The 56,406-nt window shown below is 69.4% G+C and carries 57 protein-coding genes and 1 pseudogene (1 of these 58 cut by a window edge); 43 read left to right on the forward strand and 15 right to left on the reverse strand.

Annotated features, from left to right (window positions below; genetic code table 11):
• The first annotated feature begins 89 nt into the window (after positions 1 to 89).
• From nadD to holA, 23 genes are all read left to right on the forward strand, one after another.
• Positions 90 to 785, forward strand: coding sequence for a nicotinate-nucleotide adenylyltransferase (gene nadD / locus ACWDUD_RS00540; RefSeq protein ID WP_197252220.1), 696 nt, complete (start codon positions 90 to 92; stop codon positions 783 to 785).
• Entirely contained in the window at positions 782 to 1,207 is a 426-nt protein-coding gene (gene rsfS, locus ACWDUD_RS00545; protein ID WP_197252208.1) for a ribosome silencing factor, read from the forward strand. The genes nadD and rsfS overlap by 4 nt, the downstream gene beginning before the upstream one ends.
• On the forward strand, positions 1,204 to 1,851 hold the full coding sequence (locus ACWDUD_RS00550; RefSeq protein WP_308200764.1) for a histidine phosphatase family protein: 648 nt from the start codon (positions 1,204 to 1,206) through the stop codon (positions 1,849 to 1,851). The genes rsfS and ACWDUD_RS00550 overlap by 4 nt, the downstream gene beginning before the upstream one ends.
• On the forward strand, positions 1,838 to 2,623 hold the full coding sequence (octT, locus tag ACWDUD_RS00555; RefSeq protein WP_197252206.1) for a diglucosylglycerate octanoyltransferase: 786 nt from the start codon (positions 1,838 to 1,840) through the stop codon (positions 2,621 to 2,623). Before ACWDUD_RS00550 ends, octT begins: the two co-directional genes overlap by 14 nt.
• Before the next feature lie 5 nt (positions 2,624 to 2,628).
• Entirely contained in the window at positions 2,629 to 3,498 is an 870-nt protein-coding gene (locus tag ACWDUD_RS00560) for a DegV family protein (RefSeq protein WP_197252205.1), read from the forward strand.
• Positions 3,499 to 3,564: 66 nt separating this feature from the next.
• Entirely contained in the window at positions 3,565 to 3,969 is a 405-nt protein-coding gene (locus tag ACWDUD_RS00565) for an Rv3143 family two-component system response regulator (RefSeq protein ID WP_197252204.1), read from the forward strand.
• A 260-nt stretch (positions 3,970 to 4,229) separates the two neighbouring features.
• Complete coding sequence (locus ACWDUD_RS00570) at positions 4,230 to 4,589, forward strand: NADH-quinone oxidoreductase subunit A (protein WP_248673322.1); 360 nt, start codon at positions 4,230 to 4,232, stop codon at positions 4,587 to 4,589.
• Between the two features lie 81 nt (positions 4,590 to 4,670).
• Complete coding sequence (locus ACWDUD_RS00575) at positions 4,671 to 5,225, forward strand: NuoB/complex I 20 kDa subunit family protein (protein WP_420753365.1); 555 nt, start codon at positions 4,671 to 4,673, stop codon at positions 5,223 to 5,225.
• Entirely contained in the window at positions 5,222 to 5,920 is a 699-nt protein-coding gene (locus ACWDUD_RS00580) for an NADH-quinone oxidoreductase subunit C (RefSeq protein ID WP_450108032.1), read from the forward strand. The genes ACWDUD_RS00575 and ACWDUD_RS00580 overlap by 4 nt, the downstream gene beginning before the upstream one ends.
• On the forward strand, positions 5,920 to 7,260 hold the full coding sequence (gene nuoD / locus ACWDUD_RS00585) for an NADH dehydrogenase (quinone) subunit D (RefSeq protein ID WP_450108033.1): 1,341 nt from the start codon (positions 5,920 to 5,922) through the stop codon (positions 7,258 to 7,260). The genes ACWDUD_RS00580 and nuoD overlap by 1 nt, the downstream gene beginning before the upstream one ends.
• The gene (gene nuoE, locus ACWDUD_RS00590; protein ID WP_450108034.1) at positions 7,257 to 8,063 is read left to right on the forward strand and encodes an NADH-quinone oxidoreductase subunit NuoE; all 807 of its coding nucleotides are present in this window, start codon (positions 7,257 to 7,259) and stop codon (positions 8,061 to 8,063) included. Before nuoD ends, nuoE begins: the two co-directional genes overlap by 4 nt.
• A gap of 1 nt (position 8,064) precedes the next feature.
• Positions 8,065 to 9,378, forward strand: a complete 1,314-nt coding sequence (gene nuoF / locus ACWDUD_RS00595) for an NADH-quinone oxidoreductase subunit NuoF (protein WP_197252199.1) — start codon at positions 8,065 to 8,067, stop codon at positions 9,376 to 9,378.
• Positions 9,375 to 11,789, forward strand: a complete 2,415-nt coding sequence (locus tag ACWDUD_RS00600; protein WP_450108035.1) for an NADH-quinone oxidoreductase subunit G — start codon at positions 9,375 to 9,377, stop codon at positions 11,787 to 11,789. The genes nuoF and ACWDUD_RS00600 overlap by 4 nt, the downstream gene beginning before the upstream one ends.
• Positions 11,789 to 13,051, forward strand: a complete 1,263-nt coding sequence (gene nuoH / locus ACWDUD_RS00605) for an NADH-quinone oxidoreductase subunit NuoH (RefSeq protein WP_450108036.1) — start codon at positions 11,789 to 11,791, stop codon at positions 13,049 to 13,051. Before ACWDUD_RS00600 ends, nuoH begins: the two co-directional genes overlap by 1 nt.
• Positions 13,052 to 13,053: 2 nt before the next feature.
• Positions 13,054 to 13,587 (forward strand): NADH-quinone oxidoreductase subunit NuoI, encoded by a 534-nt coding sequence (nuoI, locus tag ACWDUD_RS00610; RefSeq protein ID WP_450108144.1) that lies wholly within the window; start codon positions 13,054 to 13,056, stop codon positions 13,585 to 13,587.
• The gene (locus tag ACWDUD_RS00615; protein ID WP_450108037.1) at positions 13,584 to 14,369 is read left to right on the forward strand and encodes an NADH-quinone oxidoreductase subunit J; all 786 of its coding nucleotides are present in this window, start codon (positions 13,584 to 13,586) and stop codon (positions 14,367 to 14,369) included. The genes nuoI and ACWDUD_RS00615 overlap by 4 nt, the downstream gene beginning before the upstream one ends.
• On the forward strand, positions 14,366 to 14,665 hold the full coding sequence (gene nuoK / locus ACWDUD_RS00620) for an NADH-quinone oxidoreductase subunit NuoK (protein WP_197252195.1): 300 nt from the start codon (positions 14,366 to 14,368) through the stop codon (positions 14,663 to 14,665). Before ACWDUD_RS00615 ends, nuoK begins: the two co-directional genes overlap by 4 nt.
• A 48-nt stretch (positions 14,666 to 14,713) precedes the next feature.
• Positions 14,714 to 16,627: an NADH-quinone oxidoreductase subunit L gene (nuoL, locus tag ACWDUD_RS00625; protein WP_450108038.1), complete on the forward strand. Its 1,914-nt coding sequence runs from the start codon at positions 14,714 to 14,716 to the stop codon at positions 16,625 to 16,627.
• A gap of 7 nt (positions 16,628 to 16,634) precedes the next feature.
• Positions 16,635 to 18,272: an NADH-quinone oxidoreductase subunit M gene (locus ACWDUD_RS00630; protein WP_450108039.1), complete on the forward strand. Its 1,638-nt coding sequence runs from the start codon at positions 16,635 to 16,637 to the stop codon at positions 18,270 to 18,272.
• Positions 18,269 to 19,849, forward strand: coding sequence for an NADH-quinone oxidoreductase subunit NuoN (nuoN, locus tag ACWDUD_RS00635; protein WP_450108040.1), 1,581 nt, complete (start codon positions 18,269 to 18,271; stop codon positions 19,847 to 19,849). The genes ACWDUD_RS00630 and nuoN overlap by 4 nt, the downstream gene beginning before the upstream one ends.
• Positions 19,850 to 19,962: 113 nt before the next feature.
• A complete protein-coding gene (locus ACWDUD_RS00640) occupies positions 19,963 to 20,838 on the forward strand; it encodes a helix-hairpin-helix domain-containing protein (RefSeq protein WP_450108041.1) in 876 nt (291 codons plus the stop codon).
• Positions 20,835 to 23,183 carry a DNA internalization-related competence protein ComEC/Rec2 gene (locus ACWDUD_RS00645; RefSeq protein ID WP_450108042.1) on the forward strand — a complete coding sequence of 783 codons (2,349 nt, stop codon included), beginning with the start codon at positions 20,835 to 20,837 and terminating at the stop codon, positions 23,181 to 23,183. Before ACWDUD_RS00640 ends, ACWDUD_RS00645 begins: the two co-directional genes overlap by 4 nt.
• Complete coding sequence (gene holA / locus ACWDUD_RS00650; protein ID WP_197252191.1) at positions 23,180 to 24,142, forward strand: DNA polymerase III subunit delta; 963 nt, start codon at positions 23,180 to 23,182, stop codon at positions 24,140 to 24,142. The genes ACWDUD_RS00645 and holA overlap by 4 nt, the downstream gene beginning before the upstream one ends.
• 92 nt (positions 24,143 to 24,234) lie before the next feature.
• Here holA and rpsT read toward each other — a convergent pair whose 3' ends face one another.
• Complete coding sequence (gene rpsT, locus ACWDUD_RS00655) at positions 24,235 to 24,495, reverse strand: 30S ribosomal protein S20 (protein WP_420751961.1); 261 nt, start codon at positions 24,493 to 24,495, stop codon at positions 24,235 to 24,237.
• Between the two features lie 215 nt (positions 24,496 to 24,710).
• Between rpsT and ACWDUD_RS00660 the strand changes: the two genes are divergently transcribed.
• From ACWDUD_RS00660 to ACWDUD_RS00675, 4 genes are all read left to right on the forward strand, one after another.
• Positions 24,711 to 26,357: a circularly permuted type 2 ATP-grasp protein gene (locus tag ACWDUD_RS00660; RefSeq protein ID WP_450108043.1), complete on the forward strand. Its 1,647-nt coding sequence runs from the start codon at positions 24,711 to 24,713 to the stop codon at positions 26,355 to 26,357.
• Complete coding sequence (locus ACWDUD_RS00665; protein WP_248673314.1) at positions 26,357 to 27,328, forward strand: alpha-E domain-containing protein; 972 nt, start codon at positions 26,357 to 26,359, stop codon at positions 27,326 to 27,328. The genes ACWDUD_RS00660 and ACWDUD_RS00665 overlap by 1 nt, the downstream gene beginning before the upstream one ends.
• 8 nt (positions 27,329 to 27,336) lie before the next feature.
• Positions 27,337 to 28,167: a transglutaminase family protein gene (locus ACWDUD_RS00670; RefSeq protein WP_450108145.1), complete on the forward strand. Its 831-nt coding sequence runs from the start codon at positions 27,337 to 27,339 to the stop codon at positions 28,165 to 28,167.
• A 72-nt stretch (positions 28,168 to 28,239) separates the two neighbouring features.
• The gene (locus tag ACWDUD_RS00675) at positions 28,240 to 29,022 is read left to right on the forward strand and encodes an aquaporin (protein ID WP_197252188.1); all 783 of its coding nucleotides are present in this window, start codon (positions 28,240 to 28,242) and stop codon (positions 29,020 to 29,022) included.
• Positions 29,023 to 29,053: 31 nt separating this feature from the next.
• On the opposite strand, the gene ACWDUD_RS00680 is transcribed toward ACWDUD_RS00675, so the two are convergent.
• Positions 29,054 to 29,644, reverse strand: a complete 591-nt coding sequence (locus ACWDUD_RS00680) for a type II toxin-antitoxin system PemK/MazF family toxin (protein ID WP_450108044.1) — start codon at positions 29,642 to 29,644, stop codon at positions 29,054 to 29,056.
• Between the two features lie 48 nt (positions 29,645 to 29,692).
• On the reverse strand, positions 29,693 to 30,037 hold the full coding sequence (locus tag ACWDUD_RS00685; RefSeq protein WP_450108045.1) for a hypothetical protein: 345 nt from the start codon (positions 30,035 to 30,037) through the stop codon (positions 29,693 to 29,695).
• 78 nt (positions 30,038 to 30,115) lie between these two features.
• On the opposite strand from ACWDUD_RS00685, the gene ACWDUD_RS00690 reads away from it, so the two are divergent.
• Complete coding sequence (locus ACWDUD_RS00690) at positions 30,116 to 30,409, forward strand: antibiotic biosynthesis monooxygenase family protein (protein ID WP_450108046.1); 294 nt, start codon at positions 30,116 to 30,118, stop codon at positions 30,407 to 30,409.
• A gap of 90 nt (positions 30,410 to 30,499) precedes the next feature.
• Here ACWDUD_RS00690 and ACWDUD_RS00695 read toward each other — a convergent pair whose 3' ends face one another.
• Complete coding sequence (locus ACWDUD_RS00695) at positions 30,500 to 31,195, reverse strand: SDR family oxidoreductase (RefSeq protein WP_450108047.1); 696 nt, start codon at positions 31,193 to 31,195, stop codon at positions 30,500 to 30,502.
• 35 nt (positions 31,196 to 31,230) lie between these two features.
• Positions 31,231 to 32,400 (reverse strand): thiolase family protein, encoded by a 1,170-nt coding sequence (locus ACWDUD_RS00700; protein ID WP_450108048.1) that lies wholly within the window; start codon positions 32,398 to 32,400, stop codon positions 31,231 to 31,233.
• A gap of 137 nt (positions 32,401 to 32,537) precedes the next feature.
• Between ACWDUD_RS00700 and ACWDUD_RS00705 the strand changes: the two genes are divergently transcribed.
• The 4 genes from ACWDUD_RS00705 (at position 32,538) to ACWDUD_RS00720 (ending at position 36,491) form a co-directional block, all read left to right on the forward strand.
• A complete protein-coding gene (locus ACWDUD_RS00705; RefSeq protein WP_450108049.1) occupies positions 32,538 to 33,047 on the forward strand; it encodes a winged helix-turn-helix transcriptional regulator in 510 nt (169 codons plus the stop codon).
• Between the two features lie 185 nt (positions 33,048 to 33,232).
• On the forward strand, positions 33,233 to 35,077 hold the full coding sequence (lepA, locus tag ACWDUD_RS00710) for a translation elongation factor 4 (protein WP_197252181.1): 1,845 nt from the start codon (positions 33,233 to 33,235) through the stop codon (positions 35,075 to 35,077).
• Positions 35,078 to 35,104: 27 nt separating this feature from the next.
• Positions 35,105 to 36,043 (forward strand): NAD(P)H-dependent flavin oxidoreductase, encoded by a 939-nt coding sequence (locus tag ACWDUD_RS00715; RefSeq protein ID WP_248673313.1) that lies wholly within the window; start codon positions 35,105 to 35,107, stop codon positions 36,041 to 36,043.
• A 52-nt stretch (positions 36,044 to 36,095) separates the two neighbouring features.
• On the forward strand, positions 36,096 to 36,491 hold the full coding sequence (locus tag ACWDUD_RS00720) for an ABC transporter substrate-binding protein (RefSeq protein WP_197252216.1): 396 nt from the start codon (positions 36,096 to 36,098) through the stop codon (positions 36,489 to 36,491).
• Between the two features lie 2 nt (positions 36,492 to 36,493).
• On the opposite strand, the gene ACWDUD_RS00725 is transcribed toward ACWDUD_RS00720, so the two are convergent.
• The gene (locus ACWDUD_RS00725; protein WP_450108050.1) at positions 36,494 to 38,461 is read right to left on the reverse strand and encodes a glycoside hydrolase family 15 protein; all 1,968 of its coding nucleotides are present in this window, start codon (positions 38,459 to 38,461) and stop codon (positions 36,494 to 36,496) included.
• 87 nt (positions 38,462 to 38,548) lie between these two features.
• Between ACWDUD_RS00725 and ACWDUD_RS00730 the strand changes: the two genes are divergently transcribed.
• From ACWDUD_RS00730 to ACWDUD_RS00755, 6 genes are all read left to right on the forward strand, one after another.
• Positions 38,549 to 38,770 carry a hypothetical protein gene (locus ACWDUD_RS00730; protein ID WP_197252179.1) on the forward strand — a complete coding sequence of 74 codons (222 nt, stop codon included), beginning with the start codon at positions 38,549 to 38,551 and terminating at the stop codon, positions 38,768 to 38,770.
• A 123-nt stretch (positions 38,771 to 38,893) separates the two neighbouring features.
• Positions 38,894 to 38,986, forward strand: a complete 93-nt coding sequence (locus ACWDUD_RS00735) for an Ms4533A family Cys-rich leader peptide (RefSeq protein WP_368862555.1) — start codon at positions 38,894 to 38,896, stop codon at positions 38,984 to 38,986.
• A 179-nt stretch (positions 38,987 to 39,165) separates the two neighbouring features.
• Positions 39,166 to 40,194, forward strand: a complete 1,029-nt coding sequence (locus ACWDUD_RS00740; protein WP_197252178.1) for a sulfate ABC transporter substrate-binding protein — start codon at positions 39,166 to 39,168, stop codon at positions 40,192 to 40,194.
• A gap of 60 nt (positions 40,195 to 40,254) precedes the next feature.
• Positions 40,255 to 41,079 (forward strand): sulfate ABC transporter permease subunit CysT, encoded by an 825-nt coding sequence (gene cysT, locus ACWDUD_RS00745; protein WP_450108146.1) that lies wholly within the window; start codon positions 40,255 to 40,257, stop codon positions 41,077 to 41,079.
• Complete coding sequence (gene cysW / locus ACWDUD_RS00750; protein ID WP_450108051.1) at positions 41,076 to 41,885, forward strand: sulfate ABC transporter permease subunit CysW; 810 nt, start codon at positions 41,076 to 41,078, stop codon at positions 41,883 to 41,885. Before cysT ends, cysW begins: the two co-directional genes overlap by 4 nt.
• Positions 41,882 to 42,892 carry a sulfate/molybdate ABC transporter ATP-binding protein gene (locus tag ACWDUD_RS00755; protein ID WP_450108052.1) on the forward strand — a complete coding sequence of 337 codons (1,011 nt, stop codon included), beginning with the start codon at positions 41,882 to 41,884 and terminating at the stop codon, positions 42,890 to 42,892. The genes cysW and ACWDUD_RS00755 overlap by 4 nt, the downstream gene beginning before the upstream one ends.
• 19 nt (positions 42,893 to 42,911) lie before the next feature.
• Here the strand turns inward: ACWDUD_RS00755 and ACWDUD_RS00760 are convergent, their stop codons facing one another.
• The 7 genes from ACWDUD_RS00760 to ACWDUD_RS00790 form a co-directional block, all read right to left on the reverse strand.
• Positions 42,912 to 43,760 carry a universal stress protein gene (locus tag ACWDUD_RS00760; RefSeq protein WP_450108053.1) on the reverse strand — a complete coding sequence of 283 codons (849 nt, stop codon included), beginning with the start codon at positions 43,758 to 43,760 and terminating at the stop codon, positions 42,912 to 42,914.
• Between the two features lie 76 nt (positions 43,761 to 43,836).
• A complete protein-coding gene (gene ppk2 / locus ACWDUD_RS00765) occupies positions 43,837 to 44,727 on the reverse strand; it encodes a polyphosphate kinase 2 (RefSeq protein WP_450108054.1) in 891 nt (296 codons plus the stop codon).
• Between the two features lie 92 nt (positions 44,728 to 44,819).
• Positions 44,820 to 45,575, reverse strand: coding sequence for a sirohydrochlorin chelatase (locus ACWDUD_RS00770; RefSeq protein WP_450108055.1), 756 nt, complete (start codon positions 45,573 to 45,575; stop codon positions 44,820 to 44,822).
• Positions 45,572 to 46,873 (reverse strand): sulfate adenylyltransferase subunit 1, encoded by a 1,302-nt coding sequence (locus ACWDUD_RS00775; RefSeq protein ID WP_450108056.1) that lies wholly within the window; start codon positions 46,871 to 46,873, stop codon positions 45,572 to 45,574. Before ACWDUD_RS00775 ends, ACWDUD_RS00770 begins: the two co-directional genes overlap by 4 nt.
• Positions 46,874 to 46,875: 2 nt before the next feature.
• On the reverse strand, positions 46,876 to 47,820 hold the full coding sequence (gene cysD, locus ACWDUD_RS00780) for a sulfate adenylyltransferase subunit CysD (protein ID WP_197252170.1): 945 nt from the start codon (positions 47,818 to 47,820) through the stop codon (positions 46,876 to 46,878).
• On the reverse strand, positions 47,817 to 48,542 hold the full coding sequence (locus ACWDUD_RS00785; protein ID WP_197252169.1) for a phosphoadenylyl-sulfate reductase: 726 nt from the start codon (positions 48,540 to 48,542) through the stop codon (positions 47,817 to 47,819). The genes cysD and ACWDUD_RS00785 overlap by 4 nt, the downstream gene beginning before the upstream one ends.
• Complete coding sequence (locus ACWDUD_RS00790) at positions 48,539 to 50,260, reverse strand: nitrite/sulfite reductase (RefSeq protein ID WP_197252168.1); 1,722 nt, start codon at positions 50,258 to 50,260, stop codon at positions 48,539 to 48,541. The genes ACWDUD_RS00785 and ACWDUD_RS00790 overlap by 4 nt, the downstream gene beginning before the upstream one ends.
• 371 nt (positions 50,261 to 50,631) lie before the next feature.
• Here ACWDUD_RS00790 and hemW point away from each other — a divergent pair, with 371 nt between their 5' ends.
• The gene (gene hemW, locus ACWDUD_RS00795; protein WP_450108147.1) at positions 50,632 to 51,855 is read left to right on the forward strand and encodes a radical SAM family heme chaperone HemW; all 1,224 of its coding nucleotides are present in this window, start codon (positions 50,632 to 50,634) and stop codon (positions 51,853 to 51,855) included.
• Between the two features lie 119 nt (positions 51,856 to 51,974).
• On the opposite strand, the pseudogene ACWDUD_RS00800 reads toward hemW, so the two are convergent.
• Positions 51,975 to 52,280 (reverse strand): annotated as a pseudogene (locus ACWDUD_RS00800) (type II toxin-antitoxin system VapB family antitoxin); the annotation flags it as partial.
• Between the two features lie 161 nt (positions 52,281 to 52,441).
• Between ACWDUD_RS00800 and hrcA the strand changes: the two are divergent.
• The 4 genes from hrcA to ACWDUD_RS00820 are packed head-to-tail and all read left to right on the forward strand — an operon-like array spanning position 52,442 to position 56,222.
• Positions 52,442 to 53,485 carry a heat-inducible transcriptional repressor HrcA gene (gene hrcA / locus ACWDUD_RS00805; protein ID WP_248673306.1) on the forward strand — a complete coding sequence of 348 codons (1,044 nt, stop codon included), beginning with the start codon at positions 52,442 to 52,444 and terminating at the stop codon, positions 53,483 to 53,485.
• Positions 53,486 to 53,527: 42 nt separating this feature from the next.
• A complete protein-coding gene (gene dnaJ / locus ACWDUD_RS00810) occupies positions 53,528 to 54,679 on the forward strand; it encodes a molecular chaperone DnaJ (protein ID WP_450108057.1) in 1,152 nt (383 codons plus the stop codon).
• Between the two features lie 9 nt (positions 54,680 to 54,688).
• Positions 54,689 to 55,450 (forward strand): 16S rRNA (uracil(1498)-N(3))-methyltransferase, encoded by a 762-nt coding sequence (locus ACWDUD_RS00815; RefSeq protein WP_450108058.1) that lies wholly within the window; start codon positions 54,689 to 54,691, stop codon positions 55,448 to 55,450.
• A gap of 10 nt (positions 55,451 to 55,460) precedes the next feature.
• Positions 55,461 to 56,222 (forward strand): alpha/beta hydrolase family protein, encoded by a 762-nt coding sequence (locus tag ACWDUD_RS00820; RefSeq protein ID WP_450108059.1) that lies wholly within the window; start codon positions 55,461 to 55,463, stop codon positions 56,220 to 56,222.
• Here ACWDUD_RS00820 and ACWDUD_RS00825 read toward each other — a convergent pair.
• On the reverse strand, positions 56,213 to 56,406 hold the 3' end of the coding sequence (locus ACWDUD_RS00825; RefSeq protein WP_450108060.1) for an MFS transporter. The gene runs 1,402 nt beyond the window's last position; 194 of the gene's 1,596 nt are visible here — the last part of the coding sequence; its start codon lies beyond the right edge, outside the window; its stop codon occupies positions 56,213 to 56,215. The genes ACWDUD_RS00820 and ACWDUD_RS00825 overlap by 10 nt on opposite strands.

Genomic DNA, 56,406 nt, shown 5'->3' on the forward strand with positions numbered 1-56,406 from the left:
GGCAGGGCCGCGCCGGTGAACCCGTAAGCTGGTCAACCGTGCAACAGCCATCCGACCTGCAACCCGCGCCGCCCCGGCGCGTGGGTGTCATGGGCGGCACGTTCGATCCCATCCACCACGGACACCTCGTGGCGGCCAGCGAAGTCGCCGACCGCTTCGGTCTCGACGAGGTCATCTTCGTGCCGACCGGGCAGCCGTGGCAGAAATCCGACCGCCACGTCAGCTCCGCCGAGGACCGCTACCTGATGACGGTCATCGCGACCGCGTCGAACCCCCGGTTCTCCGTCAGCCGTGTCGACATCGACCGCGGCAAGCCGACGTACACCGTCGACACCCTGCGGGACCTGCACGAACGGCTGCCCGATGCCGAGCTGTACTTCATCACCGGCGCGGACGCGCTCGCGTCGATCCTGTCCTGGCAGGAATGGCAGGTGCTGTTCGACCGTGCGCGCTTCGTCGGCGTCTCCCGGCCCGGCTACGACCTCAACGTCGAGCACCTCGCGCCGCACCTCGAAGGCCTGCCCGCCGACGCTGTGAGCCTCGTCGAGATCCCCGCCCTGGCGATATCGTCGACGGACTGCCGCACGCGGGTCAGCGCGAACCGCCCGGTGTGGTACCTCGTCCCGGACGGGGTGGTGCAGTACATCAGCAAACGCAATCTGTATCGTCCGCAGGATTCACGGCGGCCCGACGGGGCCGCCGCGGTGACCGACCCACAGACGGTCCGCCGCGGGGCCGCACCGGAACCGCCCCGCACCGCAACCGAGAGAAAGAGCACGCAGTGAGCGCATCGGCAGAAGCCATCGAGATGGCACGTATCGCGGCCCTGGCGGCCGACGAGAAACTGGCATCCGACGTCGTGGTGCTCGACGTCTCCGAGCAGCTCGTGATCACCGACTGCTTCGTGATCGCCTCCGCGGCGAACGAGCGGCAGGTCAACGCGATCGTCGACAACGTCGAGGAGAAGCTGCGCGAGGCCGGCCACAAGCCGGTGCGCCGTGAGGGCACCCGCGAAGGGCGCTGGACGCTGCTCGACTACATCGACGTCGTCGTGCACATCCAGCACGACGAGGAACGCAACTTCTACGCCCTCGAGCGGCTGTGGAAGGACTGCCCGACCGTGCCGGTCGAGGGCATCGAACCGTCGACACGGAACCTCACCGCGCCCGCCCACGACGCGCTGCCGGAAACCCCGGACCACCTGTGACGGAGATCGTCCGCCGGCTGATCCTGCTGCGTCACGGACAGACCGAGTACAACGCGACCAGCCGCATGCAGGGCCAGCTCGACACCGAGCTGTCCGAGCTGGGCCGGCGCCAGGCGGTCGCCGCGGCACGGGAGATCGCGGCGTTCGAGCCGCTCGCGGTCGTCTCGTCCGACCTGCGGCGCGCCTACGACACCGCGGTCGTGCTCGGCGACAGCGCGGGTGTTCCCGTCGAGATCGACCCGCGCCTGCGGGAAACGCACCTCGGGAAGTGGCAGGGGCTCACGCACCACGACGTCGACTCGGTCGCGCCCGGTGCCCGGGCCGCGTGGCGCGCCGATGCGACATGGGCACCGCCGGAGGGGGAGAGCAGGGTCGACGTGGCGCGGCGTGCCGTCCCGGTCGTGCGGGAACTGCTCGACAAGTACGAACACTGGGGGGAACGGCCGATCGTCCTGGTCGCGCACGGCGGGCTGATTGCCGCGCTCACCGCCGCCCTCCTGGATCTGCCCGTGGATCGCTGGCCGATCCTCGGCGGTCTCGGCAACACCGGTTGGGTACGGCTCAGCGGCTACGGAGAGGAACCCGCATGGCGGCTCGATGTGTGGAACGCGACGGCGAACGTGGTGGCCGATGACGTCCTCTGACGCACCGGAGGTTCCGGACGCCACCGGCGGATCGACGCGACCGACCCTGCTGGTCATCGGCGACTCGCTCAGCTACTACGGCCCGAAGGGCGGCCTGCCCGCGGACGATCCGCGGATCTGGCCGAACCTCGCTGCGGCCGAACTCGGCTGGGATGTCGAGCTGATCGCCCGGATCGGCTGGACGACGCGCGACGCGTGGTGGGCGATGACGCAGGATCCCCGTGTATGGGCGTCGATCCCGCGCGCGGGTGCCGTCGTGCTCGCCGTCGGTGGCATGGACACGCTGCCGTCGCCCCTGCCGACCGCGCTGCGCGAACAGCTCCGCTACGTGCGGCCGGCGTCGCTGCGCCGCGTCGTGCGCAACGCGTACGGCTGGCTCCAGCCACGGCTGTCGCCGCTCGGCTGGCCGGTCGCGCTTCCGGCGCGAGTGAGCGTCGAATACCTCGAGACCATCCGCGACTCGCTCGCCTACATGCGTCCCGACCTGCCGGTGATCGCCACCCTGCCGTCGGTGCACCGCAGCGAGCAGTACGCGTCGGTCCACAAGGGCCGTCCCGCGGCGGCCCGCGCGATCACCGCGTGGGCGGCCGAAAAGTCCGTTCCCCTGGTCGATCTGGCGGCGGCGGTCCGCGAGAACATCCAATCGGACGACGCGAACCCGGACGGTATCCACTGGGGCTGGGACGGGCACCGCAAGGTCGCCGCCGCGATGGTCGAAGCGGTGCGGATGGTGCACCGAGATGCGGATTCGGTGGCAGACGGCATACGGTAGTCGACGTGTCTGTTGTGGTGGTGACCGATTCGTCGTGCTGTCTGGATCGGGAAGCGGTGGAGCGGTACGACATCCGTGTCGTGCCGCTGCACGTGATCTCCGAGGGTCGTGAGCTCCGCGAGGGCGTCGACGAACTGCCCGAGGACCTGTCGAAGGTAACCACCTCGGGGCCGGCGCCCGCCGAGCTCACCGATGTCTACGCTCGGGCGCTCGCCGACAGCGACGGTGACGGCGTGGTCGCCGTGCACATCTCGCGGCAGCTGTCCGGCACCTGGGAGGCCGCCAAGTACGCGGCCGACGCATTCGGGGGACGCGTGCGTCTCGTCGATTCTCGCAACACGGCAATGGGATTGGGCTTCTCGGCACTCGCCGCGGCGCGGCTCGCCGAGACCGGCGCGTCGCTCGACGAGGTGTTTGCGCGCGCCGTCGACGTCGCCGAGGCCGGCCGCGCGCTGCTCGTCGTCGACCGGCTCGACCATCTGCGGCGCGGCGGCCGGATCGGCACCGCGACCGCGTTGCTCGGTACGGCCCTGTCGATGAAGCCGGTCCTGCATCTCGTCGACGGCAAGCTCGTCCTGCGGGAGAAGACCCGGACCATGTCCAAGGCGCTCGCCAAGCTCGTCGAGGCCGTCGTCGACCAGTGCGCCGAGGTCGCGAAGATCGCCGAGCCGAAGGTCGCGGTGCACCACCGGGACGCCCCCGAGCGCGCGAAGTCCCTCCTCGACGAACTGACCGGGCGGCTGCCGGAGGGCACGGAACTGCGGATGACCGAACTCGACGCCGTGCTGGGCGCACACGTCGGTCCCGGGGCGATCGGGATCGTCGTCTCGCGGGACGGGCAGGATCCGGATCGGAACGTCCACGCGGAACCGTGATTTCGCCGCGCGCCGAATTCGGTCGGATCCGGGCGGTGGTGCGGTCGGTGCCCTAGCATCGGGTCCGTGACCGACTCGTCCGGCGGGGCAGCCCCGTTGCGTGTGCTCGTATACAGCCACGACGCGAACACCCGCGCGCAGGTCGTGCGTGCGCTGGGGACGCGCCCACACCCGGATCTCCCGGAACTCGAGTACGTCGAGGTGGCCACCGCGCCGGTCGTCATCCGGCGCGTGGAGGAGGGCGACATCGCCCTCGCCGTCCTCGACGGGGAAGCGACCCCGGTCGGCGGCATCGGCCTGGCGAAGCAACTGCGCGACGAGATCGATCCGTGCCCGCCCCTGCTGCTGTTGCTGGGCCGCCGAGACGACGCGTGGCTGGCCTCCTGGTCGAGGGCCGACGCGGCGGTTCTGCACCCGGTCGATCCGTTCCGGCTCGCCGAGGCGGCGCTGCCCCTCCTGCGCCGCGTGTGACCTGTCCGTGACGGGTTTGTGACAGCGACGACTCGCGTGGTCGCTTGTCACGGATCCGTTTCGATCCCACCGAATTTCGGCACCGTGAAAGCACCGTGAAAATCGGGACAAGGCTGGGGACAACCCTTGTAGGGTGAGTCGCACATATCACACCCAGGCCGAAGGAGTGATTCCGGTTACGCATCGAGCCGAGGCGATCGGTGAGACCGGTCGGTTTCGTGCCGAGCACACCGGGGTCACGAGAAGGGGGATCAGCGGACATGAACCTCTATGTGCCGATCCTCGTGCTCGGGGCGATCGCGGTCGTCTTCGCGCTGTTCTCCGTGGGGGTGGCCGGACTGGTCGGTCCCCGGCGATACAACCGGGCGAAACTCGAGGCCTACGAATGCGGGATCGACCCGACGCCGCCGCCCACGGGTGGCGGGCGGTTCCCGGTCAAGTACTACCTGACAGCGATGCTGTTCATCATCTTCGACATCGAGATCGTCTTCCTCTACCCGTGGGCGGTGCACTTCGACAGCCTCGGCCTGTTCGGCCTCGCCGCCATGGCGCTGTTCCTGTTCAACGTGTCCGTGGCCTACGTCTACGAGTGGCGGCGCGGTGGTCTCGGATGGGACTGAACCGGCGCGGGACCACAGCGCCACCCCAGACCACACCGCCACGCGCGACGACAGCGACACCGGAAGCGAGATGAGTCGGACATGGGAATCGAGGAGAAGGTACCGAGCGGTTTCCTGCTGAGCACGGTCGAGGCCGCGGCCGGGTACGCCCGCAAGGGCTCGTTGTGGCCCGCGACCTTCGGCCTGGCGTGTTGCGCGATCGAGATGATGACCACCGTGTCGGGGCGTTTCGACATCGCCCGCTTCGGGATGGAGGCGTTCCGCGCCTCGCCCCGGCAGGCCGACCTGATGATCGTCGCCGGCCGGGTGAGCCAGAAGATGGCGCCGGTGCTGCGGCAGGTCTACGACCAGATGGTCGAACCGAAATGGGTGCTCGCGATGGGGGTGTGCGCCTCGTCCGGCGGCATGTTCAACAACTACGCGATCGTGCAGGGCGTCGACCACGTGGTGCCCGTCGACATCTACCTGCCCGGCTGCCCGCCCCGGCCGGAGATGCTGCTCCACGCGATCCTGAAGCTGCACGAGAAGATCCAGCAGATGCCGCTCGGCGTCAACCGCGAAGAGGTGATCCGCGAAACCGAGAAGGCGGCGCTCGCGTCCCCGACCACCCTCGAACTGAAGGGCCTGCTGCGATGACCGGGCCGGAGCCGGTCGGGCGGGAACCGAGCGAACCCGAGGTCATCGACGTGCGCCGCGGAATGTTCGGGCCGCCCGACACCGGTGACACGTCCGGATACGGCGGGCTCGTCCGGCCGATCGCGCTGCCCGGTGCCACACCCCGCCCGTACGGCGGGTGGTTCGACGAGGTCGCCGACGGTCTCGAAGCGGCGCTGACGCAGGCGTCGGTGAACCCGGGGGAGGCGATCGAACGTGTCGTCGTCGACCGCGACGAGATGACCGTCCACGTCCGCGCCGAGCACCTGCCCCGGGTCGCGCGGTGCCTGCGGGACGAACCCGGACTGCGGTTCGAACTGTGCCTCGGCGTCAGCGGGGTGCACTTCCCGCACGAGACCGGGCGCGAACTGCACGCGGTCTACCACCTGATGTCGATCACCCACAACCGGCGGATCCGGCTCGAGGTGTCGGTTCCCGATGCCCACCCGCACATTCCGTCGCTGTACGCGGTGTACCCGACCGTCGACTGGCACGAGCGGGAAACCTACGACTTCTTCGGGATCGTGTTCGACGGGCATCCGGCGCTCACCCGCATCGAGATGCCCGACGACTGGGTGGGACATCCGCAGCGCAAGGACTACCCCCTCGGAGGAATCCCCGTCGAATACAAGGGTGCGCGGACACCGCCACCCGACGAACGGAGGGCGTACCACTGATGAGCGATCCGTATTCGACCGGCGGGAACGCCGAGGGCACCGTCTACACCGTCGCCGGCCAGGACTGGGACGAGATCGTCGACGCGGTCCGCGCCTCGGGCGGACCGGACGCCGAACTGGCCGAGGAACGCATCGTCGTCAACATGGGTCCGCAACACCCGTCCACGCACGGCGTGCTGCGGCTCATCCTCGAGATGGACGGCGAAACCGTCACCGAGGCCCGTTGCGGTATCGGCTACCTGCACACCGGAATCGAGAAGAACCTCGAATTCCGCACGTGGACACAGGGCGTCACCTTCGTCACCCGGATGGACTACCTGTCCTCGTTCTTCAACGAGACCGCCTACTGCCTGGGCGTCGAGAAACTGCTCGGCATCACCGATCTCGTGCCCGAACGCGCCACCGTCGTGCGGGTGATGCTCATGGAACTCAACCGCGTCTCCTCGCACCTGGTGGCACTGGCCACCGGCGGGATGGAACTCGGGGCCATGACGTCGATGTTCCTCGGGTTCCGCGAACGCGAACTGATCCTCGACGTGTTCGAGGCCGTCACCGGGCTGCGCATGAACCACGGCTACATCCGGCCCGGTGGGCTGGCGCAGGACCTGCCGGACGGTTCGCTCGACAAGGTCCGCGAGGTCCTCGACGTCGTCCCGCGCCGCCTGCGCGACCTCGAGGACCTCCTCGACGAGAACGCCATCTGGAAGGCCCGCACGAAGGACGTCGGCTACCTGGACCTGATGGGCTGCATGGCGCTCGGCATCACCGGCCCGGTCCTGCGATCGACGGGACTGCCGCACGATCTGCGCAAGTCGCAACCCTATTGCGGTTACGACACGTACGAATTCGACGTCGTCACCGACACCGGCTGCGACTGCTACGGCCGCTATCTGATCCGGGTCGGAGAGATGAAGGAATCGCTGAAGATCGTCGAGCAGTGCCTCGATCGGCTGCGGCCCGGACCGGTGATGGTCGAGGACCCGAAGGTCGGGTGGCCGGCCGACCTGGCGGTGCGCGAGGACGGACTCGGCAACTCGCCGGAGTACATCGGCAAGATCATGGGCACTTCCATGGAAGCACTCATCCACCATTTCAAGCTGGTCACCGAGGGATTCCGGGTCCCGGCCGGACAGGTGTACGTGGCCGTCGAATCGCCCCGCGGCGAACTCGGAGTGCACATGGTCAGCGACGGCGGCACCCGCCCGTACCGGGTGCACTACCGGGACCCGTCGTTCACGAACCTGCAGGCGGTCGCGGCGATGTGCGAGGGCGGCATGGTCGCCGACGTCATCGCCGCGGTCGCCAGCATCGATCCGGTGATGGGAGGTGTGGACCGATGACCCGGGCACACACGACCGGCGAATCCGCGGTCCCGGCGAACCGGCCGGAGCCGGTCTTCGTCGAATTGGGCCGCACGGCAGCCGAAACCGAGCGCATCGAACACCCCGGCGCACCCCGGACGTACCCGCCGGACGTGCGGGAGCGTCTCGAGGCCGACGCCGCCGCGATCATCGCCCGCTACCCGGTGACGCGGTCCGCCCTGATCCCGCTGCTGCACCTCGTCCAGGCCGAGGACGGCTACATCACCCCCGCCGGAATCGAGTTCTGCGCAGCGCAACTCGCGCTCACCGGTGCCGAGGTCGCGGCCGTGGCCACCTTCTACTCGATGTACCGCCGCCGCCCGACCGGCGACTACCACGTCGGGGTCTGCACCAACACCCTGTGCGCGATCATGGGCGGGGACGCGATCCTCGAGGCCCTCGCAGAGCATCTCGGTGTCGACCCCGGCTCGGCGGACGACACCACCCCGGACGGGAAGATCACCCTCGATCACATCGAATGCAACGCGGCCTGCGACTTCGCGCCCGTGGTGATGGTCAACTGGGAATTCTTCGACAACCAGACCCCGGACTCGGCGACCGCGCTCGTCGACGCCCTGTGGGCCGGCAAACGCATCACGCCGACCCGCGGCGCGTCGCTGTGCACATTCCGCGAAACCGCCCGCATCCTGGCCGGATTCCCCGACGAACGTCCCGGCGCGAACGACAGCGCGGCGCCGGGCGACGCGACCCTCGCCGGGCTGCGGGTCGCCCGCGAACGGAACATGCGGGCACCCGAGGCGACCGGAACGGAAGGGAAGTGACATGCCGCTGAGTCCGGTCCTGAGCCGGTACTGGGACGAACCCCGGTCGTGGACGCTCGACACCTACCGGAGCCACGACGGCTACAAGGCGCTCGAACGCGCCCTGCGCACCGACCCGGACGAGGTCATCGCCACCGTCAAGGACTCCGGTCTGCGCGGCCGCGGCGGCGCAGGATTCCCGACCGGCACGAAATGGTCGTTCATCCCGCAGGATCCGACCACGCCCGCCGGTGCCAAGCCGCACTATCTCGTCGTCAACGCCGACGAATCCGAACCCGGCACCTGCAAGGACATGCCGCTGATGCTGGCATCGCCGCACACGCTCGTCGAAGGTGTCGTCATCGCGGCCTACGCCATCCGGGCCTCGCACGCGTTCATCTACGTGCGCGGCGAGGTCGTCCCCGTGCTGCGCCGGCTGCAGCACGCGGTCGCCGAGGCGTACGACGCCGGATACCTCGGCCGCGACATCCTCGGCTCCGGCTTCGACCTGGACGTCGTCGTCCACGCCGGTGCCGGCGCCTACATCTGCGGCGAGGAGACCGCGCTGCTCGACTCGCTCGAAGGGCGACGCGGGCAGCCGCGGCTGCGGCCGCCGTTCCCGGCGGTCGCCGGGCTCTACGCGTGCCCGACCGTCGTCAACAACGTCGAATCCATCGCGAGCGTGCCGTCGATCCTGCTCAACGGCGTCGACTGGTTCCACTCGATGGGCACCGAGAAATCCCCGGGTTTCACGCTGTACTCGCTGTCCGGGCACGTCACCCGGCCGGGCCAGTACGAGGCACCGCTCGGCATCACCCTGCGCGAACTCCTCGACTACGCCGGCGGTATCCGCGCCGGGCACCGGCTCAAGTTCTGGACACCCGGCGGGTCGTCGACGCCGCTGTTCACCGCCGCACACCTCGACGTGCCCCTCGACTACGAAGGGGTCGGGGCCGCCGGGTCGATGCTCGGCACCAAGGCGCTGCAGATCTTCGACGAGACGACCTGCGTGGTGCGCGCGGTGCTGCGCTGGTCGCAGTTCTACAAGCACGAATCGTGCGGGAAGTGCACCCCCTGCCGCGAAGGCACCTGGTGGCTCGTGCAGATCCTCGAACGTCTCGAAGCCGGCACCGGCACCGAGGCCGACCTCGAGAAGTTGCTCGACATCTCCGACAACATCCTCGGGCGCGCGTTCTGTGCGCTCGGCGACGCCGCGACCAGCCCCATCACGTCGTCGATCGCACTGTTCCGCGACGAGTACATCGCGCATCTCACCCACGGCGGATGCCCGTTCGATCCGCGCCTGTCCACCCTCACGGCAGGGGGAGTGTCATGACCGCAGACCGGCCCGCGACGGCCAAGGACCCGGTCGTCACCATCGACGGCATCGAGATCAGCGTTCCCCCGGGAACTCTCGTCATCCGCGCCGCCGAGCAACTCGGCATCCGCATCCCGCGGTTCTGCGATCACCCGCTGCTCGACCCGGTCGGGGCATGCCGCCAGTGCCTCGTCGAGGTCGAAGGCCAGCGCAAACCTCTCGCCTCGTGCACCACCACGGTCACCGACGGCATGGTCGTCCGCACCCAGTTCACGTCCCCGGTGGCGGACAAGGCACAACAGGGCGTGATGGAACTGCTGCTCATCAATCACCCCCTGGACTGCCCGGTATGCGACAAGGGCGGGGAATGCCCGCTGCAGAACCAGGCGATGTCCAACGGCCGTGGCGATTCTCGCTTCGAGGGCGTCAAACGGACCTTCCCGAAGCCGATCGCGATCTCCTCGCAGGTGCTGCTGGACCGGGAGCGGTGCGTGAACTGCGCCCGCTGCACCCGCTTCTCGCAGCAGATCGCCGGTGACCCGTTCATCGATCTGCTCGAACGCGGGGCCGGCCAGCAGGTCGGCATCTACGCCGAGGAACCGTTCGATTCCTATTTCTCCGGCAACACCGTGCAGATCTGCCCGGTCGGCGCGCTGACCGGAACGGCCTACCGCTTCCGGGCGCGCCCGTTCGATCTGGTGTCCAGCCCGAGCGTCTGCGAACACTGCGCCAGCGGCTGCGCGCAACGCACCGACCACCGGCGCGGCGTCGTGTTGCGACGCCTCGCGGGCAACGACCCGCAGGTCAACGCCGAATGGAACTGCGACAAGGGCAGATGGGCGTTCACCTACGCCACCGAACCCGACCGGATCACCACCCCGCTGGTCCGCGACGACGACGGCACACTCGTTCCGAGATCCTGGCCCGCCGCCCTCGCGATCGCCGCCCGGGGACTGGCCGCGGCGCGCGGCGCGGGCGTGCTCGTCGGCGGACGCGTCACCGTCGAGGACGCCTACGCCTACGCGAAGTTCGCGCGGATCGTGCTGGGCACCAACGACATCGATTTCCGTGCGCGGGAGCACTCCGGTGAGGAGGCGCAGTTCCTCGCGGCCCGCATCGCCGGCCGGCTGCTCTCCGTGACGTATTCGGATCTGGATCGTGCGCCGGCGGTGCTGCTCGTCGGATTCGAACCCGAGGAGGAATCGCCGATCGTTTTCCTGCGGCTGCGTCTGGCGGCGCGCGGCGGCGCCGCGATCCGGTCGATCGCGCCGTTCGCGAGCCGCGGCCTGACGAAGATGTCGGGCCGGCTGGTGCAGGCCGTGCCGGGTTCCGAAGCCGCGGTGCTGGACGGGATCCGGTCGGGGGAGCAGGGCGGCGACGTCTCCGACCTGCTGCGCCGTCCCGGCGCGGTGATCATCGTCGGGGAACGGTGCGCGACGATGCCCGGCGCACTGTCTGCGGCGATCCGGCTCGCCGACGACACCGGTGCCCGGCTCGCGTGGGTGCCGCGCCGGGCCGGTGAGCGCGGCGCCCTCGAGGCCGGGGCGCTGCCGACGCTGCTGCCCGGCGGTCGGGACGTCACCGATCCGCAGGCGCGCAGCCGGGTGGCGCAGGTGTGGTCCGACAGCGTCGGCGGCACCGTCGAACTGCCCGCGAATCCCGGACGCGACACCGCGGGCATCCTCGCCGCGGCCGCGGTCGGTGACCTCGGTGCGCTGGTGATCGGCGGTGTCGACCTCGACGACCTCCCCGACCCGCAGGCCGCACGCTCGGCGGTGGAATCGGCCGGATTCGTCGTGAGCCTGGAACTGCGCCGCAGCGCCGTCACCGATCTCGCGGACGTGGTGTTCCCGGTGGCCGCCGTCGCCGAGAAGTCCGGTGCCTTCCTCGACTGGGAGGGCCGGGTCCGCGAGTTCGGGATCGCGCTGCGCGGCCCCGGCACCCTGCCCGACCGGCGGGTCCTCGACGCGCTCGCCGCCGAGATGGGGACCCTGCTCGGCGTGCCCGACGCGGAGTCCGCGCGCCGTGAACTGGACCTGCTCGGCCCGTGGGAGGGCCAGCGACCGGCCGATCCGGCGACGGAGACGGTCGAGCCACCCCGCGCCGGTCCCGGCGAGGCGGTCCTGACCGGCTGGCGGATGCTGCTCGATGCCGGGCGGATGCAGGACGGGGAACCGTACCTCGCCGGTACCGCGCGACCGCCGGTGGTCCGGCTGTCCGCCGCGACCGCCGCCGAGATCGGCGCCTCCGACGGGGATGCGGTGACGGTGTCCACCGACCGCGGCGCCGTGACGCTGCCGCTCGCGATCACCGAGATGCCCGATCGCGTGGTGTGGCTGCCGCTGAACTCACCCGGCTCCGCCGTCCACCGGCAACTGGGCGTCGGATCCGGCGGGCTCGTACGGATCGGGGCGGGGGAGGTGCAGTGATGGACGGGTATGCAGACCTGTCGGCATTCGGACACGATCCGTGGTGGCTGATCCTGGTCAAGGCCGTGGCGGTGTTCGCGTTCCTGGTGCTGACCGTGCTCGTGGCGATCTACGCGGAACGACGGGTCCTGGCCCGCATGCAGATGCGGATCGGACCGAATCGGCTGGGGCCGCAAGGGATTCTGCAGAGCCTCGCCGACGGCATCAAACTGGCGCTGAAGGAGGGCATCGTCCCGTCCGGGGTGGACCGGCCCGTCTATCTGCTCGCCCCGATCATCGCGACCGTGCCGGCCTTCATGGCGTTCGCGGTGATCCCGTTCGGGCCGGTGGTTTCGGCATTCGGGCAGCGGACGCCGTTGCAGCTCACCGACCTTCCGGTCGCGGTGCTGTACATCCTGGCGGTCACCTCCGTCGGTGTGTACGGCATCGTGCTCGCCGGCTGGTCGTCCGGCTCGACGTACCCGCTGCTCGGCGGTCTGCGCTCGACCGCGCAGGTGATCTCGTACGAGATCGCGATGGGATTGGCGTTCGCCGCGGTGTTCCTGCTCTCCGGCACGATGTCCACGTCCGGGATCGTGTCCGGGCAGGTCGGGACGTGGTACGTCTTCCTGCTGCTGCCGTCGTTCCTCATCTACGTCACGGCCATGGTCGGCGAGACCAACCGCGCCCCGTTCGACCTGCCCGAAGCCGAGGGCGAACTCGTCGGCGGATTCCACACCGAGTACTCGTCGCTGCGCTTCGCGATGTTCATGCTCGCCGAGTACGTGAACATGACCACCGTGTCCGCGCTGGCCACCACGCTGTTCCTCGGCGGCTGGCACGCTCCGTGGCCGCTGAACATGTGGGACGGTGCCAACTCCGGCTGGTGGCCGGTGCTGTGGTTCGTCGCCAAGGTGTGGGCATTCCTGTTCCTGTTCGTGTGGCTGCGCGCCACCCTGCCCCGGCTCCGCTACGACCAGTTCATGAATCTCGGCTGGAAGGTCCTCATTCCGGCATCGCTGTTGTGGGTCGTGGTCGTCGCCGTGATCCGGGCGCTCGGCAACGAGGGATACGTGGCCGGGCAGGGCACACTCGCCGCCGTCGGGGTGGTGTGCGTCCTGGCGTTCCTGGTGTTCACCCGGTTGCGGCGCACGTCCGGTGGCGGCGAACCCGCCCGGGCCGCACCGGAGGCGGCCGAACCGTTCGACCCTGGGGCCGGGGGTTTCCCGGTCCCACCGATGCCGGGTCCCGTGCCCGCGCAGCGCACCCCAGCGGAGGGATGACGATGCCCGAATTCCTCGATCCCATCGCCGGTTTCGGCACCACGTTCGCGGCGATGTTCAAGAAGCCGATCACCGAGCAGTATCCCGAGCAGAAACGGCCGCCGGCGCCCGGGTATCACGGCCGCCATCAGCTCAACCGGCATCCCGACGGCCTCGAGAAGTGCATCGGCTGCGAACTGTGCGCGTGGGCGTGCCCGGCCGACGCGATCTACGTGGAAGCGGCGGACAACACCGAGGCCGAACGGTATTCGCCGGGGGAGCGGTACGGCCGGGTCTACCAGATCAACTATCTGCGCTGCATCGGCTGCGGACTGTGCGTCGAGGCGTGCCCGACGCGTGCGCTGACGATGACCGCCGAATACGAGATGGCCGACGACAACCGCGCCGATCTCATCTACGACCGCTCGCGGCTGCTGGCGCCGCTGCAACCCGGGATGGAGGCGCCGCCGCACGCGATGTATCCCGGCACCACCGAGGAGGACTACTACCGGGGTCTGGTGCCGGGTGCTGCGCCGAAAGAGGGGTCGGAACAATGAACACCCTCACGGTCCTGGCCCAGGACGTCGTCGAGCGCACGTCCACCGGTGAAGCGGTGCAGTTCTGGATTCTCGCCGTCGTCGCGGTGATCGGTGCCATCGGGGTGGTCGTCTCGAGCAAGGCCGTGTACTCGGCGATCTTCCTGGCGCTGACCATGATCGTGCTGGCCGCATTCTACATCGCCCAGGACGCCCAGTTCCTCGGTGTCGTCCAGATCGTCGTGTACACCGGCGCCGTCATGATGCTGTTCCTGTTCGTGGTGATGCTCGTCGGCGTCGACGCGTCCGAATCGTTCACCGAAACCCTTCGCGGGCACCGCATCGCGGCGGTCGTGGCGGGAATCGGGTTCGGGGTGCTGATCATCGGGTTCCTCGCCGACTCCGAGCTGCCGCCGTTCGCGGGTCTGGTGGACGCCGGTGACGGGCACGTCGCGGGTCTCGCGGAACTGCTGTTCGTGCGGTACGTGTGGGCGTTCGAACTGACCGGGGCGCTGCTCGTCACCGCGACCATCGGTGCGATGGTGCTGACCCATCGCGAACGGACGGGTGAGCGTCTCGGTCAGAAGGAACTGGCCCGCAGGCGGTTCCGGGAGTGGGGTGCAGCGGGGGAGCCGGAGGTGCGGGTGACGCCGCTGCCGAGTCCCGGGGTGTACGCGCGGCGCAACGCCGTCGACGTTCCGGCCCGACTGCCGGACGGCAGCTATTCGCCACTGTCTGTGAGCCGGGTACTCGAGGCCCGGGGCGCGATCGTCGAGAGGCCGGACGAGGAGGAGACCCGATGAATCCGGCGAACTACCTGTACCTTTCCGCACTGCTGTTCACCATCGGCGCCGCGGGTGTTCTCGTGCGGCGCAACGCCCTGATCGTGTTCATGTGCGTCGAGCTCATGCTCAACGCCGTGAACCTGTCGTTCGTGACGTTCGCGCGGATGCACGGAAATCTCGACGGGCAGGTGTTCGCGTTCTTCACGATGGTCGTCGCCGCCGCCGAGGTGGTGGTCGGCCTCGCGATCATCATGACGATCTTCCGCACCCGCCGTTCGGTGTCGGTCGACGACAACAACCTGCTCAAGCACTGAGCCTGCCGAGAGAACTGAGTTTTCCGAGAGCACTGGGAGGAGACCGGGATGGGCGGAACCTCGGCCTTGTGGCTTCTGCCGGCGTTGCCGCTCGCCGGCGCCGCGGTACTGCTGCTGACCGGCCGGCGCAGCGACACGTGGGGACATCTGGTCGGATGCGCGACCGCGCTGGTCTCGTTCGGGCTGGCAGTGGTGCTGTTCGTGCAGATGTTGGGGCGCGCCGCCGACGACCGGGCCGTGCAGCAGGACCTGTTCTCGTGGGTGCCCGTCGGCGAGCTGCAGGTCGACTTCGGCCTGCAACTGGACCAGTTGTCGATGTGCTTCGTGCTGCTCATCACCGGTGTCGGGTCGTTGATCCACATCTATTCGGTCGGGTACATGGCGCACGGCCCGGACCCGTCGGGCAACACGGCCGGACGGGCACCCGGACGGCGGTTGTTCTTCGCGTACCTCAACCTGTTCCTCGCGGCGATGCTGGTGCTGGTGCTGGCCGACAACTATCTCGGCCTGTACCTCGGATGGGAGGGTGTCGGTCTCGCGTCGTATCTGCTCATCGGGTTCTGGCAGTACAAGCCGACCGCGGCGACCGCGGCGAAGAAGGCGTTCGTCGTCAACCGGGTCGGTGACACGGGCCTGGCCGTCGCCATGATGATCATGTTCGCCTCGTTCGGCTCGATCGGGTTCGCCGACGTCTTCGCCGCGGTTCCGGGTGCGAGCGAAACGGTCTCGACCGCGATCGGCCTGACCTTGCTCCTGGCGGCATGCGGCAAGTCCGCGCAGGTGCCGTTGCAGGCGTGGCTCGGGGACGCGATGGAAGGCCCGACCCCGGTGTCCGCGCTGATCCACGCCGCGACGATGGTCACCGCCGGTGTCTACCTCATCGTGCGGTCCGGCCCGATCTTCGACGTCGCGCCGGGCGCGCAACTGGGCGTGGTGATCGTCGGGGCCGTGACCCTGCTGTTCGGCGCGATCATCGGTTGCGCGAAGGACGACATCAAGAAGGCGCTGGCGGCGTCGACGATGAGCCAGATCGGCTACATGGTGCTCGCCGCGGGCCTCGGTCCGGCCGGTTACGCGTTCGCGATCATGCACCTGCTCACCCACGGCTTCTTCAAGGCCGGGTTGTTCCTCGGCGCCGGCTCGGTGATGCACGGCATGAACGACGAGACCGACATGCGCCGCTTCGGTGGCCTGCGCACCGTCATGCCGATCACCTACGTCACGTTCGGTCTCGCGTATCTGGCGATCATCGGGATCCCGCCGTTCGCGGGCTTCTTCTCGAAGGATCTGATCATCGAGGCGGCATTCGGGTCAGGCGGCGCCGAAGGATTCGTCCTCGGTGCGGCCGCGCTGCTCGGCGCCGGCATCACCGCGTTCTACATGACCCGCGTGATGCTCATGACGTTCTTCGGACGGCGGCGGTGGGCGGAGGATGCGCACCCGCACGAATCACCCGGGGTGATGACCGTGCCGATGGTGGTGCTGGCGATCGGCTCGGTCGCCGGGGGCGCGCTGCTGGCCTACGGTGGGGCGCTGGAGAACTGGCTCGAACCGGTGGTCGGGGAAGAGCACGGTGAACTGCCGGTCCCGGTGTGGGTGCTCACCGTCGTGACCCTCGCGGTGGTGCTCGTCGGTGTCGCGATCGCCTACCGGCAGTACGCGATCCGCGAGATCCCGGTCGATGCACCGGACGAGGTGTCCGCCCTGACCCGTGCCGCGCGCCGCGACCTGTACGGGGACGCGGTCAACGAAGCGGTGTTCATGCGACCCGGACAGCACGCGACCCGCGCTCTCGTCGAGGTCGACGACCGCGCCGTCGACGGTGCCGTCGGTGGGGTCGCCGCGCTGATCGGGGCCGCGTCGGCGCGGCTGCGCACGCTGCAATCCGGATTCGCCCGGTCCTATGCCCTGTCCATGCTGGTAGGCGCGGCCCTCGTGGTCGCCACGATGGTGCTCTGGTGAGGATGCGATGAACCAGTTCCCGTGGCTGAGCGCGTTGTGGCTGGTGCCGGTGATCGGCGCGCTGCTCGTGTGGACGGTGCCGGCGCGCCGGCCCGACCTCGCCAAGGCCGGTGCCCTCGTCGTGTCGCTGGTGGTCGCGGTGCTCGCGATCGTCGTGGCGGTGCGGTTCGAACCCGGGGGAGCGCAGTACCAGTTCGTGGAATCGCACCGGTGGATTCCGTCTTTCGGTGCCGGATACACGCTCGGGGTCGACGGCATCGCGCTGGTGCTGGTCCTGCTCACCGCGGTGCTGGTGCCGTTGCTGCTGCTGGCCGGATGGAACGACACCCGGGACGCCGTGGTGCGGAACGGCATCGGGGGCAAGCGGCCGCACGCGTATGTCGCGCTGATCCTGGTGGTCGAGGCGATGGTGCTGCTGGCCTTCACAGCACTCGACATCCTGCTGTTCTACGTGTTCTTCGAGGCGATGCTCATCCCGATGTACTTCCTCATCGGCGGGTTCGGCCGGGCGCAGGACCGGGCCGCCCGCTCCGCGGCGGCGGTGAAGTTCCTGCTCTACAACCTGTTCGGCGGCCTCATGATGCTCGCCGCGGTCATCGGTCTGTACATCCTGACCGTCGACCAGGGGGTGGGGACGTTCGACTTCCGGGAGGTCGTCGCGCTGGCGACGGCCGGTGAACTCGATGCCTCCCCGGGGCTGCTGAACGCGCTGTTCCTCGGATTCATGTTCGCGTTCGCGGTCAAGGCACCGCTGTGGCCGTTCCACAGCTGGCTGCCCGGCGCCGCCGTCGAAGCGACACCGGCGAACGCCGTGCTGATGATGGCGATCGTCGACAAGGTCGGCACGTTCGCGATGATCCGGTACTGCCTGCAGCTGTTTCCCGAGGCGTCGGCGACGTTCGCGCCGCTGATCGTCACCCTGTCGGTGATCGGCATCCTGTACGGCGCGATCGCCGCCATCGGGCAGACGGACGTGATGCGGCTGATCGCCTACACGTCGATCTCGCACTTCGGGTTCATCGTGCTGGGCATCTTCGCGATGACCAGCCAATCCCAGACCGGATCGACGCTGTACATGGTCAACCACGGGCTCTCGACCGCGGCGTTGTTCCTCATCGCGGGATTCCTCGTCTCCCGCAGGGGTTCTCGCCTGATCGCCTCGTTCGGAGGGGTCCGCAATGTCGCCCCGATCGCGGCCGGCACGTTCCTCGTCGCCGGTCTGGCGACGCTGTCGCTGCCCGGGCTCGCCCCGTTCATCAGCGAATTCCTGGTCCTGATCGGCACATTCCCGCGCTACGGCGTCGCCGCGGTGTTCGCCACCGGCGCGCTCGTGCTTTCCGCGATCTACGTGCTGTGGCTGTACCAGCGGATGATGACCGGTCCGCTCGCCTCCGGCAACGAGGAGGTCCGCGACCTGGTGCCGCGCGAACTGGTCGTCGTCGCACCGCTCGTCGCGCTGCTCATCGTGCTCGGCCTGTTCCCGAAACCCGCGCTCGATGTGATCGACCCGGCCGTGAACCACACGATGACCACGATCGGGCAGACCGACCCGGCGCCCACCGTGCCCGGTCCGGTGCTGACCGGGGCGGTGGTGGGCGCCGATCCGGAAACCGATACGCCCGAGCAGGGAGGTGAATCCGAGTGAACGAGATCAGCGCTCCGTCGATCGAATACGGTCTGCTCTCGCCGATGCTCATCGTGCTCGGTGTCGCGGTCGCGGGGGTGCTCGTCGAGGCATTCGTGCCCCGCCGGGTCCGGCACACGACGCAGTTCGTGCTCGCGATCGCCGGTCTCGTCGCAGCCTTCGTTGCGGTCGTCTCGCTCGCCGGAACCAGCAGTTCGGCGGTGCTCGGCGCGGTCGTGATCGACGGCCCGGCCCTGTTCCTGCAGGGCGCGATCCTGCTGACCTCGATCCTCGCGGTCGGATTGATCGCGCAACGCCGTGTGGCAGTGGCGGAGGCGGTCGGGGCCGAGACGGTCACGGCCGGGGCCCGGTTCGCCGTCGACGATTTCGCGCCGCAACCGGCCGTGCCGCCGGGAAGCGCCGCCGAGCGCGCGGCGGCAGGCCAGGGAATCACCACGTCCGAGGTGTTCCCGCTCGCGATGTTCGCGGTCGGAGGGATGCTGCTGTTTCCCGCATCCGACGACCTGCTCAGCATGTTCGTGGCCCTCGAGGTGCTGTCGCTGCCGCTGTACCTGCTGTGCGGCCTCGCGCGGCACCGGCGCCTGCTCTCGCAGGAAGCGGCGCTGAAATACTTTCTCCTCGGCGCCTTCTCGTCGGCGTTCTTCCTCTACGGCATGGCCATGTTGTACGGGTACGCGGGCACGGTGCGGTTGTCCGGGATCGCGGCGGCCGTCGCCGGCGGGTCCGGCGACGACACCCTGGCCCTGATCGGTGTGGCGCTGCTGGCGGTCGGGTTGCTGTTCAAAGTCGGTGCGGTGCCGTTCCAGTCGTGGATCCCCGACGTCTATCAGGGCGCCCCCACCTCGGTCACCGCGTTCATGGCGTCGGCGACGAAGATCGCGGCCTTCGGGGCGCTGCTGCGGGTGTTCTACGTCGCGGTGCCCGGGCTGAGCGCGAACTGGCAGCCGGTGCTCGGGGCCGTCGCCGTCCTGACGATGGTGGCCGCGTCGGTGATCGCGGTGACCCAGCGCGACGTCAAGAGAATGCTCGCGTACTCGTCCGTCGCTCACGTCGGTTTCGTTCTCACCGGCCTGGTCGCGGCCAACCACGCCGGCGTCGCGTCGACGATGTTCTATCTGCTCGCCTACGGGATCAGCACCGTCGGGGCGTTCGCGATCGTCGGGCTCGTCCGCGACCGCACCGGGGAAGCCGGCGACCTGTCCGCGTGGGCAGGGCTGGGCCGTCGATCCCCGGTCGCCGCAGCGGCATTCGCCCTGTTCCTGCTCGCGTTCGCCGGGATCCCGCTGACCAGTGGTTTCGTCAGCAAGTTCGCGGTGTTCGGTGCCGCGATCGAGGGCGGGGCCGCGCCGCTCGTCGTCGTCGGTGTCGTCTGCAGTGCGATCGCCGCCTACTTCTATGTGCGGGTCATCGTGCTGATGTTCTTCACCGAACCCGGCGACGACGCGGTGACGGTCGTCGCACCGGGTGCGGTGACCGCGACGGTTGTGGCGGTGTCCGCGCTGGTGACCGTCGTGCTCGGGATCGCGCCGCAGCCGGTGCTGGATCTCGCGGACCGGGCGGCTGTGTTCTTCCAGTGACACCGTTCTTCTGGTGACGTTGGGTTGTCCACAGGCGCCGGATTCATCCACAGATTCGCCGGATCCGGCGTCGGCGGGTCTCGCGCCGATCCCCGGATGGTTACCGTCGCGGCATGGGGAGCGGCGACGAGGGGGAACGGGTCCGGTCCCGGCTGGACGCGATCGCCCGTGCCGCCGGTGACTACGGGGCCGACGGTGATTACAGGGCTGCCGGGGACAGGGCTGCCGGTGACGATGGGGAAGAGTCACCGGTCGGTGAGCCGGAACCGCTGCGGCTGATCGACCGATTGCGCGCGGCACGCTGGCAGACGGGCAACGGCGGGACCGCGGCGCTCGGCGTGGTCGGCATCGTCGCGGCACTCGTCGCGTTCGTCGTGGTGTGGCGTGATCAGCCTGTGCCGCAAGCGGTTCCACCGCTGCCTTCGGTGTCGACCGCGTCCGACCCGCTACTTTCCGCGCCGAGCGGCGCGGCAGCGGCGCCGGACACGGTCGAGCTCGAAGAACTCGTAGTCAGCGTCGTCGGGTTGGTCGCCGCACCGGGCCTCGTGACGTTGGCACCCGGTACGCGGGTCGCGGATGCGCTGACTGCCGCCGGGGGAGCGTTGCCGGGCGCCGACCTTACGGGCATCAATCTGGCGCAGCGCCTCGCCGACGGCGACCAGCTCGTCGTCGGTGCCGCGCCGCCGGATCCGCCGCCTCCCGCGAGCAGCGTGTCGAGCGCCGGAACCGGTGCGGGATCACGAGCCTCGGCATCGGGAGGTGCGGCATCGGGAGGCGCGGCATCGGGAGGTGCGGCGGGACCGGTGAATCTGAACACCGCCGACGAAGCGGCGCTCGACGCGTTGCCCGGAGTGGGTCCGGTGACCGCCGCGGCCATCATCGCCTGGCGCGACGAGAACGGGCCGTTCACGGATGTCGAGCAACTCGGCGAGGTCGACGGCATCGGCCCGGCCCGGCTCGCGCGACTGCGCACGCTGGTCACGGTGTGAACAGCGACCGGATCGCTACGCGGCTCGATGCCCGGCTCGTTCCGTGCGCGGCCGCGGCATGGGCCGTCACGCTGCTCGGTCTGTACGCGGGCAGCCGGGCGGCCCTGGCCGGCACCGTGATCGCCGTGCTGCTCGCCGGGGTTGCCGCATTCGCCCGCGCACGCAGATCGAGACGGGTCCGCGTGGTCGCGGGACCGCTCCTGGCAGCGTTGCTGATCGGCGCCGGCTACGGCGTCGCCGTCGGGGTGCGTGCCGCAGCCGCCGAGACGCATCCGCTCGCGACCGCGGCGCCGCGCGGAGCGCGCGTCACCGCCGAGGTGGTGGTCGACGACGATCCGAAAGCGGTGCGGCAGAACGCTTTCGGTGGGGAGCCGCAGGTGCGGATCCCGGCGTCGTTGCGGTCCGCGCAGATCGGACGCGAGCGCGTCGACGCGGGCGGCTCGGTCGTCCTGTTCGCGGCGGCCGAAACCTGGTCGGAACTGGTTCCGGGACAACGCATCACGGTGCGCGGCACGCTCGCCGTCGCGGACGGGCCGGGACTCGTGGCCGCGCTGCTGCGGGCCCAGGGACCACCGCGCGCGGTCGCGCCGCCGCCGCTGCATCAGCGGTGGGCCGCGACCGTCCGGGAAGGGCTCGCGTCCGCGGCGCAGGCCGTGCTGTCACCCGATGCCGCCGGGCTGCTGCCGGGACTGATCGTCGGGGACACCTCGAACCTGCCGGACGACGTGCGCGAGGAGTTCCGGGTCGCGGGTCTGACCCATCTGACCGCGGTGTCCGGGGCGAACGTGAGCATCGTGCTCGGCGCGGTGCTGCTGCTCGTGCGGGCACTCGGAATCGGACCGCGCACGGGTACCGTCCTCGCCGCCCTGGCACTCGTCGCGTTCGTCGTCGTGGTGCGGCCGTCACCGAGCGTGCTGCGCGCCGCCGCGATGGGATCGGTCGCGCTGCTCGCACTGGTGGTGGGACGACGCAGGCAGGCGATGCCGGCGCTCGCCGCGTCGATCGGGATGTTGCTGATCGTCGCACCGGAGCTCGCAGCCGACGCCGGTTTCGCGCTGTCGGTCGTCGCGACGGCCGGACTGATCGCGGTGGCGCCGGGATGGGTGACGCGCATGCGGGCCCGCGGCATCCCGCGGGCCCTCGCCGAGGTGTGTGCGGTGTCCGCGGCGGCGTTCGTCGTCACCGCCCCGATCGTCGCGGCCCTGTCCGGCTCGGTGAGCGTGGTGGCGGTCGTCGCGAATGTGCTGGTGGCGCCGGTGCTTCCGCCGCTCACCGTGCTCGGGTCCCTGGTCGTCCTGTGCGGCGCGGTGTGGTCGCCGGGGGCGGAACTGCTCGCGCGCGGCGCCGCCCCGATGCTGTGGTGGCTGCTCGAAGTGGCCGACCGCGCGGCCGCGTTGCCCACCGCCGAACTGACGGTGCCGGCGGGTGCGGCCGGTGCCGTGACCGTCGGTGCGGCGATCGTGTGCGGTTGGGTGGTGGCACGGCACCGCCGGCTGAGGAGGATCGTCGCGGTCGCGGCACTGGCCGCGGCGGCCGTGTGTGTGCCGGTGTGGATCGGCCGGCCGGGCTGGCCCGGGACGGGGTGGGTGCTCGTCGCGTGCGATGTGGGACAGGGTGACAGTTTCGTGCTGTCCACCGGCGACGGCGGCGCGATCGTCGTGGACACCGGACCGGATGCGACGGCCGTGGACCGGTGCCTGCGCCGGCTGCGGGTGACCCGCATCCCGATGCTGTTGATCACCCATCTGCATGCCGATCACGTCGGCGGTCTCGGCGGTGTGCTCGCGGATCGGTCGGTGGCGGTCGTCGTCACGGGTCCGGGCGCGACCTCGCGCCCCGGCGGTGCCGACCTGGTCGCGACCGCGCGGCGGTTCTCGGTGCCGACCCGGGAAATCCATCGGGGTGAGGTGTTCACGATCGGGACGATCACCCTCCGGGTGCTCGGCGACGGTCCGGGCGGTGGTGAGGAGAACGACCGGTCGCTGGTCGCGCGGGCCGATACCCCGATCGGGTCGGTGCTGCTGACCGGCGATGCCGAAGCGGGTGCGCAGGAGGCACTCCTGCGCTCGGGCGCCGAGGTTCGGGCCGACGTGCTCAAGGTTCCGCATCACGGTTCACGGACGTCGTCGTCGCGGTTCCTCGCGGAGGTGCGTCCCCGCGTCGCGTTGGTCGGGGTCGGACGCGACAACCCGTTCGGGCACCCGCACCCGGAGATTCTGTCGAGTCTGCAGGAACTGGGCACACGGGTACTGACCACCGACGTGCTGGGGGACATCGCGGTGGTACGGGCCGGGTCCGGGGCCCTTGCCGTCGTGTCCGACCATCGTGGCACGATCGGTCCGTGAGCGCGACGCAACTGCACCTGGTCCTGGGCGACGAAGAACTGCTCGTCGAACGCGCGGTCGCCGGGATCGTCGCCGGAGTACGCGAAACCAGCGGCGCGGGCGCCCAGTTGCCGGTGTCCCGGCTGCGCGCGGGCGATGCCGGTGCCGCCGAACTCGCGGAACTGCTGAGTCCGTCGCTGTTCGCCGAGGACCGCGTGGTGGTGCTCGAAGCCGCCGCCGAGGCCGGCAAGGACGCGGTCGCGTTGATCCTCGACGCGGCGGCCGCGCCACCCGAGGGCGTCACGCTGGTGATCCTGCACAGCGGCGGCGGCCGGGCCAAGGCGATGGTGGGGTCGCTGCAGAAGTGCGGCGCCGAGGTCCACGAATGCGCGAAGGTCACCAAGGCGAGCGAACGTGTCGACTTCGTGCGCGCCGAGTTCCGGGCCGCCGGGGTGCGCGTGGCGCCCGACGTCGTGCAGATGGTGATCGACGCGGTGGGCTCGGATCTGCGGGAACTCGCCGCCGCGTGCAGCCAGTTGTGCGCGGACACCGGCGGGAAGGTCGACGTGACCGCGGTGAACCGGTACTACTCCGGCAAGGCGGAGGTCACCGGGTTCGAGGTGGCCGAGAAGGCCGTCGCGGGGGACACGGCCGGCGCGCTCGAGGCGTTGCGCTGGGCGATGCACCGCGGTGTCGCGCACGTGCTGCTGGCCGACGCGCTGGCCGACGCGGTGCACACCATCGCGCGGGTCGGGTCCGCCGGGCGCGGTGATCCGTTCAAGATGGCGTCGGATCTGGGTATGCCGCCGTGGAAGGTGAAGAAGGCGCAGGCGCAGGCCCGCGCGTGGAATCCGGACTCGGTCGCGTCCGGACTGGCGATCGTGGCGGCCCTCAACGGTGAGGTCAAGGGCATCGCCGCCGACGCCGACTACGCGGTCGAGCGTGCGGTCCGGCGGATCGCCGCCCTGGCCGGCCGCTGATCACCGCTCCCGGTTCGGTCCGGGGTCCGGACGACGAAAGACCGCCCTCACGGAGAGGGCGGTCTTGTCGGAGCCAGAGCTTGCGTTCTACCTCAGAGCTGGTTGGCAACCTTCGCCAGAGCCGACTTCTTGTTGGCGGCCTGGTTCGGGTGGATGACACCCTTGCTGGCGGCCTTGTCGAGCTTGCGGCTGGTGGAGACGAGGAGCTCGGTGGCCTTGTCCTTGTCGCCGGCGGCCGCGGCCTCGCGGAAGGAACGGATCGCCGTGCGCAGCGAGGACTTGACCGACTGGTTGCGGAGTCGGTTGCGCTCGTTGGTGCGGATCCGCTTCACCTGGGACTTGATGTTGGCCACGCGTAAAATCCTGTCGTTTTGCTGGGTAGCTGGTCGGAAAGCTCTGGGTGCACCAAAGCGCACCGACGTACGACGATACCAGCGGGCCGCCGCAATGCCAAAAAGCGGTCGCGTTCGGGGCCCGAATATTTCGTTCCCGTTCCAAATGTTTCGCGGGCGTGACAAGTTTGTTTCCGATTCCGCACCCGGGCCGGACGTGTACGAACATTTCGGACATGAGCCGCCGCAACTCCACCCTCGACGCTGCCGGAACCGGGAAACGACGTCGATCGACGACCACCGACGTCTTCGACGGCTACCCGGACGCGGCCGCCGCCGGAGCGGCGTACGACGAGATGTTCGACGCGGACGGCCGTGTGCGAGCCCCGTACCGGCGCCTCGCGAAGATCCTCGAAGCGAAGGGACCGGAGGACCTCACCGCCCGCACCGAGGCGCTCGGCCGGGCGTTCACCGACCAGGGTGTGACCTTCTCCCTGTCCGGGCAGGAACGACCGTTCCCGCTCGACCTCGTGCCGCGGGTGATCGCCGCCGCAGAATGGACCAAGATCGAGCGAGGCGTCACCCAGCGGGTGCGGGCGCTCGAGATGTTCCTCCACGACGTGTACGGCGAGCAGCACATCCTCCGCGACCGCGTCGTGCCCAAACGGCTGGTGACCTCGTGTGAGCACTTCCACCGCGAAGCGGCCGGCATCGTGCCGCCGAACGGGGTGCGCATCCACGTCGCCGGGATCGACCTCATCCGCGACGAGACCGGCACCTTCCGGGTCCTCGAGGACAACCTGCGATCCCCGTCGGGCGTGTCCTACGTCATGGAGAACCGTCGCGCGATGGCCCGGGTCGCTCCCGACCTGTTCCTCGAACACAGGGTCCGGCCCGTCGGCGAGTACGCGCTGCGCCTGCTGCGCGCACTGCGTGCCGCCGCGGCCCCCAACGCCGCCGACCCCACCGTCGTGGTGCTCACCCCCGGTGTCGCGAACTCCGCCTACTTCGAACACTCCCTCCTCGCCCGGCAGATGGGTGTCGAACTCGTCGAGGGCCGCGACCTGTTCTGCCGCGACAACATCGTCTACATGCGCACCACCGAAGGTGAGCGGCAGGTCGACGTCGTCTACCGCCGCATCGACGACGACTTCCTCGACCCGATGCAGTTCCGGCCCGACTCGGTGCTCGGTGTCGCCGGCATCCTCAATGCCGCCCGCGCGGGCAACGTCGTCATCTCGAGCGCTGTCGGCAACGGTGTCGGCGACGACAAGCTGATCTACACCTATGTGCCGGACATCATCGACTACTACCTCGGCGAGAAGCCGCTGCTCCCGAACGTCGACACCCTGCGGTGCTGGCTGGACGAGGAGCGTGAGGAGGTCCTCGACCGCATCGACGAACTGGTGATCAAACCGGTCGAGGGCTCCGGCGGCTACGGCATCGTGTTCGGCCCCGATGCCTCCGCCGCGGAACTGAAGACCATGGCCCGCAAGATCCGGGCCGACCCGCGCAGCTGGATCGCGCAGCCAGTCGTGCAGCTGTCGACCGTCCCCACCCGGGCAGGCGAGGCGCTCGCGCCGCGGCACGTGGACCTGCGGCCCTTCGCGGTCAACGACGGTGAGGACGTGTGGGTGCTGCCGGGCGGCCTGACCCGGGTCGCGCTGCCCGAAGGGTCGCTGGTGGTCAACTCCAGCCAGGGCGGCGGCAGCAAGGACACGTGGGTGCTCGCGCCCCGCAGCTCGGGCGAGGAGAGCGAACTCGGTGGCGACCGGGTCGTCGCGGAACCGTTGCAGGTCGGATCCGTCGATCGCGGACCGGAACTGAGCGACACCCAGCAGCAACAACAACAGCAGCAACAGCAGAACGGGAGGGGGCATTGATGCTGGCGCGCAACGCGGAATCGCTGTTCTGGATCGGCCGCTACGTCGAGCGGGCCGACGACACGGCCCGGATCATGGACGTCGCGGTCCACCAGCTTCTCGAGGACTCGACGGTCGATCCCGACAAGACGTGCCGCCGGCTGCTGCGTGTTCTCGGGTTCGACGAGCCTGCCGGTGCCCTGGACGTGCAGTCCGTCGTCGACCTCGTGGCGTTCGGACGCGACGGCGGCACGTCGATCGCGTCGACGATCGCCGCCGCACGGGAAAACGCCCGCGGCGCGCGCGAGGTCACGTCCACGGAGATGTGGCAGTGCCTCAACACCACCTACAACGGTCTCGCCGAACGTGAACGCGCGTCGAAACGCCTCGGCCCGCACGAGTTCTTCCGCTACATCGAGGAACGTGCCGCGATGTTCGCGGGCCTGGCCGACAGCACTCTGTGCCGCGACGACGGCTACCGATTCCTGCTGCTGGGCCGGTCCATCGAACGCGTCGACATGACCGTGCGCCTGCTGCTGTCGCGGGCCGGCGACCGTCCGACCTCCCCGACCTGGGCGACGGTGCTGCGTTCGGCGGGCGGGCACGACACCTACCTGCGCACCTATCGGGGGGCGCTCGACGCGGGCCGCATCGTCGAGTTCATGCTGCTCGACCGGCTGTTCCCGCGCTCGGTATTCAGCGCGATCCAGGAGGCCGAACGCTGCCTGGCCGAACTCGACTCCTCCGACAACCGGCTCGGAGCCGGGAACGCGGCGCAGCGCCTGCTCGGGCGGGCCCGCAGCGAACTCGAATTCCTCGAGCCGGGGGTGCTCGTGGAGGAACTCGCCGAGCGTCTGCTGATGCTGCAGGACATGTGCCGGCAGGTCGGTGACGCGATTGCGCGTCAGTTCTTCCACTCCGCCCCTTGGGTGGCGTGGATCGATGCGAGGGCCGTGGAACTCGACCGCGTGCCGGTGGAAGGAGAACTGTGAGCTGGCGGATGCGCGTGGTGCACACCACGGGATACGGCTACGACGGGCCGGTGACCTCGTCGTACAACGAGGCTCGTCTCACGCCGCGGTCGGACGGCCGGCAGACGGTGATCCTGTCCCGCGTCGACACCACACCGGCGACACGGGCCTACCGCTACACCGACTACTGGGGCAGCGGGGTCACCGCCTTCGACCTGCACGCCCCGCACACCTCGCTCGACGTCACGGGCCTGTCCGTCGTCGAAACCGAGGTGTCGGGACCGCCCGAGACCGTGGTCGATTGGGACGAACTGCGTTCGGAACCGATCCGCGATCGGTTCGACGAACTGCTGGTGCCGACGGTGTTCGTGCCCGCGGACAAGAACCTCGCCAAGGTCGCGCGCGGCCTGGCCCGCGGACTCGACCCGGTCTCGGCGGTGTTCGCCGCCGCGCAGTGGGTGCACGAGGAGATGAACTACGTGCCGGGCTCGACCGGGGTGCACACCTCGGCCGTCGAGGCGTACGCGGACCGCAGCGGCGTGTGCCAGGACTATGCGCACCTGACGCTGTTGTTGCTGCGCGCCATGGACATTCCCGCGCGGTACGTTTCGGGATACCTGCATCCGCAGGTCGACGCCGAGATCGGGGTGACCGCCGCAGGAGAGTCCCACGCGTGGATCGAGGCGTGGACCGGGGCGTGGTGGGGTTACGACCCGACCAACCTGTCGTTCATCGGTGAACAGCACGTTTCGGTCGGGGTAGGACGGGATTACGCGGACGTGCCGCCGCTCAAGGGCATCTACACCGGCGGCGGCGCCACGGCGCACGAGGTTGTTGTCGAGGTCACCCGGCTTGCGTAATGTGCCGGACGCAGGGGGAAGTCGAACCGACTCGGATCGGCCCCACGGGGCCGCGAACCTCTAGGTGGTCCCATGACGTCCCAACACGAGACAGCCCAGGAATACGTCGAGACGGAACCGTTCTCGGACGTCAAGAAGTTCGTGGCGGAAGGAATCGGCACGTTCGTGCTGGTGTTCTCCGCCGTCGGCACGGCGGTGTTCGCCGGGGCGAAGGTCGGCAATCTCGGTGTCGCGCTGGCATTCGGCCTCACGCTGCTGTTCCTCGTCTACACGATCGGCCCGATCTCGGGCTGCCACGTCAATCCCGCAGTCACCGTGGGCCAGTTGATCGTCGGCCACATCACCGCGGCGCGTGCCGTCGGCTACTGGGTCGCGCAGTTCATCGGCGGTCTGCTCGCCGGTGTGGTGATCTACACGATCGCGCAGTCGCTTCCGTCCTACGACCGCACCGTGGACGGTCTCGGTGCCAACGGCTGGGGTGCGCACAGTCCGTCGGCGATCACCGGCCCGCTCGGTGGGGTGCTGGAGGAGGGTTACGGCCTCGGCGCCACGATCCTGATCGAGGTGCTGCTCACCGCGCTGCTGGTGTTCGTGGTGCTTTCGGCCACCGATCAGGTGTCGGACGTGCTCATGGCCGGTGTCGCGATCGGCTTCACCCTCGCGGTGATCCACCTGATCGCGATCCCGATCGACAACACCTCGGTCAACCCGGCGCGCAGCCTCGCGGTCGCGCCCTACCAGGTCGGTGCGCTCGGCCAGTTGTGGGTGTTCATCGTGTTCCCGCTGATCGGCGGTGCGCTGGGCGCGCTGGTCTACCGGCTGCTGTTCGGCAACACCCGCGGCCTGCGCGCGTAACGCGCGACCGCTGTCTCGCTGCGCTCCGGCTTCACTGCCAGCCGAAGTCGGAGCGCAGGCGGGTGGCGACCGCGTCGAACCGCCTGCGGTCCAGGATCGCGCCTTCGCGCCGGATGCCTTCCTCCGGGACATCGAGAACCCGGTCGAGCCGAACCCAGCTCGGCCGGTTCTCGGCGTCCCAGGCGCCCGGGCCCAGCGCGAGCCAGTCGCGGTGCCCGTCGCGGTCGCTGTTCGACGAGAGCATCAGACCGAGCAGCGTCGAGCCGTTGCGGCCGACGACGAGAACGGGCCGGTCCTTGCCCTGGCTCGCGTCCTCCTCGTAGGCGACCCACGTCCACACGATCTCACCGGGATCGGCGCGACCGTCGAGGTCGGGCGCATAGTCGATGCGCCGCGCCCGGTGCGCGGTGGGTGCGCTGTGCGAGGTCACCGGCCGGCCGGGTGTGGGGGCGGGCCGACGGGTCTGCGCCGAGCCGCCGAGTGCGGTGCGTGCTCTGCCCTCGGCCACGATGCGGGCCTTGTCCAAGGCACCGGATCGCTGCAGTTGCTCGAGCAGCCGAGGACCCTGCTCGACCGCCAGCTTGCCCAGTTGCTTTCCGAGTTTCTTCCACGTACCAGCCACGGTCGCCGAGCTTAGCGGCGCCGCGGCGGCAGCGTCCGTGGCGGCAGGTCAACGGCCCTTACGGCGCGTACGGGCCTCGAGGATGCCGATGATGGCGTCGGCGAGGGGGCCGTCCTGGCCGGCGACGGCCTGCTCGAGGTCCTCGATCATGGCGGCCGTGACTCGGGTCTGTTTGAGGTGTTGGCCGGCGACGAATTCGTGGGTCATGAGTTGGGTGTCGAGGTCGTCGATCTTGGCGAGGAGCTGGTCGAGCTCGGCGACGGTGATCTCGACGGTGCCGAACTCGGCAAGCTCCCCGAGACCGGCTTCGGTGGCGCGCTGGGCCGCGAGGTCGCGGCGGGCGCGCAGGCCGGCGAGGAGGCGGTCGAAGGCGGGGGTGTCGTCGCTGTACACGGCCTCGAGCGTAGGGCCCGGAGCGGGCCGACGGTCGTTGCACACGCCCGGCGCGGTCGGGAGCACTACGCTGCGCAGGTGATTCTCGAACACGCACCGCTGCAGGTGAAACCGGGCATGTCCACCGAGTTCGAAGCAGCCTTCGCTCAGGCCCGGCAGATCATCGCTCGGATGCCCGGCTTCCGCCGGCTGAGCCTGTCCCGCTGCATCGAACGGCCCGGCGCCTACCTGCTGCTCGTCGAATGGGACACCCTCGAGGACCACACCGAGGGATTTCGCGGATCGGCGGACTACCAGCAGTGGCGTCGGCTGCTGCACCACTTCTACGACCCGTTCCCGACCGTCGAACACTACGAGCAGGTCGACGCCTGACACAGACGTGCCCGTCATGACGGTTGGTGTATCGGAATACCGGTACACCAACCGTCGTTTCGGGCGGTATCGACCGAACCGGACGGCTCGTCAGGCGCGGCTCGGGACCCGGCCGGTGGTGGCGGTCGAGAGCACTGCCCTGAACCCGGTCGTCACCTCGTCGGCGAGCGCCTCGTCCACGCCGTCCTCGAGAGCGTCGAGGATGCGGGAGACGACGACGGCGGGGTCGGACTTGGGGACGTCGAGGTGCGCGATCATCGGGGTGTCGGTGTAGGCGAGATGAGCGCCGACCACCTGGGTTCCCTGTCCCGCCAACTCGAGCCGCAGCGTGTTCGTCAGACCCCAGAACGCGGCCTTGGACGGGCTGTACGCCCCGGGCGCCGCCAGCCAGCTCAGCACCGAGTGCACGTCGATCACGGCGCCGCCGCCGCGCCGCGCCAGGGTGGGCGCGACGGCGCGGACGAGTTCGAGCGGCCCGAAGACATTGGTCTCGAACGTGGCCCGGATCTCGTCGATCGGGGAGGTGAGCAGCGAGGGTGCACCGGTGATCCCCGCGTTGTTCACGACCACATCCACATCGGTCGCCGCGGCGGCCGCCGCCCGGATCGAATCGGGGTCGGTGACGTCGAGGTAGATCGGGACGACGCGTTCGTCGTGCCAGTCGTGATCGCGCCGCGCTGCGGCGTACACGCGGTGAGCTCCGCGAGCGAGGAACTGGCGGACGAACTCCCGGCCCAGCCCTCCGGTTGCGCCCGTAACGAGCACGGTGCGTCCTTGGATGTTCATGATTCGTTCCTTCGGTGGGTCGGTAGTTTCGGTGGTCACAGCCGTTCGATGACGGTGGCGTTCGCCAATCCTCCGGCCTCGCACATCGTCTGGAGTCCGAAGCGACCGCCGCGCTCATGCAGTGCGTGAATCAGCGTGGTCGTCAGGCGGGCGCCGCTGGCCCCGAGCGGGTGCCCGAGCGCGATGGCACCGCCGTGGACGTTCACCTTGTTCAGGTCTGCGCCGGTCTCCTGAGCCCAGGCGAGCACCACCGACGCGAACGCCTCGTTGACCTCGAACAGGTCGATGTCGTCGAGGGTCAGTCCGGCGCGCGCCAGCACCTTGCGGGTGGCGGGAACGACGGCGGTCAGCATCAGCAGCGGGTCGTCCCCGGCGACCGCGACGCTGTGCACCCGGGCGAGCGGCGTCAGCCCGAGCTGTGCGGCCCGCTCGCTCGTGGTGACCAGCAGCGCCGCGCTGCCGTCGGTGACCTGACTGGCGTTGGCGGCCGTCACGTTCCACTCGATCCGCGGGAACCTGCGCGCCATCGCCTCGTCGAAGTAGGCGGGACGCAACCCGGCCAGGGTTTCCAGGGTGCTGCCGACGCGGATGCCTTCGTCGGTGCGAACCTCGCCGACGGGGCTGATCTCCGCGTCGAACAGACCGTTCTTCGTGGCGGTCGCCGCCCTCGCGTGGCTGCCGAGCGCGAACTCGTCCATCTGCGTGCGGGAGATGCCCCAGCGCGCGGCGATCAGCTCGGCGCTGATGCCCTGGGGCACCAGGCCGTCGGGGTAGCGTTCGGCGAACGCGACGCCGCTCGGATCGGTCGTCCCGAGCATGCTCGATCCCATCGGCACCCGGCTCATCGACTCGACCCCGGCCGCAACGGCGATGTCGTATGCGCCGGCGATCACTCCCTGTGCCGCGAAGTGCAACGCCTGCTGGCTGCTGCCGCACTGCCGGTCGACGGTGGTGGCCGGCACCGATTCCGGATACCCGGCGGCGAGTGCCGCGCGCCGGGTGACGTTGGCGCCCTGCTCGCCGACGGTGCTGACGACGCCGCCGATCACGTCGTCGATCAGGTTCGGGTCGACGCCGCTGCGGTCGACGACGGCGCGGAGGCTGTGGGCCATCAGGTCCACGGGGTGCACGTCGTGCAGCGCACCGGTTTCCCGGCCCCGGCCCAGGGGACTGCGGACGGCCTCGACGATCACTGCGTCTCTCATCGGAGTCCTTCTCGTTCGTGAGCGCCGGGTCGGATCCCGGACGCTCGGTCTGCTGACTGCAACCATCTAGCTATGCAAAACCATACCCAGCAACGACGGATCTGACTATAGCGGCCGAAAGTCAGTATTCTGAGGGCATGGCGATGAAGCTCGAAGGACCCCTCGCGGACCGGTCGGCGTGGGAAACCGGTGAGCACTGCTCGATCAGCCGCGCGATGCGGATCGTCGGAACCCGATCCGCGATGCTGCTACTGCGGGAGGCGTACTACGGCACCACCCGGTTCGACGACTTCGCGCAGCGGGTGGGCATCACCGAGGCCGTCGCCTCGGCGCGGCTGAAGGAACTCGTCGAAGCCGGATTGCTCGCCAAGAGCCCGTACCGGGAACCGGGGCAGCGCACGCGCTACGAATACGTGCTCACCGACATGGGCCGTGATCTGCTGCCCGCAGTGCTCGCGCTCATGCAGTGGGGCGACAAGTATCTGCACGACGACGGCGGACCGCTGCAGCTCGTCGAGGACGCCACGAGCGCGCCGGTCCGGGTGCAGATCCGCAGCGAGGACGGCCACGAGGTCGGGCTCGACGATCTGCGCGTGCGCATCAACCGCCACGGCAAACGGGACGCCCCGAAGCCGTCTGCGTCCTGAGCGAAGTACCGAGCAGAGTCTCGGGCGGACCCCGCCGCGACCCTGGATGTGCCTGCCGAGCGGGGTCCGGGGGATGATGGGAAGGCGCGGATCGTGGCTGATGCGATCCTGTAGCGGGACGAGAACGGGACCGGTCGCGACGACCCGGTCGGTGTCGGTGTGCGAGTGAGACGAGGGAACAAGGCTTGAGCAGCAACTTTGCGGAAAAGACGTTCACGGATCCGTCGAAGATCCGGAACTTCTGCATCATCGCGCACATCGACCACGGCAAATCCACCCTCGCCGACCGGATGCTGCAGCTCACCGGTGTCGTCGAGGAACGCGCGATGCGCGCGCAGTACCTCGACCGGATGGACATCGAGCGCGAACGCGGCATCACCATCAAGGCACAGAACGTGCGGCTGCCCTGGAAGGTCGGCGACGAAGAGTACGTCATGCACCTGATCGACACGCCCGGGCACGTCGACTTCACCTACGAGGTGTCCCGCGCGCTCGAAGCCTGTGAGGGCGCGGTGCTGCTCGTCGACGCGGCGCAGGGCATCGAGGCACAGACCCTCGCGAACCTCTACCTCGCGCTCGACAAGGACCTGACGATCATCCCGGTCCTCAACAAGATCGACCTGCCCGCCGCCGATCCCGACCGCTACGCCGCGGAGATCGCCAACATCATCGGCTGCGAACCCGACGACGTGCTGCGCGTGTCCGGCAAGACCGGTGTGGGTGTGGCGGAACTGCTCGACGAGGTGATCCGGCAGGTCCCGCCGCCCGTCGGGGACCCGGACGCGCCGGCCCGCGCCATGATCTTCGACTCGGTGTACGACACCTACCGCGGTGTCGTCACGTACGTTCGTGTCGTCGACGGCAAGATCGTGCCGCGCGAGAAGATCAAGATGATGTCGACCGGTGCGACCCACGAACTGCTGGAGGTCGGCATCGTCTCGCCCGAACCGAAGGCGACGGCCGGTCTCGGCGTCGGCGAGGTGGGCTACCTCATCACCGGCGTGAAGGACGTGCGCCAGTCGAAGGTCGGCGACACCGTGACGACCGCGCGCAACGGCGCGACCGAACCGCTCACCGGCTACCGCGAGCCGCGCCCGATGGTCTACTCGGGTCTGTACCCGGTGGACGGCTCCGACTACCCGGACCTGCGCGATGCCCTCGACAAGCTGCAGCTCAACGACGCGGCGCTGACCTACGAGCCGGAGACCTCCGTCGCGCTCGGCTTCGGCTTCCGCTGCGGCTTCCTCGGCCTGCTGCACATGGAGATCACCCGCGAACGGCTCGAGCGTGAGTTCGGCCTCGACCTCATCTCGACGGCACCGAACGTCGTGTACCGCGTCGTCCTCGAGGGCGGCCAGGAGCACATCGTCACCAACCCGTCCTACTGGCCCGAGGGCAAGGCCCGCGAGATCTACGAGCCGATCGTCAAATGCACGATCATCGCGCCGAGCGAGTTCATCGGCTCGATCATGGAGCTGTGCCAGAGCCGCCGCGGCGAGCTCGGCGGCATGGACTACCTGTCCGAGACCCGCGTCGAGCTGCGCTACACGCTGCCGATGGCCGAGATCATCTTCGACTTCTTCGACTCGCTCAAGTCCCGGACCCGCGGCTACGCGAGCCTCGACTACGAGGAGGCCGGCGAGCAGCAGGCCGCGCTGGTGAAGGTCGACATCCTGCTGCAGGGCGAGGCTGTCGACGCGTTCAGCGCGATCGTGCACAAGGACGCCGCGGCCGCATACGGCAACAAGATGACCACGAAGCTCAAGGAGCTCATCCCGCGCCAGCAGTTCGAGGTGCCGGTGCAGGCCGCGATCGGATCGAAGATCATCGCGCGCGAGAACATCCGCGCCATCCGCAAGGACGTGCTCGCCAAGTGCTACGGCGGCGACATCAGCCGTAAGCGCAAGCTGCTCGAGAAGCAGAAGGAAGGCAAGAAGCGCATGAAGACGATCGGTCGCGTCGACGTGCCGCAGGAAGCGTTCGTCGCGGCGCTGTCGTCGGAGGCTTCGTCCGACAAGCCCAAGAAGTAGGCGCCACTCCACCGGAAGGATCCCGCCGTGCTCGACACCTGGCTCACCCGTGAACTGGGAATCACCGTTCCGCTCGTCGGGGCGCCGATGGTGGGGCGGGCCGGTGGGGCCCTCGCCGGGGCGGTCACCCGCGCCGGCGGCATCGGCCTGATCGGCGCGGCCCGCTTCCACACCGCCGAGTGGCTCGAGGCCGAGGCACAGACGGCACGGGAGATCGGTGGGGGACTGCTCGGGTTCGGCCTGATGACCTGGGCCCTGGCCGACGACGCCACGCTCCTCGGTACGGTGCTCGACCTGCGGCCGCGGGTGGTGTCGCTGTCGTTCGGCGATCCCGCGCCCTACGTGCAACGCGTGCACGACGCAGGGGCACTGGCCATCTCGCAGATCAACTCGATCGACGATCTGCGGGTCGTCGAGGCGGCGGGAGTCGACGCGGTCGTCGCGCAGGGCCACGAGGCGGGCGGACACACCGGCCGGGTCGGCACGCTGCCGCTGCTGCAGGAGGTTCTCGAGTCGACGTCGCTGCCGGTGCTCGCGGCGGGCGGGATCGCATCGGGCCGCGGTCTGGCGGCGGTGCTCGCGGCCGGCGCCGAGGGAGCGTACGTCGGTACGGCCCTGCTGGCGAGCCCGGAGACCGTCGGGCCGGCCTATGCCCGGCAGAAGTTGGTCGACGCCGGCAGTGGCGACACCGTCTACACCGACATCTTCGACAAGGCGCGGCACATGCCGTGGCCGGAGCGGTGGGGCGGGCGTGCGCTCACCAACGACTTCACCGCGAACTGGCACGGTCGCGGCGTGGACGAGCAGACCCTCGCCGACGCGTACGTCGCCGACGATCCAAACGTCGGGGTCGTGTACGCGGGAGAGGCGGCCGGTCTCGTTCGGGAGCAGAGGCCGGCCGGGGACGTCGTCCGGGATATCGCGACGCAGGCGGAGGCGCTGCTCGCCCGGTTCGGCAAGCAATAACCGCATCCGCGCTATGTAAGCGCTATGTAAGGTAGCCTTCACCGCCGAGCAGATCGCTTCGCTGCAACCCGATCTCGTACTCGGATCGTGGCTCGTCGATCCCGAGACGGATTTCGACACGCTGTCCGCCGTCGCGCCGACGGTCGCGCCGCTCGGCGACACCGGTGTCGACCGCTGGGACGAGCAGGTCCGCGTGCTCGGCGAGATCCTCGGGCGCAGCGACGACGCGGAGAAGATCATCTCCGATCGTGAGGCCGAGATCGCGGAGGCCGCACTGCCGGGGCTCGCGGGCCGGACCGGAGTGCTGTCCCAGTATGTGGTCGGGCAGGGACAGTTCGCCGTCGTCGACTACCCGACCGTCGCCGCGTTCAACACGCCCTCGTCGCTGTCCATCGGCTACGCGCTCGACACGATCCGGCCGCAGCTCGAGGCGATCGCCGGCGTCTGAGATCAGGACGGGTGGAGATGGGCGGGGTGGAACGCGCCGGTCTGGATCTGCTCCTCCGCGCGGATGACGTGCACCACCGCGTTGATCTGGGCCAGGTGGGTGAACGCCTGCGGGAAGTTGCCCAGGTGACGGCCGGTGTGCGGATCGATCTCCTCGGCATAGAGTTCGAGCGGGCTGGCGAAGCCGAGCAACCGCTCGCACAACGCGCGGGCCCGCTCCACCTCGCCGATCTCGACCAGTGCCGACACCAGCCAGAACGAACAGATCGTGAAGGTGCCCTCCTCGCCGGCAAGACCGTCGTCGGTGGTCTCGACCCGGTAGCGCAGCACCAGGCCGTGTTCGGTGAGTTCGTCGGCGATGGCGAGCACCGTCGCGCGGACCCGCGGATCGTCGGCAGGCAGGAACCGTAGCAGTGGAATCAGCAGCGCCGACGCATCCAGAGACGGATGCCCGTACCGCTGGGTGAACACCCCGCGTTCGTCGACGCCGTGCGCGAGGACGTCGGCCTTGATCTCGTCGGCCATCTTCTGCCACTGCATCGCGTAGCTCTTCTCGCCCTGCATCACAGCGAGTTTCGCGCCGCGGTCGAGGGCGACCCAGCACATCACCTTCGACGAGACGAAGTGCTGGGGTTCGCCGCGTACCTCCCAGATTCCGCGGTCGGGTTCCCGCCAGTGTTTCAACGCCTCCTCGACCTGGAGTTTCAGCAACGGCCACAGCGAATCGGGTACGTGCTCACGGGATTTGACGTGGAGGTAGACCGAATCGAGCATGGTGCCCCAGATATCGTGCTGCGACTGGTGGTAGGCGCCGTTGCCGATCCGCACCGGCCTGGCCTCGTCGTAGCCGCACATATGGTTGAGTTCGGATTCCTCGAGGGTACGTTCCCCGCCGACCCCGTACATCACCTGGAGCGGACGGGGAACGCCGTGCTGGTCACGGCTCGCGTCGGAGATGAACGAGAAGAAGTCGTCGGCCTCCCGGTCGAGTCCCAGCGTGTACAGGCCCCACAGAGCGAACGTCGAATCACGCACCCACGCGTAGCGGTAGTCCCAGTTGCGTTCACCGCCGGGAGTTTCCGGCAGCGAGGTGGTCGACGCCGCGAGCAGTGCCCCGGTCGGCGCGTAGGTCAGGCCCTTCAACGTCAGCGCACTGCGCTGCAGATAGCTGCGCCACGGATGATCCGGGAATCGGCCCGTGGTGATCCACTCGCGCCAGAAGTCTGCGGTGGCAGCCATTTTCGCGGCCGCCTCCGCGAACGTCTTCGGAGCCGGGTGGTCGGACCACGACAGGGCCACGAACACACTGTCACCCTTGTACATCCGGGTGCGAGCGCGCGCCTCACGTCCTTCGAGACCCAGGCGCATATCGGTCGTCAGGCGAAGTTCCGGATGCGAACCGGCCGTTTCCGGCCGGCAGCGCGCGGTCGCCTCCTCGTACACCTTGCCGGTGTACTCCCACATCGTGGACTCCCGGTTGTAGTCGAACGCAGGCTCGCAGCTCATCTCGAACTCCACGGTGCCGCTCACGCAGCGGATCGTGCGCAGCAACACGTGCTCGGCATCCCAGTCCGGCGGCGTCCGGCGATGCGTGTGCGACCGGTCGTCGACCGCGTGCCACGGACCCATCACCAGCGCGTCGCGTACCACGATCCAGCCGGTCTCGGTCTGCCAGGTGGTCTCGAGAATCAGCCCACCGGGAAGGTAGCGGCGCGCTGCGGGCACGGTGTGTCCGTGCGGGCCGATCCGGAAATGCCCCGCGCTGCGGTCGAGGATCGAACCGAACACGCTCGGCGAATCCGGCCGGGGCAGGCACATCCACTCGACGGCGCCGTTGCGGGCGACCAGGCAGGTCGTCTCGCAGTCCGACAGGAACGCGTAGTCGTCGATCGGCGGATACGGGCTCCGGTGGAGTATCGGCGGCGGCCGGTCGTCGGGATCGGGGTCGTCGAAGTCGATCGTGGCTCCCATCACACAATTCTCGGTCCGGCGCGCTCCGCCTGCACGGGGAACGGCCGAGGATTCGGTGGTCGTGGACCCGCCGTCTAAGGTGGGTGCGTGGACCGGGTGGCATCGTGGTGGGACGGATTCGAGCTGTGGCTCGCCGGACTGTCCTTCGTGCCGCAGGCCGCATTGGTACTGCTCGTGATGGTGCCGCTGTGCGCCGGCGCGGCCTGGCTGCTCGACCGCGTTCTCGCAGGGGTGTTCGCGGCCGTCGGACGCCGCGAACACGATGTGCCCGTCCCCGCCACGACCGAACCGACGACGAAGGACCGCTGACATGCCGCGCTCACGCGTGACCCTGGCGCTGATCGCGCTGCTCGCCATCGTCGTCGTCGCCTGGTTTCTCACCCGCTGACCGCGCGGTCGGGCATGATCGGCGGCTCTGCTAGAGTCTCCGGCGTGTCCGTAACCACACTGCCCCGCGTGCGCCACGAGCTGGCGCTGATCGCTGTCGGCAGCTTGTCGGTTGCCGACGTCAGCTGTTGTCGCTGATCGATCCTTCCCGACCCGCGGCATTGCCGCACCGGCTTCCGGGCAATCTCGATCGATCTTCCGTGTGCCGATCCCCGGTATCCGCCGGACGCCTCGGGCAGTGCGCACGGAGCCTTCCGGTGCCGATTTCTGCGGGTCACCACCTCCGTACACCGCTCCTGTAGGAAGGCCCCTGTTCCATGAAGAAACGTTCTGCCCTCGTGTTCGCGGCCCTCGCGGCAGCCACCGCGACCGCGCTGTCCGCTTGCGCGGGCGGCGCGAGCGACACCGTCGGTGAGGACAGCGTGGCGGACGGCTCCGGCGGCACCGTCAACCTGTACGCCTACGCGGTCCCGAAGCCCGGCTTCGACCTGATCATCCCCGCATTCAACGCCACCGAAGAGGGCGAGGGCGTTGCCTTCCAGCAGTCCTACGGCGCCTCCGGCGACCAGTCGCGCAAGGTCAAGGACGGTGCGGCCGCCGACTTCGTCAACTTCTCCGTCGAACCCGACATCACCCGCCTCGTCGACGCGGGTCTCGTCGACGCGGACTGGAACACCGGTGCCTACAACGGCATTCCCTTCGGCTCCGTCGTGACGATCGTGGTCCGCGAGGGCAACCCGAAGAACATCCAGGACTGGGACGACCTGCTCCAGCCGGGTCTCGAGGTCGTGACCCCCAATCCGTTCAGCTCGGGATCGGCCAAGTGGAACCTGCTCGCGCCGTACGCCGCGAAGAGCGAGGGCGGGGCCAACCCCCAGGCCGGCCTGGACTTCGTCAACCAGCTCGTGACCGAGCACGTCAAGATCCAGCCGAAGTCCGGCCGCGAAGCGACCGAGGCGTTCCTGCAGGGCTCCGGTGACGTTCTGCTCAGCTACGAGAACGAGGCCCTGTTCGCCGAACGCAACGGGGACCCCGTCGAGCACGTCACCCCGCCGGTCACGTTCAAGATCGAGAACCCGGCCGCGGTGCTGACGAACTCCCCGAACGCGGACAAGGCCCAGGCGTTCAACGACTACCTGTACACCACCGAGGCGCAGCGCCTGTGGGCGCAGGCCGGATTCCGTCCGGTCGACCCGGCCGTCGCCGAGGAGTTCGCGGCCGACTTCCCGCAGCCGCAGAAGCTGTGGACCATCGCAGACCTCGGCGGCTGGTCTGCCGTCGACGCCGACCTGTTCAAGCAGGGCACCGGCTCGATCGCCGTGATCTACGACAACGCCACGAAGTAGGCCCGTTCCGTGAGTACCACCGAGACACGCCCCGGGGCGGGAGCAGCAGCTCCCGCCCCGGTGGCGCGCCGCCGGAAGCCGCTGTTCGCCTTCACCGGAGCGGTCGGCCCACTCGGCATCGGCGTGGCCACCCTGTGGCTGAGCATCATCGTCCTGCTGCCGCTCGCGGCGCTGACCACCCACGCGTTCGCCGACGGGGTGTCCGGCTTCGTCGAGGCCGTCACCGCCCCGGCCGCGCTGGCCACGCTGCGGATCACCGTCGTCGTGTCGGTGATCGTCGCGCTGATCAACGCGGTGATGGGAACCCTCATCGCCTGGGTGCTGGTGCGCGACGAGTTCCCGGGCAAGAAGGTCGTCAACGCGCTTATCGACCTGCCGTTCGCGCTGCCCACGATCGTCGCCAGCATCGTGCTGCTGTCGCTGTACGGGCCGATGAGCCCGATCGGCCTGCACCTGAACGCAACCCAGCCCGGTCTGATCATCGCGCTCGCATTCGTGACGCTGCCGTTCGTGGTCCGGGCCGTGCAACCGGTGCTGCTCGAAACCGATCGGGAGGTCGAGGAGGCGGCGGCGTCGCTCGGTGCCGACAACTTCACCATCTTCCGTTCCGTCGTCCTGCCGACCCTCGGGCCCGCCGTCCTCGGCGGTGCCGGTCTCGCATTCGCCCGCGCCATCGGCGAATACGGCTCGATCGTGCTCATCGGCGGCAACATCCCGTACAAGACGCAGATGGCGTCGCAGTACATCCAGCAGCAGATCGAGATCGACCGGCCGGTCAACGCCGCCGCCGTGTCGGTCGCTCTGCTGTTCATCGCGTTCGTCGCGCTGTTCGTGCTGCGGGTCGTCGCGAACCGCGGCCGGCGCCGAGAGGAGAACGACGCGTGAAACTCTCCGCGTTCACCCGGATCTCCCTGCGCACCGTCGCGCTGGGTTACCTCTTCTTCCTGTTGCTCGTGCCGATCGGCGTCATCCTGTACCGCACGTTCGAGAACGGCATCACGGCGTTCGTCGAGTCGATCAGCACGCCGGCCGCGATCTCGGCACTGAACCTGTCGCTGCTCATCGTCGCGATCGTGGTGCCCCTCAACGTCGTCTTCGGCATCGTCGTCGCGCTCGCGCTCGTGCGCGGCCGCTTCCCGGGCCGCGGTCTGCTGCAGTCGGTCGTGGACCTGCCGTTCGCGGTGTCACCGATCGTGGTCGGTGTCGCCCTGATCATGTTGTGGGGCGCCGGCGGCTGGTTCGGCGGCCTCGAGTCCCTCGGATTCAAGGTGATCTTCGGCCTGCCCGGCATGGTGATCGCCACGATCTTCGTGACGTTGCCGTTCGTGGTGCGGGAGGTCGAACCGGTCCTGCACGAGATCGGCGAGGAACAGGAACAGGCCGCCGCCACCCTCGGTGCGAACGCGTGGCAGACGTTCCGGCGGATCACGCTGCCGGCCATCCGCTGGGGCCTGACCTACGGCATCGTGCTCACCGTCGCCCGCGCACTCGGCGAATTCGGTGCGGTCATCATGGTGTCGTCCGGGTTCCCCGGTGTCTCCCAGACGTTGACGCTGCTGGTGCACGCCCGGTACATCGATGACCACAACACCTTCGGTGCCTACAGTGCCGCGACCCTGCTCATGGCCATCGCCGTGCTCGTGCTGCTGCTGATGACCCTGCTCGACCGCAAGAGGAGTGCCGACAAATGATCACCGTCACCGGGGCCCGCAAGAACTACGGGGATTTCGCGGCGCTCGACAACGTCGACATCGAGATTCCCTCCGGTTCGCTGACCGCGCTGCTCGGCCCGTCCGGCTCCGGCAAGTCGACGTTGCTGCGGTCGATCGCGGGTCTCGAGACCCTCGACTCCGGCACCGTGCACATCGCGGGCAAGGACGTCACCGACGTGACGCCGCAGAAGCGCGACATCGGGTTCGTGTTCCAGCACTACGCCGCGTTCAAGCACATGACCGTGCGGGAGAACGTCGCGTTCGGCCTGAAGATCCGCAAGCGCCCGAAGGCCGAGATCGACAAGAAGGTGGGGGAGCTGCTCGAGATCGTCGGGCTCGACGGATTCCAGCAGCGCTACCCGGCGCAGCTGTCCGGTGGTCAGCGTCAGCGCATGGCCCTGGCCCGCGCGCTCGCCGTCGACCCGCAGGTGCTGCTGCTCGACGAGCCGTTCGGCGCGCTGGACGCGAAGGTCCGCGCCGATCTGCGCACCTGGCTGCGCCGGCTGCACGACGAGGTGCACGTGACGACCGTGCTGGTCACCCACGACCAGGAGGAAGCGCTCGACATCGCCGACCGGATCGCGGTCCTCAACCGGGGCCGGATCGAGCAGATCGGGACGCCCGAGGATCTCTACGATCGCCCCGACAACGACTTCGTGATGTCGTTCCTCGGCAACGTCTCCAAGCTCAACGGGCAGCTGGTGCGGCCGCACGACATCCGGCTCGGTCGCACCCCGGAGCTCGCCGAGGCTCGCAGCGAGGGCACCGCAGAGTCGCTGGGCATCACCCGCGCGACCGTCGAACGGGTCGTGCACCTCGGATTCGAGGTGCGGGTGGAGCTGCACAACGAAGCCACCGGCGAATCGTTCACCGCGCAGGTCACGCGCGGCGACGCACAGGCCCTGGGCCTGCGTGCGGGCGAGACCGTCTACGCCCGCGCCACCCGGCCGCCCGCCCTCGACGAGGTCGTGGTGACCGGCGTCTGACGATCGCCGCCCGGTCCGGTCAGCTCTCCCGGGCGACCAGGACCGGGCACAGCGCGTGATGCAGCAGCGACTGGCTGGTGGATCCGAGCACCGCGGCGGTCATCGGGCTGCGGCCGTGGCTGCCGACGACGACCAGCTGCGACCGCGCGGAATGCTCGAGCAGCGCCTCCTCCGGCTTGCCGCGCTCGACGCTGTGCGTGACCTCCACGTCGGGGTAGCGGCTCCGCCATCCGGCGAGGCTCTCGGCCACCATCGCGGTCTGCTGTTTCACGTAGTCCTCCCAGTCGATGAACCGGGAACCCTCCCCGTAGGTGAGGGTGGACTGTTCGGTCCAGCTGTGGACGGCGACCAAGGGGGCACCGACGAACGCCGCGAACTCGAAGGCGTGCTCGATCGCCTTGACGCTGAGTTCACTGCCGTCGACCCCGACGGCCACGGGACGGCCGTTGACCGCCTCGGGGGGCGGTTCGCCGCGCCACGACACGACCGGGCACTTCGCGTGATTGGTCGTGTACACGACGTCGGAGCCGTGGAACATCGACTGCCACTCCGTGGTCGTCAGGTGACCGAGCACGATCATCCGGGCCGTTCCGGACTTCTCGACCAGCACCTTCTGCGGTGTGCCGTGTTCGATGTCGCGTTCGATCTCGACCCCACCCGGTCCGGCCCGCACCGCGGTCTCGGCGGCGTCGAGGAGTCCTTCGGGGTCGCCGTAGTCGCCCCCGGATCCGTTCGGTTGCACATGGAGCAGGTGGAGAGGCTCGCCGAACCGTTGCGCGACGGAGGCTGCCCAGCGCGCGGCACCCAGCGCGCTGTCCGATCCGTCGATGCCCGCCACGATTCCGCGTCTGATCGATGCTGTGCTCATGGTGGTGACTCCTTGGACTCCCATCCAGTGTGAGCCAGATCCCACGATCTTGTCAGCATTCCGCACGCGAGGCGGATCAGTCTCCGACGGCGTGCTTTCCGCGTTGCACGATCTTCGGGTCGGGGTCGAACACCACCTGCCGGTCCTTGTCGTCGTAGTCGAACCTGTTCAGGAAGTGCCGCATCGCGTTGATGCGTGCGCGCTTCTTGTCGTTGGATTTGATCGTGGTCCACGGCGCGTGGTCGGTGTCCGTCCGTCGGAACATCTCCTCCTTCGCCTCGGTGTACTTCTCCCACTTGTCCAGTGACTCGAGGTCCATGTTCGACAGCTTCCAGCGGCGGACCGGATCGAGCTGGCGGATCGCGAACCGGGTGCGCTGCTCGTTGCGGGTCACCGAGAACCAGAACTTGGTCAGGGAGATCCCGGCGTCGATGATCAGCTGCTCGAACAGCGGCACGTGCGTCATGAAGTTCTCGTACTCGTCGTCGGTGCAGAAGCCCATCACCCGTTCCACACCGGCGCGGTTGTACCAGGACCGGTCGAACAAGACGAGCTCACCGGCCGTGGGGAAGTGGGCGATGTATCGCTGCAGGTACCACTGTCCGCTCTCGCGTTCGGACGGTTTGCTCAGCGCGACCACCCGGGCGTGCCGCACGTTGATGTACTCCTGGAAGCGTTTGATCGTGCCGCCCTTGCCGGCGGCGTCACGGCCTTCGAACACGATGATGTGCTTGGAACCGTTCTCGAGCGACCAGGACTGGAACTTCAGGAGCTCGATCTGCAGCAGGTACTTCTCGACCTCGTAGGTCGCGCGGTCCATGCGGTGGTCGTACGGGTAGTTCTCCCGCCAGGTGTCGACGGCGCGGCCGTCGATGTCGATGAGATCGGGGTCTTCGCCGTGGTCGTCGCGCACGGAGAACCCCTCGGTGCGGAGCCGGTCGATGTAGTGGCGCAATTCGCTCTGCACGGGAGTCTCCTGGTCCTCGGTGCAACGGGGAACGGCATCCGTTGTAACCGTTGCAGATGAACCAGGGTAGAACGACACGCGGCCGCGCGGGCTCAGGCGCTGCGCAGCACCCGGGTGCGCTCGGTGTCCGCGAGTGCCTCGTGGTACCGGCGCTCGACGAGGAATCCGACGGCGTTGCCGGTGGCGAGGGGAGCGGCGAACCGGACGTCGGGGAAGGCGGACCGCGCGGCGTCGCAGGTGCGGTCCCACAGGAGACCGGGAGCGAGCAGCCACGGCGCGACGACGAGCCGGCGGGCACCGGCCTCGCGGAGTTCGGTGAGCGCGTCGACGACACCGGGGGCCGACGTCGCGAAGCATGCCCGCACGTGGGTCCAGGAGGTGCCGTCGAGCAGTCGTGGCGCGACGGCGGCGGTTGCCGCGTCGGCGCCGGGTCGCCGGGAACCGACCGCGCACATCGCGATTCCCACGGACGGGTCGAGGCGCGAGACGCCGGTCGCGGCCACGTGGTCCCGTGCCGCCGCGGTCAGCAGACGGTCGGCGCCGAGGACGTCGGTGCACACCACATCGAGACGGGGGTGCCGGACGCGGGCGTCGGCGAGGATACCGGGCAGATCCACGCGCGCGTGGAATGCGCTGCCCAGCAACAGCGGAACGACGACCACGCGCCGATGCCCCTCGGCGGCGACGGCGTCGAGGGCCTGCCGCACCGAGGGCGCGTTGAGATCCAGGAATGCCAGGCGCACGGACCAGCCGGGTCGTCGCGCCCGCAACGCCGCGAGCGCGGCAGCCATGGCCTGCGCGGAGCGCGGGTCACGGCTGCCGTGCGCGACGGCGATCACCGGGATCATGCCGGGACGGATTCCCCGAGCTCGATCTGAGCCAGACCGTTGCCCACCAGGCCGGCGGCGAGCGTGTTCCCACCCGCCGGATCGACGAGCAGGAAGCTGCCGGTGCGGCGGTTCACGGTGTAGTCGTCGGCCGGGATCGGCTCCGCGACGCGCACCGAGATGCGGGCGATCTCGTTGAGCTCCACCGTGTCCGGGTGGGGGATCGACGTCAGGTTCTGCTCGTCGAAACGCTCCTCGAGCGCGCCGACGATGGCCTGGGTCGTGCGGGTGCCGTGCTTGAGCAGCAGCCGGGCGCCGGGGCGCAGCGGCTTCTCGGCGAGCCAGCACACGGTCGCCTCGAACTCGCCGAGCGGCTCGGGTGCCTTCTCGGGAGACGCGATGAGGTCACCGCGGGAGATGTCGACGTCGTCGGCCAGGATCAGTGTGACCGAGCGACCCGCGTGCGCGACGTCGAGTTCGCCGTCCGCGGTGTCGATGCGCTCGACGGTGGTGCGGATGCCCGAGGGCAGCACGACGACCTCGTCGCCGGGACGCACCGAACCGGACGCGATCTGCCCGGCGTAGCCGCGGTAGTCGGGGTACTCGGCGGTGCGGGGGCGGATCACGTACTGGACCGCGAAGCGCAGGCCGGACTCGTGACGGCCGTGCACGTCGGCGTCGACGGGGACGGACTCGAGGTGCTCGATGAGCGTCGGGCCGTCGTAGTACGGGGTGTTCTCCGAGCGGGTCGCGACGTTGTCGCCGTGCAGTGCGGAGACCGGGATCTCCTGCACGTCCTCGGGCGCCCAGCCCAGCGACGAGGTCAGCTCGTTGAACTCGGCGGAGATCTGCGCGAACACCGTCGCCGGATCCTCGACGAGGTCGATCTTGTTCACCGCGAGCACCAGCTTCGGCACACCGAGCAGCGCGAGGACGGCGGCGTGCTTGCGGGTCTGCGAGATCACACCCTTGCGGGCGTCGACGAGCAGCACCACGAGCTGCGCGGTGGACGCACCGGAGACGGTGTTGCGGGTGTACTGGACGTGGCCCGGGGTGTCCGCGAGCACGAAGCTGCGCTTCGGGGTCGCGAAGTACCGGTAGGCGACGTCGATGGTGATGCCCTGTTCGCGTTCGGCGCGCAGGCCGTCGACGAGCAGAGACAGGTCGGGGGTGTCGAGGCCCTTGTCGACCGAAGCGCGGGTGACCGCGTCGATCTGGTCGGCCAGGACGGACTTGGTGTCGTACAGCAGGCGGCCCACCAGGGTGGACTTGCCGTCGTCGACGCTGCCCGCTGTAGCGAGTCGAAGCAGGTCGCTCATGATCAGAAATAGCCCTCTCGCTTGCGGTCTTCCATGGCCGCTTCGGAAACTCGGTCGTCACCGCGGGTCGCACCGCGCTCGGTCAGGCGGGACGCGGCGACCTCGGCGAGGATCTCCTCGTTGGTCGAGGCCTCGGACAGGATCGCGCCGGTGGTGGACCCGTCGCCGACGGTGCGGTACCGCACCGAACGGGTCTCGAGTTCCTCGCCCTCGGCGGGGCCGCCCCACACGCCGGGGGTCATCCACATGCCGTCGCGCCGGTACACCGGACGCTGGTGCGCGTAGTAGATGCTCGCGAGCTCGACGTCGTCGCGGGCGATGTACCGCCAGATGTCGAGTTCGGTGAAGTTGCTGAGCGGGAACACCCGGACGTGCTCGCCGGGAGCGTGCTTGCCGTTGTACAGGTTCCACAGCTCGGGACGCTGACGCTTCGGATCCCACTGCCCGAATGCGTTGCGCAGCGAGAAGATCCGCTCTTTGGCGCGGGCGCGTTCCTCGTCGCGGCGGCCGCCGCCGAACACCGCGTCGAAGCGGTTCTCGGAGATGGCGTCGAGCAGCGGAACGGTCTGCAGCGGGTTGCGGATGCCGTCGGGCCGCTCGGTGAGGCGGCCGTCGGCGAGGTAGTCCTCGACCTTCGCGACGTGCAGGCGCAGGTTGTACTTCTCGACGACGTGGTCGCGGAAGGCCAGAACCTCGGGCAGGTTGTGTCCCGTGTCGACGTGCAGCAGCGCGAACGGCAGCGGCGCGGGCCAGAAGGCCTTGAGCGCGAGGTGCAGCAGCACCGTCGAGTCCTTGCCGCCGGAGAACAGGATCACCGGACGTTCGAACTCGCCGGCGACCTCACGGAAGACGTGGATCGCCTCCGACTCGAGCGCGTCGAGAGTGTCGAACTTGTTGCCGTCCAACTTGATTCGGGATTCCGAAAGGTTCGTGTCGATGAGTGTCATGAGGAGTGCAACCCGCATTCGGTCTTGGCTCGGCCGGCCCACCGTCCGCTGCGCGGATCGGCTCCGGGAAGTGGTTTGACGGTGCAGGGGGCGCATCCGATGGACGGATAGCCCTCGTCGACCAGGGGATTGACGAGAATCCCGTGCTCGTCGATGTAGTTCTGCATGTCCTCGTCCGACCACGCGGCGATCGGGTTGATCTTCACCAACCCGAACGCCTCGTCGAACGAGACGAGCGGCGCGTTGGCCCGAGTCGGGGCCTCGACCCGGCGGATGCCGGTGACCCACGCGCGGTAACCCTTCAGGGTTTCCTTCAGCGGCACCACCTTCCGCAACCGGCAGCACTCGTTCGGATCACGCGCGAACAGATCCTTGCCGAGCAACTCGTCCTGCTCGGCCACCGAGTGCGCCGCCTTCGCCTCGACGAGATTCACCCCGTACACCTGGGTGACGGCGTCCCGGGTGCCGAGCGTCTCGGCGAAGTGGTACCCGGTGTCGAGGAACAGCACGTCCACGCCCGGCCGCACCTGCGCGGCGAGATGCACGAGCACCCCGTCCTGCATGTTCGACGCGACGACGTAGCCGCTGCGGTCGCCGCTCACTGCGGAACCGAAGGTCTCCTCGGTCCATTGCAGCAATTCCAGTGCCGAGGCGCCTTCGAGGCTCGCAGCCCCCTGCGCGGCGAGAATTCGAAGGTCCTCGGTGGTCTCTGTGGTGGTCATCGAAGGTCCGCCTCCTCTGCGCGCACGGCCCACTGAGCGAACCGCTCACCCTCGGACCGCTGTTTGACGAAGTTGCGCACCACTCGCTCGATGTAGTCGCCGAGCTCGGTGCTGTTCACCTTGTGCTGCCGCAGTTTCCGGCCGAAACCGCTGTCCAGGCCGAGGCTGCCGCCGAGATGCACCTGGTAGCCCTCGACCTGGTTGCCCTCGCCGTCGTCGACGAGCTGGCCCTTGAACCCGATGTCCGCGATCTGCGACCGGCCGCACGAATTCGGGCAGCCGTTGATGTTGATGGTGATCGGGACGTCGAGCTGCGCGTTGATGTCCGCGAGCCGCTCCTCGAGTTCCGGTGCGAGCACCTGGGAACGCTTGCGGGTCTCGACGAACGACAGCTTGCAGAACTCGATGCCGCTGCACGCCAGCAGATTCCGCCGCCACGCGGACGGACGGGCCTGCAGGCCGAGCGGTTCGAGCTCGGCGATGAGCTCGTCGACCTTGTCGTCGGGGACGTCGAGGACGATCAGCTTCTGGTACGGGGTGAAACGGATCCGGTCCGAACCGATCCGCTCGACCGCATCGGCGACCTTCGTCAGGATGGTGCCGGACACGCGGCCCGCGATGGGGGAGAACCCGACGGCGTTGAGGCCGTTGCGCAGCTTCTGCACGCCGACGTGATCGATGGGGCGGGCGGGCTGTTCCGGCGCAGGGCCGTCGATCAGCGGGCGCTTCAGGTACTCCGTCTCGAGAACTTCGCGGAACTTCTCGATGCCCCAGTCCTTGATGAGGAACTTCAGGCGGGCCTTGGACCGCAGCCGGCGGTAACCGTAGTCGCGGAACACCGCGACGACGCCTTCCCACACGTCCGGAACCTCGTCGAGCGGGATCCAGGCGCCGACCCGCTGCGCGAGCATCGGGTTCGTGGACAGACCGCCACCGACCCACAGGTCGAAGCCGGGACCGTGCTCGGGGTGCTCGACGCCGATGAACGCGACGTCGTTGATCTCGTGCACGACGTCCTGCTGTCCGGAGATCGCGGTCTTGAACTTGCGCGGCAGGTTCGAGTACTGCGGGTCGCCGATGTAGCGACGGACGATCTCGTCGATCGCCGGGGTGCCGTCGATGATCTCGTCGAGGGACTCACCGGCGAGCGGGGAACCGAGCACCACGCGCGGGCAGTCGCCGCACGCCTCGGTGGTCTTCAGGCCCACCGACTCGAGGCGCCGCCAGATCTCCGGGACGTTCTCGACCTCGATCCAGTGGTACTGGACGTTCTGCCGGTCGGACAGGTCGGCGGTGTCGCGGCCGAACTCGGTGGAGATGCCGCCGATGGTGCGCACCTGCTCGACGTTGAGCGCGCCGCCGTCGCAGCGCACCCGCATCATGAAGTACTTGGCCTCGAGCAGATCGATGTTCTCGTCACCGGTGTAGGTGCCGTCGTAGCCCTGCTCACGCTGGGTGTAGAGACCCCACCAGCGGAACCGGCCGCGCAGATCGGACTTGTCGATGCTGTCGAAACCCTGGTGCGCGTAGATCTCCTCGATCCGGCGGCGCACGTTGAGCGGATTGTCGTCCTTCTTGGTCTGCTCGTTGGCGTTGAGCGGCTCGCGGTAACCGAGAGCCCACTGGCCTTCGGCCCGGCGCTTGGCCGGGCGTGCCGCCCGCGGCCGTGCGGGAGCGGCGGGATCTCCGGCGGGGGAGACGTCGGTGGTCGACGACATGCAGGGACTCCTGGGATTTGGCGAGGGACCGGGTCGGGGACGTCGCTGTGGGCTGTACTTCGCGCAGACATGCCTCGACCCGGCAGGATCTGGGGGCTTGCCGGGGGTGGTGCCGGCCGGCGGCAGTAGGTGACTGACTACCGACAGTCGGCGCAGGAACAGACGGCACAAGGCTGACAGCAGGACGCGCAGACGCGCTTGAAGTCGACGTGGCGGCGAGCCACGAGTCGCACTCCGAGTCCGGTCATGGCGACCATTGTGCCATGTCACGGGGGCGAAGCCGAATCCTGGACGACATTTCCACCCAAATCGCGGGAAATACCGAGGTCACCGCACCGCGGCCGGTCGGCGGCCCGCCCGGCTCTGGAACACTGGAAGCCGTGAGCGAGACGAGAACGGGCAACGCAACCGCGACCGACGACGGATTCGAACTCCCGGCCGCGGCCCGCGCCGGAGTCGGCAGCAGGCCGTTCGGGGTGTACGTGCACGTGCCCTTCTGCGCGACCCGCTGCGGCTACTGCGACTTCAACACGTACACCGCGGGCGAGCTGGGGTCGTCGGCGTCCCCGCAGTCCTGGCTCGCGGGCCTGCGGCGTGAACTCGACATCGCCGCGGACATGCTCGGCGCACCCGCCGCGGACACCGTGTTCGTCGGTGGCGGCACCCCGTCGCTGCTCGGCGCGGACGGCCTCGCCGACGTGCTCGGCGCCGTCCGATCCAGCTTCGGGGTCGCCCCCGGCGCCGAGGTGACCACCGAATCCAACCCGGAATCGACCGGACCCGAGTTCTTCGCCCGGATTCGCGACGCCGGTTACACCCGCGTGTCGTTGGGCATGCAATCCGCCGCCTCGCACGTACTGGCCGTGCTCGACCGCACCCACACCCCGGGACGGCCCGTCGCGGCGGCTCGGGAGGCCCGCGCCGCCGGGTTCGAGCACGTCAACCTCGACCTCATCTACGGCACCCCCGGCGAACGCGACGAGGACCTCGACCGGTCCCTCGACGCCGTGCTCGAGGCCGGCGTCGACCATGTGTCCGCGTACGCGCTGATCGTCGAGGACGGCACCGCCCTCGCGCGGAAGGTGCGCCGCGGGGAACTGCCCGCACCCGACGACGACATCCTCGCGGCCCGCTACGAACGCATCGATTCGCGGCTCGAGGAAGCCGGGCTGACCTGGTACGAAGTGTCCAACTGGGCGCGAGCCGGCGACCCGTCCGCGCGGTGCGCGCACAATCTCGGGTACTGGGACGGCGGCGACTGGTGGGGCGCGGGCCCCGGCGCGCACAGCCACGTCGGTGGAGTGCGCTGGTGGAACGTCAAACATCCCGCCCGCTACGCCGACACCCTCGCCCAGGGACGGCTACCGGTCGGCGGCAGCGAGCAACTCACCGCCGACGACACCCACACCGAACTCGTCATGCTCACCGTCCGGCTGCGCACCGGCCTGCCGTGGGCGGCACTGGGCGCGTCGGAACGGGACGCCGCACGGACGGTCGTCGCGGACGGGCTCGCCGATCTGCGCGGCGATCACCTGGTGCTCACCGACCGGGGCCGGCTTCTCGCCGACGCGGTGGTCCGCTCGATCCTCGTCTAGCTGCCGTTTCGCCCGTCGGGCAGGCCGGTGTCGAGGTCGATCCAGCTCGCCTCGGTGCTCGGAACCCCCGTGCCGGGAACTCCCGAACCCGGGATCTCGGCACCCGGACCGAGCGAACCGCCCGGAGTCAGCGCGTCGTAGTCGAACACCCGCGCGTGCATGACGGTGCGGTTGCGCAGCGCCGACCGCACCGCGCGATGCAGGCCGTCCTCGAGATACAGGACGCCCTGCCACTGCACGGCATGCGGGAACAGATCGCCGTAGAAGGTGGAATCCTCCGACAGCAGCCGATCGAGTTCGAGGACCTTCGTGGTGGTGACGATCTCGTCGAGCCGAACCTGCCGAGGTGGGATCCGAGACCAGTCGCGCAGCGACAGGCCGTGATCGGGATACGGTTTGCCGTCCCGGACACCCTTGAAAATCATGAATCCACAGTACGACGGACCCACGGCACCGCCGTCGCCTCGGGACAGTGCGCCGCGGCGACTAGACTGGAACGACGAGGCACACTGCGCGCGGCGCCGCGTGCGGGTCGCGCGTGGGCCCGAACCGTGAAGTGTGGCGACAGATACGGAGGTGGGCGGGGATGTCGAGCACCGAGGAACGGCGATTCCAGGTGTTGCGCGCGATCGTTGCGGACTATGTCGCCACCAAGGAACCCATCGGATCGAAGACGCTCGTCGAGCGGCACAACCTCGGCGTGTCCAGCGCGACCGTCCGCAACGACATGGCCGTACTCGAGGCCGAGGGATACATCACCCAGCCGCACACGAGCTCGGGACGCGTGCCCACCGACAAGGGATACCGCCAGTTCGTCGATCGGATCGCCGACGTCAAACCGCTCTCGGCAGCCGAACGCCGCGCGATCCTCCAGTTCCTCGAATCCGGTGTCGATCTCGACGACGTGCTGCGCCGCGGGGTGCGGTTGCTCGCACAGCTGACCCGGCAGGTCGCGGTCGTGCAGTACCCGACGCTGTCGGCATCGTCGGTGCGTCACCTCGAGGTCGTCGCACTGACCCCGGCCCGGCTGCTGCTGGTGCTCATCACCGATTCGGGCCGGGTCGATCAGCGCATCGTCGAACTCGGCGATGTCGTCGACGACGAGGACCTGTCCCGACTGCGCGAGCTGCTCGGCTCGGCGCTGTGCGGCAAGCGGCTCGCCGCGGCGTCGATCGCCGTGTCGGAACTGGCCGAGGAGGCCCCCGACGATCTGCGCGACGCGGTGATCCGCTGCGCGACGGTCCTCGTCGAGACGCTCGTCGAGCATCCCGAGGAGCGACTGGTGCTCGGCGGCACCGCCAACCTGACCCGCAACGCCGCCGACTTCGACGGTCACGCGGGGGTGCCCGGGTCGCTGCGTGCCGTCCTCGAGGCCCTCGAGGAGCAGGTCGTGGTGCTCAAGCTGCTCGCGGCCAGCCAGGACGCGGGTCGGGTGACCGTCCGGATCGGCGAGGAGACGCAGGTCGCGGAGATGCGCGGGACGTCGGTGGTGTCCACCGGCTACGGCGCCGCCGGTACCGTATTCGGCGGCCTCGGTGTGCTGGGCCCCACTCGGATGGACTATCCGGGAACCATCGCGTCGGTTGCGGCCGTTGCGAGATACATCGGTGAGGTGCTCGGCGAACGCTGAGCACCGTTCATGTGTGTAGAGAAGTAAGGACGAGAACCTAACGTGGCACGGGACTACTACGCGACGCTCGGCGTGTCGAAGAACGCGACCGACCAGGAGATCAAGCGCGCGTACCGCAAGCTGGCGCGTGAGCATCACCCGGATGTGAACCCGGACGAGTCGGCGCAGAAGCGCTTCCAGGAGATCTCCGCGGCCTACGAGGTGCTGTCGGATCCGGAGAAGCGGCGCATCGTCGACCTCGGCGGCGATCCGCTGGCGTCCGGAGGCGGCGGTGCGGGCGGCTTCGCCGGCGCCGGGTTCGGTGGTCTCGGCGACGTATTCGAGGCGTTCTTCGGTGGCGGCGCGGGCGGCGGCGCGCGCGGGCCTCGCGGTCGCGTGCAGCCCGGTGCCGATTCGCTGCTGCGTACGCGCCTGACGCTCGAGGAATGCGCGACCGGTGTCACCAAGACCATCACCGTCGACACCGCGATCCTGTGCGACGGCTGCGCCGGATCGGGCACCAACGGCGATTCGAAGCCGGTCGTCTGCGCGACCTGTGGCGGCGCCGGCGAGGTCCAGTCCGTGCAGCGTTCGTTCCTCGGCCAGGTCATGACGTCCCGTCCGTGCCCGACCTGCCGCGGTGCAGGCGAGACCATCCCGGACCCGTGCCGCAAGTGCGGCGGCGACGGCCGCGTGCGGTCGCGCCGCGACATCACCGTCAAGGTGCCCGCCGGCGTCGGCAACGGCATGCGCATCCGCCTCGCCGCGCAGGGTGAGGTCGGTCCCGGCGGCGGCCCCGCCGGCGACCTGTACGTCGAGGTGATCGAGCAGCAGCACGACGTGTTCGTCCGCGACGGCGACGATCTGCACTGCACGATCCGGGTGCCGATGATCGACGCGGCGCTGGGCACCACCGTCACCGTCGACACGATCCTCGACGGCCCCACCGAGATCACGGTGGACGCCGGCACACAGCCCGGCTCGGTCGCGGTGCTGCGCGGACACGGCATGCCGAAGCTGCGGTCGGGCACCCGCGGCGATCTGCACGCCCACCTCGAGGTCGTCGTGCCGACCAAGCTGGACCACAAGACGACCAAGCTGCTCGAGGACCTGCGTCGCCACAACGAGCGCGACCGCGCCGAGGTCGTGTCCAACAGCTCGCAGCACTCCGGGGGCCTGTTCTCCCGGCTGCGCGACGCGTTCAGCGCCCGCTAGGCGACGGCGGTGGCTGCGACCCTGTTCTATCTGGACCCCCTGCCCGGCACCGGTGAGGTCGCCGTGCTCGACGGCAAGGAAGGCCGGCACGCGGCGACGGTCCGGCGCATCGCGGTCGGGGAGCGGCTCGTGCTGTCCGACGGTCGCGGCGGTGTCGCCGACGTCGAGGTGAGTGCCGTGACGAAGGACCGGCTCGAGGCGACCGTCCTGGATCGCCGGGAGCTGGCCGCACCGTCCCCGTCGGTCACCGTCGTGCAGGCGCTGCCCAAGTCGGAGCGGTCGGAGCTGGCCGTCGAACTCGCCACCGAAGCGGGCGCGGACGCGTTCGTGCCGTGGCAGGCCGCGCGGTGCGTCGCGCGCTGGGACGGCCCCAAGGCCGACAAGGGTGTGGCCCGCTGGCAGGCGGTCGCGGTCGCGGCGGCCAAGCAGTCCCGCCGGGCACACATTCCGCCCGTCGCGCCGGTCACCCGCACCGCCGGAGTCGTGGCGCTCGTCCGCGAGACGGTCGCGCGCGGCGGAGTCGTCGCGGTGCTGCACGAGTCGGCGACCGCACCGTTCGCGTCGCTGCCGCTCGCGGACGCGTCCGAGCTGGTGCTCGTCGTCGGGCCCGAAGGAGGTCTCGACGACAGCGAGGTCGCGACGTTGACGGAGGCGGGGGCGACGCCCGTGCTGCTCGGCCCGACGGTGCTGCGCACGTCCACGGCCGCCGCGGTGGCGCTCGGGGCGATCGGAGTGCTGTCCGGTCGCTGGGGCGCACGCCCGCTCGACTAGCGTTTCGGCCATGTCGCGTACCCGCATCGCCTACGGCTCGGAACCCCAGCAGTTCGGTCATCTCTACCTCCCGGACGGTGCGGCCGGGAACGGACCGGTGCCGGTCGTGATGGTGATCCACGGCGGGTACTGGAGCGGCAACTACCACCTCAACCTGGGCACGCCCCTCGCGACGGAACTGGCCCGGCGCGGCGTCGCCGCGTGGAACATCGAATACCGCCGTCTCGGCGCGGGCGGACGGTGGCCGGAGATGTCCGCCGACGTCGTCGCCGCGCTCGACGCGACCGCGACGCTGGTGGCGGACCACGCCCGCGCCGCGGGCATCGAAGTCGACCCGACGCAGGTGCGGGTCGTCGGGCACTCGGCCGGCGGCCAGCTCGCGGTGTGGCTCGCGGGTGAGGACACGGCGGTGCGGCCGTCGCTGGTGGTCGGTCAGGCCGCGGCCTTGGACCTGGCGTCGGCGGGGGAGCGGGGCCGGCGCGTCGACTATCTCGAGGACCTGTTCGGCGAGCCGTTCGAGGACAACCCGCACGTGTATCGGTCGGCGTCGCCGCGGCATCGCGTGCCGATCGGCCGGCCGATCGTGCTGGTCCACGGATCCGAGGACGAGCAGGTGCCCGCGAAGGTCGCGGCGCGTTACGCCGACGCTGCCCGCGAGGCCGGTGACGAAGTGGCCCTGCACGTCGTCGACGGGGAGGACCACTTCGCGTTCCTGAACAAGGACAGCGTCTGCTGGAAGCTGTCGCTGGACCTACTGCTCGATCAGGCCTGACCGGTCCCGACGGGCACCCGCCCGGGCAGGATCACCGTGACGACGACGGTGCCGACCGCCAGCGCGATGCCCCCGACCAGCGCGGCGTCGACGATCGCGTGGGCGAACGCCGCGCTCGACGCATCGAGCAACGGCTGCGCGTAGGACTTCGCGAACGGATTCGCGGCCAGTTCCTCCGCGACGA

This window comes from Rhodococcus sp. NPDC003382 (assembly GCF_053589135.1).

Bases quoted from the DNA above. Each gene is read 5' to 3' on its own strand.
- ACWDUD_RS00755 (WP_450108052.1), top strand. From the start codon at position 41,882: ATGATCACCGTCACCGGGGCCCGCAAGAACTACGGGGATTTCGCGGCG.
- nadD (WP_197252220.1), top strand. From the start codon at position 90: ATGGGCGGCACGTTCGATCCCATCCACCACGGACACCTCGTGGCGGCC.
- ACWDUD_RS00670 (WP_450108145.1), top strand. From the start codon at position 27,337: ATGCGCGTGGTGCACACCACGGGATACGGCTACGACGGGCCGGTGACC.
- ACWDUD_RS00705 (WP_450108049.1), top strand. From the start codon at position 32,538: ATGGCGATGAAGCTCGAAGGACCCCTCGCGGACCGGTCGGCGTGGGAA.
- hrcA (WP_248673306.1), top strand. From the start codon at position 52,442: ATGTCGAGCACCGAGGAACGGCGATTCCAGGTGTTGCGCGCGATCGTT.
- ACWDUD_RS00570 (WP_248673322.1), top strand. From the start codon at position 4,230: ATGAACCTCTATGTGCCGATCCTCGTGCTCGGGGCGATCGCGGTCGTC.
- ACWDUD_RS00700 (WP_450108048.1), bottom strand. From the start codon at position 32,400: ATGAGAGACGCAGTGATCGTCGAGGCCGTCCGCAGTCCCCTGGGCCGG.
- ACWDUD_RS00695 (WP_450108047.1), bottom strand. From the start codon at position 31,195: ATGAACATCCAAGGACGCACCGTGCTCGTTACGGGCGCAACCGGAGGG.
- nuoF (WP_197252199.1), top strand. From the start codon at position 8,065: ATGCCGCTGAGTCCGGTCCTGAGCCGGTACTGGGACGAACCCCGGTCG.
- nuoK (WP_197252195.1), top strand. From the start codon at position 14,366: ATGAATCCGGCGAACTACCTGTACCTTTCCGCACTGCTGTTCACCATC.
- ACWDUD_RS00675 (WP_197252188.1), top strand. From the start codon at position 28,240: ATGACGTCCCAACACGAGACAGCCCAGGAATACGTCGAGACGGAACCG.
- ACWDUD_RS00785 (WP_197252169.1), bottom strand. From the start codon at position 48,542: ATGACCACCACAGAGACCACCGAGGACCTTCGAATTCTCGCCGCGCAG.
- ACWDUD_RS00660 (WP_450108043.1), top strand. From the start codon at position 24,711: ATGAGCCGCCGCAACTCCACCCTCGACGCTGCCGGAACCGGGAAACGA.
- ACWDUD_RS00665 (WP_248673314.1), top strand. From the start codon at position 26,357: ATGCTGGCGCGCAACGCGGAATCGCTGTTCTGGATCGGCCGCTACGTC.
- cysD (WP_197252170.1), bottom strand. From the start codon at position 47,820: ATGACACTCATCGACACGAACCTTTCGGAATCCCGAATCAAGTTGGAC.
- ACWDUD_RS00790 (WP_197252168.1), bottom strand. From the start codon at position 50,260: ATGTCGTCGACCACCGACGTCTCCCCCGCCGGAGATCCCGCCGCTCCC.
- ACWDUD_RS00820 (WP_450108059.1), top strand. From the start codon at position 55,461: ATGTCGCGTACCCGCATCGCCTACGGCTCGGAACCCCAGCAGTTCGGT.
- ACWDUD_RS00740 (WP_197252178.1), top strand. From the start codon at position 39,166: ATGAAGAAACGTTCTGCCCTCGTGTTCGCGGCCCTCGCGGCAGCCACC.
- ACWDUD_RS00615 (WP_450108037.1), top strand. From the start codon at position 13,584: ATGAACACCCTCACGGTCCTGGCCCAGGACGTCGTCGAGCGCACGTCC.
- ACWDUD_RS00775 (WP_450108056.1), bottom strand. From the start codon at position 46,873: ATGAGCGACCTGCTTCGACTCGCTACAGCGGGCAGCGTCGACGACGGC.
- octT (WP_197252206.1), top strand. From the start codon at position 1,838: ATGACGTCCTCTGACGCACCGGAGGTTCCGGACGCCACCGGCGGATCG.
- nuoI (WP_450108144.1), top strand. From the start codon at position 13,054: ATGCCCGAATTCCTCGATCCCATCGCCGGTTTCGGCACCACGTTCGCG.
- nuoD (WP_450108033.1), top strand. From the start codon at position 5,920: ATGAGCGATCCGTATTCGACCGGCGGGAACGCCGAGGGCACCGTCTAC.
- ACWDUD_RS00575 (WP_420753365.1), top strand. From the start codon at position 4,671: ATGGGAATCGAGGAGAAGGTACCGAGCGGTTTCCTGCTGAGCACGGTC.
- ACWDUD_RS00770 (WP_450108055.1), bottom strand. From the start codon at position 45,575: ATGATCCCGGTGATCGCCGTCGCGCACGGCAGCCGTGACCCGCGCTCC.
- ACWDUD_RS00760 (WP_450108053.1), bottom strand. From the start codon at position 43,760: ATGAGCACAGCATCGATCAGACGCGGAATCGTGGCGGGCATCGACGGA.
- ACWDUD_RS00640 (WP_450108041.1), top strand. From the start codon at position 19,963: ATGGGGAGCGGCGACGAGGGGGAACGGGTCCGGTCCCGGCTGGACGCG.
- nuoL (WP_450108038.1), top strand. From the start codon at position 14,714: ATGGGCGGAACCTCGGCCTTGTGGCTTCTGCCGGCGTTGCCGCTCGCC.
- nuoE (WP_450108034.1), top strand. From the start codon at position 7,257: ATGACCCGGGCACACACGACCGGCGAATCCGCGGTCCCGGCGAACCGG.
- ACWDUD_RS00725 (WP_450108050.1), bottom strand. From the start codon at position 38,461: ATGGGAGCCACGATCGACTTCGACGACCCCGATCCCGACGACCGGCCG.
- ACWDUD_RS00600 (WP_450108035.1), top strand. From the start codon at position 9,375: ATGACCGCAGACCGGCCCGCGACGGCCAAGGACCCGGTCGTCACCATC.
- ACWDUD_RS00580 (WP_450108032.1), top strand. From the start codon at position 5,222: ATGACCGGGCCGGAGCCGGTCGGGCGGGAACCGAGCGAACCCGAGGTC.
- nuoH (WP_450108036.1), top strand. From the start codon at position 11,789: ATGGACGGGTATGCAGACCTGTCGGCATTCGGACACGATCCGTGGTGG.
- ACWDUD_RS00630 (WP_450108039.1), top strand. From the start codon at position 16,635: ATGAACCAGTTCCCGTGGCTGAGCGCGTTGTGGCTGGTGCCGGTGATC.